Source organism: Ammoniphilus soli, from assembly GCF_040813775.1.
Map to the genome: position 1 here is coordinate 1 of NZ_JBEGDL010000027.1, position 57,671 is coordinate 57,671.

Sequence of the window (57,671 nt, forward strand, 5' to 3'; positions counted from 1 at the left end):
CGTTCTCGCCCTGCTCATGATGTTCCCGGAATTGATCATGTGGCTGGTGGATTAATAGGTATCTACAAACTTTTGAATCATTTTTAGGACCCAACTCACCGTCAGGCGACGTTCCTTTACGGCTAACAACAGAATGCAATTTTGGAGAAATATTATATTTTGTAACAACGGTCAATTATTAAAGAACTCTTACTCAATAATATATCCCTTTCGTACCTTCTCTAAATTTGAGAAGGTTTTTCTTTTTTGAGCCTCATGATCTGGGATATTAAACCTATGGATGAATGGCTATGTTTTCAAGCTTTATAGCGTAATTTAAAAGAAGTGTGCAATCTTTATCAAAAAGATATAAATGAACTTAAAAAAGCAACAAAAATAGAGATAAGTCGTATTATATTGTAGGAAATTGCCACAAGAGTTAGTAGAGCTATATGAAGGGGGTGTAAATCAATGAATGGTCCAGGTCATGCTGTTATGGGTGCAAGCTTTGGTGCATTTGCCGGTGTATTGACTACAGTTGCAATTGATCTTCAAATGATTGCCATTTCTACTATCGCAGCATCTTTTGCGGATTTTGATACAGGCAGTAAGGTAAGAAATAAGCTTTCCGAAAATCCTATTAGAACGAAGTTAGCCCTTATTACTATTGGTTTAGCTAGTTTGGTCTATCATTTTATGCATTCTAGTTTCTTCTCTCTTAGCACATTAGCAAGTATTGCTAATATGATAATCGGCATATGTATGAGTAACACGCAAGCGAAGAAAGCCTTTATCAATGTGATTGCCGTTGTAATTGGCTTTACAGGAATCTATTATCATCAATATTGGGTAACAGGATTAGCGGTCTTTATTGCCATTGCTCCACATACCGCTCATCGCACATGGACGCATAGCATTTGGGCCTTGATGGCTTTGTACTTTATCTTTCAGGGTGCCGAGCAAGCCGGGGTAAAGGGTGCGTTAATTGCTTGTATTCCACAACAAAGAACATTCTTTTTCTGACAGATAGGTTTCAGAGTTTCCTTTGGTATTAACTATAGAATGATTTTTAACCATTCTGTTTAAAATAGCCCTCCCTTTCCCTCTCTAGTATAATTAAGAAAAATAAATGTCTGGAGGGAAATCGCTTTGCAGGACATTATGAAGGAACTGTTAGCCTTTCGAAAAGAAAGAGACTGGGAACAATTTCATACTCCGAAGGATCTTGCCATTTCGATTTCATTGGAAGCAAGCGAATTGCTAGAGAACTTTCAGTGGAAGGATAGCCAAACGGCAGTCGAACAGAACCTTCCACAGATCAAAGAAGAACTCGCCGATGTGCTGATCTATTCGTTATACCTCGCCCATGACCTAGGCATTGATGTCCAGGAAGCCATGCAAGAGAAAATCGAGAAAAACAAGCAAAAATACCCGGTAGGAAAAGCGTTCGGAACGAATAAGAAATACAACGAGCTATAGAGGGAAGGATGGGCCATGATTGTATATGAAGCCACAAAAACGGAGTTTCTAGATGATGTGTTTCATGATGAATTGGTCAACAACATCTGCAGGAATTATAACGCCAAAATAGGCCGGATTAATGAAAAAGAAGTGCGGGCTTGGGATACGTCCATGCAGTACATGTATCGAGTGTTGGGGGATGAAGCCATCCCTAAGGACGCGGGAGTGGCCATTGAGTTCCGCATTCCTCATACCTCGAAGCGAGTGGATTTTCTGATTTCAGGTAAAAACGAGGAGAAAAAGAACAACATTGTCATAGTGGAGCTGAAGCAATGGGGATCAGTGGAGGCTGTTCATGGAAAAGAAGCCATTGTGAAAACGGCCATGAATCGCGGGATGATTGAATCCACACATCCTTCGTATCAAGCCTGGTCTTATGCTTCCTTAATCAAGGACTACAATGAAAATGCACAGCAGGAAGAGATGGCTTTTTATCCTTGCGCTTATTTACATAATTATATCGATCAAGGGGAAGAGGATCCGCTAACGAATCCCATCTATGACTATTATATTGAACAGGCACCTGTATTTATCAAAGGACAAGCCAAGCATCTTCGCGATTTCATTAAACGATACATTAAGATTGGAGATAATAAGGAAAACCTTTATAAAATAGAGAATGGCCGGATTCGTCCTTCCAAATCTCTGCAGGATACGCTCAACCGTATGCTTCAAGGGAATAAGGAATTTATTATGATTGATGACCAGAAAGTGGTCTACGAACAAGCCCGCCTGATGGCTAGCATTGCCTTACGTACCAATACGAAGCAAGTGTTGATCGTCCAAGGAGGGCCTGGAACGGGAAAATCGGTTTTAGCCGTCAATCTTCTGGTCGATCTCACCCAACAAAACATGGTTTGCCAGTATGTCACCAAAAATGCGGCTCCCCGCAATGTATATGCGACCAAGCTCAAACAAGATTTTCGCAAAAGTCACATCGATAATTTGTTTAAAGGCTCCGGCAGCTACGTCAACGCCCAAAGAGATGAATTTGATGCTCTCATTGTAGATGAAGCACATCGCCTCAATGAAAAATCCGGAATGTTTCAAAATCTCGGGGAGAATCAAACAAAGGAAATTATCGAAGCTGCAAAGTTTTCGATTTTTTTCATCGATGAGCGACAGCGAGTCACCTTAAAAGATACCGGGAGTCTCGCAGAGATTCAAAAATCCGCCAAGCAAAACGGTGCTACGATCATGCTGATGAATCTGGAGTCGCAATTCCGCTGTAATGGATCAGATGGATATTTAGCCTGGTTAGATGATGTTCTGCAAATTCGTCAAACGGCCAATTCGGATTATATCGGTAGCCACTATGATTTTCGAGTGTACGATGATCCAAACCAGCTGCGAAAAGAAATCAAAAAGCTCAATCTCAAAAACAACAAGTCCCGTATTGTGGCTGGATATTGCTGGGATTGGATCAAAGAGGGCAAAAACAACCCTAATGTCTATGATATTGTTCTACCCAACTATCATTTCCACATGAGCTGGAACCTAGGAAACTCTGAAACCTGGGCTATTGATGAGCGATCTGTAGAGGAAGCCGGTTGCATCCATACCTGTCAGGGACTTGAATTTGATTGCGTAGGTGTAATCATTGGAGACGACTTGCGTTATATGAACGGTCAAGTTATAACCGATCCAACGAAACGTGCAAAAACGGATTCTTCCCTAAAGGGCCTTAAAAAACTACAAAAAGAAGACCCAGAAGGAGCCAACCGTTTAGCCGACGAGATCATCCGCAACACCTATCGAACCCTGATGACACGTGGGCAAAAAGGCTGCTTTGTGTATTGTACCGATCCCGCTTTGGCTGCGTATTTAAAAGAGCGTTACGGCAAGAGCAGCTATCAATATGAGCAGAATGAATTTTTTAAGACTTTGCCTATGGTAGCGGAAGAGGGGGAGGAATACTAAGCAGCATCCTTTTAGAAAAAGGAAATCCCTAATGGAGGTGTAGAATGACCTGTCCATTTTGCAATATGCCAAAGGAACAACTCATCTTGGAAAATGACCTAGCTCAGGCGTTTTATGATAAATATCCTGTTCAAAAAGGGCATCTATTGGTTGTGTCCAAGCGACATGCAGAAACTTATTTTGATGCGAAACCAGAAGAAATCCTAGCCATCCATCAATTAATCCGCAAAGGAAAAGAAATCATTGATCAGGAGTACTATCCGGATGGATACAATATTGGAGTGAATGTCGGCCAATATGGCGGACAGACGGTGATGCATCTTCACTTTCATCTCATTCCGAGGTATAAGGGGGATATTGAAGATCCTCGTGGAGGAATACGAAAAGCCATACCGAATCTTGTTCCTTATCCATAAAAAGCCTGACATAATATTGCTACATTTCAGCCTGACAAATTATGTCAGGCTTTTGTTATACTTAGGATATTCATTTTATCATCGTAGTATAATTCTATTTTGCTTAAAATCTTTTAAAAGAGGGAATGCTGATGTCTCTATACTTGGCTATTTTACTTGTTCTTATTATATTTAGTGTATTATTAAAGAATCCCAAATTTAAAGGCTATCTAGGGGAGAGAGCTATTCAAAGGAAGCTTAGAAGTCTCGGTCGGAAATATATTGTTTTAAACGATATTATGATTCCGACATCAGAAGGAAAGACCAGCCAAATTGATCATATTATTCTTTCACCATATGGTGTCTTTGTTATAGAAACAAAGAATTATCAAGGATGGATCTTTGGTAAAGACCAACAACAGTACTGGACACAGACGATTTATAAAAGGAAAGAAAAACTTTTTAACCCTGTATGGCAAAACAAGGGCCATATTAAAGCTCTACAGGATCTTCTGAATGATTTTCCTACTATCGCATATCATTCAATTATCGTTTTTGGGAATCAGGCAACTCTTAAGATTGAGACAAAATACCACGTAATAAATGCATCCCAACTCGTTTCTACTATTCTTACATATCGAAACGTAAATTTAACACATGATGACATCCATTCGATTCATCAACATATTTTGAGTAAAAACCAGACAGATAGAAAGTTGAGAAAAGAGCATGTTACTTCTATCCACAAAAATAAGATGGAAAAAACGTTAAAGGTTGCTGAACTCATTTGTCCTCGGTGCGAGGGAGAGTTAGTAGAAAGAAAGGGAAAATACGGTAGTTTTCATGGTTGTTCTAATTATCCCAAATGCCGCTATGTAGTGAAGGAACGAAAAGTAGTGGGAATGGGGTCTTTTAAAAGAAAGTAAGCAAAAAACAAGTTGTGAAGCCTGACAATTCCTGTCAGGCTTTTGTTATACTATTAGTAACATTTTCCTATCAACAGGAGGAACAGCATGGCATTACCATTTTCATTATCCGGCATTTTTAAGAACAAACAAAAATCCTATAAAATGGTCGTCATTTTATCATTATTAGAGGAAATGTGGACATCCGAAACACAAATCCCGCTTCAGCGGTTAGCAGACCGCTTTGTTTCTTATTATTTAGATAGAGAAAATCAAGGGCTCCCAATAGACCAGCCACCAAAAAACTTGGCAACTAGCTGGAGGGAGATGACAACGTCTAAGATTATCGGTTTACTTCAGACTCCCATTCAAGCGTTATCCGCCATTCTAGTAACAGATCCTGAAAAGAGTTGGATTGGGTTTCGTCCGGATGTATTAGAAGAACTAAATACAAGTGTTCGAGAAGAATTGAAACAGTATGCCCTGGAAGAGATAGAGGTATATTTTAGTCAAACGAATTCTTTTTCTTTAAGAGATCACTTAACCTATATTCTAACTCATTACCTACAGGCTAAAAGAGAGACATTCAAAGAACATCCTTTAGGGGGAAAAGCAAGGCAGCAGATCCCGCAGGATTTGCAATCCTTGCCTTTTATCGATGAAGTCTATAAAGTTCAGGGATCAGTTGGTCAAGGAAACTGGGCTACGATTCCCTGGATTGCGATCATGGACAAGCGAATTACAGAATCGACGCAGTACGGGGAATACATCGTTTACCTTTTTTCAGAGGATATGAGCTCCGTATACTTGACATTGGCCCAGGGCGTAACCGTACCTATTCGGGATAAAGGGAAAAAAGATGGCTATGAGTACTTAGAACAGAAAGTCCGTGAAATGAGGGACTTATTACCCCTTCATTCCTTTCAAAAGGATGATAACATTCAACTAACAACAAGTGGAATCGGACGAGACTATCAAGTATCTACGGTGGCCTATATTCGCTATACTCCAGACCAAATGCCTAGTGACAATCAACTCGTTGCTGATCTAAAAGAACTGGTAGAAAACTACCGAGTATATGTGGATACCATACAAAAAAGGGGGGGGCAACCCGTAAGCTTTAAATATACGATGGCTTACCTTCATTATATTCAAGGGATTGTTTACTATCTTGGTGGTAAATCTCCACATATCGTTGATATCGATGATTTGGTCACTCAACAATCTATGATTCTTAAAAAGGGTGACGAGGTCAAGCATCCCAAGCAGCGCATTCAACATATTGGACGGGCTATGGAGGAGTTGGGACTGATCCAAATTCGAGATTCCTCTTATTCTTTAACTGAATTAGGACAACGATACTATCAGTCTTTCCAAGGGGACTCAGACTTTTGGAACCTCACCTATAATCAAATAGAAATACTACAGAATCAGATCCAAATGGCCAATCAAAATGCAAGTAACTTGAGAAGAGTTATACTTTTGGCAGCGAACATTACTAAAGAACTTCAACGTTTTACAGTGGATGAGTTTCGAACGCGATTTATTCCTGCCATGGAGATGGATGGAGAATGGGGAGACGTCACGCAAATTAATCGGACGAAGTTTATGTTGAATTGGCTTCAAGAGCTAGGCTATGTAGAAAAAGACGGTGATTTTTATACATTTATAGATAAAGAGGCTAAAGCAATGGAACAAGTGGTGGATGTCAATGAACAGTTGTCCTTTATGAAATCCTTTATCCGGAGGAAAGGATTCTACTATCCGGAATATATGATCGAAAACTTCTACCTATCCCTTAAGACAAAGCCTTTTATCATTTTGGCAGGGATCTCTGGGACGGGCAAGACCAAGCTGGTTAAGCTTTTTGCCGAAGCCATGGGAGCTAAAATGGAATTAATCCCAGTACGTCCAGATTGGAGCGATCCTACGGATCTGCTGGGTTATCGAGATTTATCAGGACACTTTCGGGAAGGAAGGCTAACCCAAGTCCTGTTGGAGGCCTCGCAACCGCATAATAAAAACCGAATCTACTTTATTTGTCTGGACGAGATGAACTTGGCGCGGGTGGAGCATTATTTCAGTGATATTTTAAGCATTATGGAAACCGAGAAAAGGGAAGGAGACCGTATTCTCACAGATGCCCTGCTATCTGGAGAAGTGCAGTTTGGCACCGTTTATATCCCGGATAATGTTTATTTGATCGGCACAGTAAATATGGATGAGACGACTCATCCCTTTAGTAAGAAGGTATTGGACCGAGCCCAAGCCATTGAGTTTAATTATATTAATCTCAATACTTTCCCTGATGAGGATGCCATAGATCGAGTTGAGGAAAAACCGAAATCTATCGGCAATCCTTTTCTCAAACGGGATTATTTAACCTTACAAGATGCGTATTCGAATTATCCAGATCTGATTAAACGTACAACGGAGAGATTGGTAAAAATGAATGACATCTTGGAAATAATCCATGCTCACGTAGGCTTTCGAGTGCGGGATTCCATCTGTTTTTACATGGTCTATAATGAACGATTCGGTTTAATGAGCCAAGAAGAGGCCTTTGACCTTCAGTGGTTACAAAAAATACTCCCACGTATACAGGGAAGTAGCTCAGCGGTTAAAAGAGTGTTGATTGAATTTATGCAGTTGGCAACGGGACAACAAATAAATATAGATGAAATGATGAGTGACTCATCTGAGCTTTTCATCGTGAAGCCTGATGCTCGTTATCCGCAAAGTGCCCGAAAAATCGCCTACATGCTTCGGAGGTTTGAGGAAGATGGATTTACTTCGTTCTGGCTTTCTTAAACAGGATGTAGAGCTTCTGAGGATAGAAACCAACCTATTCGATTTATATATACAAGGAAAGCCGTTTCATCCAACGGTTGAGTCTTTACAGCTTCATCGAGACGAGGAGCAGGAATGGGTGGAGGCGACCTGTGAAGTAGCGAAGGGGAGTCATCCTATCGAGTTAGAAAGGATCCAGCTGTTTTCTGCTGTTCATCAGCAATTAATCGATTTAGGAAAAGAGAGAATCTTACCGTGTTTTTACGAAAATCAATCCTATCAGCTGGTCATCCAGCGTAAGAGTGATAAAGCAATAGGATTCCATCATGAAAATATGCTGCTCCGTCAAGCGATCAAGCCCTTGGGAAAAGACATCCTCACGGGAGTATTAAATTTTCAAAATGAAGTCGGCTATACTGAACTGATTATACAAGTGGAAGGTCGACGAGCCCTTGAAATCCGATTAGAAATCTTTCCTTCCAAGATGGATTATAAGAAAGATTATCAACTGATCCTCCAAGATGTGAATGAGCAGATCTATAATTTATCCTTTGATTTTCTGCGAAAAACCTATCAATTAACAGGTTTGAAGGAAACGAAGCATCAGAGCTTAACTGAGTTTTTGGCCATTTTGAAGGAGCTTTTCCAACACTTGGTTCAGTCAGTGGAGAGAATTCAAGCAGCACCGCATCATCGGCTAGTTTCTGAGCAGAGATGGGTGGATGCTGATCGTATTAAACGAGCAGGAAAAGAGAATCTATCTGCTATAGCCAAGAGGCCCCATTACCTTGTTCAGAGTCAGGATGGTATATTGCACGTCAATGGACAAGGCTATAACCCGACCAAACTAATGGAAATGAAAAAAAGGATCAACTTTGATACTCATGAAAATCGTTTTGTACGATGGGTACTTGAAAGAATTGAGAGTAAGCTAAAGGAGATTACACAACGCCTGAACGAAAAGCAACGAACCACTGATCCTCTATTACACAAACAAATCGATCAGATGCGTGGGCAGATACGAAGACTATTACGATTGGACTTTCTTTCAAGCCTGGGAAAAATGGAACATATGTCGGTCACTCTCGTTTTACAAATGGCACCAGGATATCGAGATATTTATCGTAGTTATCTGATCCTAATGAAGGGGTTATCCATTCAGGGGGATTTATTCCGGTTATCGATGAAAGATATCGCTCAGTTATATGAGTATTGGTGTTTTCTGAAGATCCATAGTCTATTAAAGGAAAAATATCAGCTGTTAAAACAGGACATTATACGTGTACATCTCCAGGGTTTATTTTTAACCTTGGATAAATCCAAAAAAGCTAGCGTGACTTATCGGAACTCCCATAATGGAGAGACATTTACCCTGTTTTATAATGCCTTGCCATCAGAGGACAGTCGAGACTTTCCTACCCTTCCTCAGAGGCCAGACAATGTGCTCACACTAAAAAAGCAAGATTCTGATGTCGTATATAAGTATGTTTTCGATGCCAAGTATCGTTTGAATCCTGCCTATGAAGGAACTCCTTATCACGATAAGTATCAATTCCCCGGTCCAGAGGAAGATGACATTAACACCATGCACCGATATCGGGATGCCATAGTTTATCAGGAAGGCCGAAACGGGGAGTATGAACGCAGTATGTTTGGGGCCTATGTGTTATTTCCTTATCCGAATGAAGAAAAATTTGAGGAGCATCATTTCTATCGGAGTATAAAGAAAGTCAACATTGGTGCCTTACCGTTCCTACCAAATTCGACCAAGCTTATGGAACAGTTCCTCGATGAGCTGATCCTGGATAGCCCAGAAAAAGCCTATGAGAGAGCGACGAGGCCTCGGGGAACGAAGGAATATTATAAAGATAAATTAAGTGGGAAGAACGTGTTGATTGGATCCTTACGAGATAGGGACCAGTTGGATGTCTGCTTAAAGCATCAATTCTATTACATGCCTCTCAAGAATCTTATGGACAAGCAGCATATTCTAGGAAACCTTGAGTATATCGGGATGTGTCAATCAAGAAGAATATTTGGAGAGATGAACTCTGGTATTCACTGGGTGGGGAAGATAGAAAGCTGGCATGTGGTACGTCGTGGGGAGATTCACGAGCGATTGGCTCGAAGAGGGACTGAGGGGGAGCTCTATGTTCGATTTACTATTACTCAATGGGAAAAAAGAAAGCAGCCGATTGAGTTAGGTGGATACGGTGTATATACTTTCCTTTTAACAACGAAGTATATCCTCGACCGAGCAAAGGAGATAGCAGAGTTAAGGTTGGAGACGGAAGAGGATTTGATGGAATGGCGGGAGAAGAGAAGGTTAGGGAAGGTGAGGGTGGAGTTGGATAGGGAAGAGGTGGATTTGGCGGAGAAGGTGTTGGGGGTTAGGGTGGTTGATTGAGACTACAATATTGAGTACCTAGAATTCTTGGGGAATAGCTGAACAAAAGTACTGCGATACTCAGCCCGGCTTATCGACTAAATTGGGATCAGTTCTCCTCGGAGAGGGCTCCACCATATATAATCAAAAAAGCTGTTTTCCTTTCAGTGAAGGATAACAGCTTTTTTAATTAAGCTTATTGGATTTTTACACATACTTGATATATATACACCTGCTTAGCCGTCTTTGTTTTGTATGTTCTTATCTAACTTACGAGAGTTTATTTGAAAGCTTTTCATTACGTTGTCCCCAATAATATGAAAAAACAACGCAGACCAGAAAACCCTTATCCAACACTAATCACAGGGATAAGGGTTTTCACTTCACTTTTCAGGTCCCCGCCACCTAAATCTTCATATGCCACCCTTGAATCACTTGTGTCATCTCCGCGATTGAGTGCTACCACTTTGCTTTCTACTCTTGTCAGCTAGTACCAAGAGACAAAGATTAGGGAAACCAAGACTCCCGATGAGTGGGATGAGGTCCAACTGTTCCATGGGTTTCATCCTTCCAGTTATTCTTTTATGCTAAGGTCCCTTATTGTTCGTTCAGTTATTCCATCATCTTTAATGGATGCAATATCGAACAATTGATTGATAGCTATGACCGCTTCCAACTGCGTTTTTACGGTGGCGGAAGTCAAGTCAGCTCTAGGAGTAGGGAATTCTAACTTTAAGGTCTTGCCGTTCATCTTGTTGAATTAAAGAGATAAAGTGGTTTCATTGAGTTCGTGAGGCATGATCAAAGCGGGGTTCTGTCTAAGTTCGATAATCTCTTGATCGGTTGATCGCGAAGCCATTAGGAAAGAGCAGCCATGGCTTGTCCGAACGTATGAACGTTCTCTGGGGTGGCATTCGGAGCATTAACATTTTTGTAGATGAGGCTTTTGCGGATCGTTTTGCCCTCTTGACTCATTCCGCTATGATTTATGAGTACAAATATATCATTGCCTGGGTGTCCCCAGCAAATCAACCCTGTACGCTAGCTCATCCCACAAAATCTCATAACCTAAAGCTTCCGCTACTTTGCGAATCGGGGCGTAAGTTACGCCGTGCTCCAGGTAGCCTAAGGCTATCGGCGTTCCGTTTCGACATATTGATACTTGACGCTGAGGGGACTGAAGGTCATTCATTAATTTGGTCCAAGGAAATAGGGGACCGGGACAGTTTTCTTTGTTTACTCGGTCAATTTCATAATGTCCAATGATGTAGTCTCGGGTCAGCGGGATGTTCCATCGAGAGGCGATATGGCGGATCAGCCAAAGCCCAGCTTGGTATTGGGGTTCATCAATAGATCCGCCGCGGTCTTTTCCTTCAAACTCAATGGTTATCGTATAGAGGTTGGGATTTCCTCCGCGCTGGATGATTTGCTTGGAAGTAGGTTGGAGTACACGTCCATTGGTCCATGCTCCGTCTTTTTCCTGGACATACTGATGGATCTCTCCTTTTTTGCCAATTCCATAATGGCTGCTGACTTTGGTGTTGGGATATTGGAAGTGGGCGAGAGTTCCGGTGAGGGATCCGGCCATGGTGTGCAGCACGATCAAGGGAGTAGGGATCTTACCGTTTGGTTTTTGTCTTACGTTGGGGGTAAAGTGGGGACTAGGTTTCCATTCGATATTAAACATGTTCGACTTTCTCCTTTCGGTCTTGATTGTATCGTTGAACAGCAGCAAAATAAAAGTCGGGAGGAACAGTTTTGATAAAATGATCATAGAGGTCATTATTGTTAAATCGAAGCATGATGACCGAGTTGGGCAAGAGTAACATTAACGCTCGCTTTGCCTCGATAATCATATAGAGACTGTTAGGTAAGAAAAGATCATAGAGGATATCATCGGTTTTAGGGTCAACAAGTAAGGCAAAGGCATTATATTGTGCAAAATGGACTGTAAGGGTTTTTGTTTCGTTTTTCTCGCTGCAAAAAGTTAAATTTACACCATTGAAGTAACAAGTCGTCTCCTCAAAGGTTCTAATACAAGGTTCGGTTGTCTCTGAGGGATCAGGTTTTTGTAATTCGAGGGCTAAGGTCATATAAAGCATGGCTTGGAACGCTTCATGTTGCATGTTGAATTCCTCCTTAAGGTTTGGTTATTGAGATGGATTGGGTGATAACTTTATGAGAAGCAAAGTTGGGTATACATTGATCATGGATCAGGATGGTGCTCCCATTGGGTAAGAGATAAGTTCCACCATTCAGGTATTCCGCTACGAAGAGCTGACAATGACAACAGATGCTTGTTCCATAACGGGATAAAAGACTCATGATGACAGCTCTCCTAATTGACGGAGCAGCTTATCGGATATCGCTTTTTGATCTGGATGAAGGGAAGCAGGTTCTTCAACAATGCCTAACTTTTGAAGCTGCAATTGTTTCCATACCCAGGGCGGTACTCCGGGTGGACAAGGTTCCATCATAGGATATTGATTTGCTGTATTTGCTGAAGGCTGTTGTTGGCATGGGATTGGGGCTTTTACAGTGGTTGGCAGGTTGTCCCATTCATTTAAGATGGATTTTAAGAGGTAGGCCCCAAAGAGATGTTTGTTATGGCGGTATCCGACGCAATTGAGCATTTTTTTCACAAAGGCTTGTTCTGAATAATGAGGATGATCTTTACACTGGTTGAATGCTTTTTGGATACCTGTTCTTCGTTCCAGTAAACGTGAATCTTGTGAGATCGCTTGTTCAATGGTTTGAGGGAGAGAGGAGGAAGCTGAAGTGGACAGTGGAGTGGATTTCTTATGGGGAGGTTGAGGAGTCTCAGGCTGTGAATCTTCCAGGATGGATTCTAATTCTTCGATGCTCTCTTTAACAGGGATTTCCGGTGTGGGATTTTGGTTCGATGTATCCGTTACAGGCGATGCGTAAACAACCAAATGGAGTTCTTGTTTCGAATGAGGAGCTGGCTGGAGCTGAACAAGTCCAAAGTCAACTAATGGTCGAAGAATTTTTTCATAGAAGGTGGCTTTTCCTGTTTTTAAGCGTTTGATGATTTTGTTAAGCGAAGTGGGAATAAGGATGGAGTCTTGGGGAGTTTCATGACCCTTCATCCAGCTGTGAAACTGGATCCAGGCAAGGAATGCTTTTTCTCCCAGCTTAGGGAGCCAATCAGATAGGATAACAGGATGAAATAAGGGTTGATTTGCAGCTTGTGCTTGAGAATACATGGGATACCTCCAGGGGATTATAGTGGAGTATTGAAGCGGGGTTGGTTAGGCAGATGAGGGAGGAAGAGCTGGTAGAAGGAGTCTTCCTCTTATTTGCGCTGAGAAGCATTAAATTTTTCGAACAAGTTAATAACAGCTTTAATATAATCAATGTCTTCTGTTTGCTTAGCTGCACGATAGAGCTCAAGAAGTACATTTTTCTTTCTCTTGTCCATCTCGACTTCATCATCCATTAAGTCAAGGAGCACTTCATCATCAATATTTAATACTTGAGCTATATCAAAAATTGCCTTATCGCTGGCTGTCTTAATTCCTTGTTCAATTTTAGCAATATGAGATCGACTATAACCGGCTAGTTCGCCCAATTGTTCTTGTGTGAGGTTTTGATTTTTTCTTTGTTCTTGAATGAATTGGCCGAGCTTGTTACTAGTCACTCCCATCACCTTCCTATTTTTAAATTTAATAGAGTTAGGAAAGGAAGAACAGGGACTGAGGTGATCATTTTTATGCTAAAAGTATCACTTTTGGTGATCGTTTTGATTTCCTAAGGATAGATCTTCCATGATCATCTATTTTTTATCTTTAATTCTTTAATCCATAATAAGATCTGATCTAGTAGAACCGGTTCTAGGGTGGAACCAGTTATGAAAGGGCCTGAGTTAGCTAGGATTCTCATGGGCTAGGCGGTTCTTTACTAAAGAGATATCCCTTCATCATAAAGCAAACCTTAAAGAGGCGAACAGGATCAGAGTGATCCTAATTTTGTGAAATGGAGAACAAATTTTAGGTAAGTAATATACAGGAAAGGATGGTTCTGCTAGAAAACCGGTATTATTTGATCCCACGTATTTGATATGTAATATAAGATCATCTTAGCAACAATTGTCTTACATATAATCAAACTAGTTCCTAGGTGGTACCACTATTCTTACTGGGCTTTCCTGGTTGGGGAGAGATTATCCAATAAATTATTAACCTATCATAGTTATGAGACTCTGAGAACCAACGAATTGGTAGTACTTTACGTGAAAAACTGAACAAATGAATTGCAGAAGTGGGGTATGGTGGAGAACCGGTAATTTAACAGAACTAGTATTTATCTTCTTCTACTAGTCTAGAACTACTTAGATGATGTTCTATTTTGGGACGGTCCTGGGTTAGGAGAGGAGATTCCTATGTGGGGATGAAAAATACTTCGAATTATACAATCAACCAAAAAATAAAAAAACTCGCTTTTAATGGCGAGCCTAATGGGCATTCTTTTTAATATAGTCCAGAAAATCGGTAACATACGGTAAGTCTCTACTGAAACCTTGTCCATAATTTCAATAAGTTGAACCTTTTCTTCCTCTGTTTTATCTAGTGCGCCTATTTTTATAATGAGTCCTATGTACAGATGAGCGACGTCTTCACGACTTTTACATTGTTTAAATAATTCTCGATACATTTTTTCATAACGTTCAATTAACAGTTTAAGCCCCTCCTTTCTTACAATATCTTCCTAGGGTAATTATAGCTTAAGAGAAGGAAGTTTTATTAGGGGATAATTAAATTTATTTAGAAAATTTAAATAAAGAGTATTTACAAAATTCATAATACTTAGTATTATAAGTGTAACAAGTTGATACTTAGTATTACAAGTTGAGGGAGTATAGGAGTGAAATTTTAAAATATAGAAAGGAATAAGGGGGGGTATATATGATAGTCGAAAGAAAATCATTATATAAAGTGATCTATGATGATGTTGTGGAGAAGATTTTATCAGGTAAATACCAAGTGGGAGAAATGTTGCCTTCTGAGAATGATCTGGAAACTATGTTTGATACTAGTCGTACACCTGTAAGACAAGCATTAAAACAGCTTGAAAATGATGGATATATTTACCGTTTGCAGGGAAAAGGGAGCTTTGTCGCCAACCGCAGACCCGTTGGAATGTGGACGCTAATGACTGGATTTAGAAACCAGTATTCCGGCTCTTGGAATAAAATAGCGGCACGGACCATTGAAAGAACAACCCTTGTTTCTCCGCTTTATGCTCAAATGCTAAAACTGCCTGCTGAGGAAGAATTAACCTACTTAAAGCGTATACGGTATTACAATGGGGAACCAGTTGTTTTTTTGGAACATTATATTTCCCCGAATATTCCATCTGAGCTGTTTGGTAAGGATGGTGCGTTCATCTCTGTCGGTCAAGTACTAAAAGATGAGTTGAATTTGGATCTGATAGAAGTAGAAGAAGAAATTGAAGCAACCCTAGCAACCGAGGATATCGCTCATTTTCTTCAAGTTTCTGATGGAACTCCCCTATTAAAGGTAACGCGATTATCCTTTGATCAAAAGATGACGCCAATCGATGCGAATGTATATTTTGTAAGAACGGATAAATGGAAGTATGTAGTCCAATTTAAAACGTAGGAAGGAGAATGGTATGAGGGAATTTAAAGGGAAATTGGCCATTGCCTTTGGTATTTGGGCAGTTATTACAGCAGTATTTCATTTGTACACAGCGTTTTTCGGGTCATATGAACCACGACTTCAACGTTCCATTCACTTGCTGTTGCTTTTTTCTCTTGCTTTCCTAGTATTTCCGGCAAGAAGTAAAAGAGAAAACTCAGAAGTCTCTATATTAGATTGGTGTTTAACCATTTTGTCCTGTCTTCCTAGTCTATATTTAATGATCAATGCGAATGAATTATCTCGTCGCGTGGAACAGGTTGATCCTTTAACGACCACGCAAGTTATTCTTGGTACGCTCATCGTTGTTCTAGTAATTGAAGCCTGTCGCCGAGCCGTTTCGGCCATTTTCGCGCTAACGGTCACGATTATATTTTCATATATCTTCTTGGCTCCCTATCTCCCTGGGATGCTCAATGCCCGTGCTTACAGTTTTGAGAGGGTTATAGAGATCATGTTCTTGACAGCTGATCAGGGAATATACGGATTTTTAACTGGAATTTCAAGTACCGTGCTGTTTATCTTCATTGTTTTTGCTTCCATTATGCTCCGTTCCGGTGTGGGCCAATTCTTTATGGATCTTTCCGTTCTGTTGGCTGGTAAATATAGAGGAGGACCTGCTAAGGTTGCTGTGTTATCTAGTGGTCTGTATGGAAGTATTTGCGGAAGCTCGGTTTCAGATGTGTATTCCACAGGAAGCTTCAGTATCCCGTTAATGAAGAAGATTGGCTATTCTAGGGAAAAGGCAGGTGCAATTGAGGCGGTTTCCTGTGCAGGGGGTCCGCTTTTGCCTCCTGTTATGGGAGCAGGCGCATTTATCATGGCGGAAATGACCTCTTCCAGCTATGCAACCATCATTCAATCGGCATTATTGGGTGCGGTGATTTATTACATCGGGATTTTGGCAACCGTTCATTTTGAAGCGGTCTCCATGAATTTGCAGAGAGTACCTCAAGATTGGTATGTAGGATGGAAATCGGTAGCCAAGCGAACTCCTTTTATTCTTCCGTTTGTCATTATGATTTATATGTTAATGAATGGGACATCTCCTTCGAAAAGTGCGGTGTATTCGTTTTTGGTTATGTTACTGATTTGGATGATCGCTTCCGGAAGAAATTTCAAATGGCAAGAAGTTGTCCATGGATTTTCCTATGCCGCAAAAAGCGGGGCAGTCATCGCAACGGCCTTAGCGGGAGCGGGGATCATCGTCGCAGTTGTAAACCAAACGGGAATTGCGACAGCGATTAGCAATATTATCATAGAGTATTCATTTGGAAATTTGTGGATTGCCCTTTTGCTTGTTATGGCCGTTACTTTGGTGTTGGGAGCAGGTATTCCGACTACTCCGGCCTATGTGATAACAGCGTCCGTCGCAGCAGGAGCCTTATCTTATTTTAATGTTCCAATATTAAGCGCTCACCTTTTCGTGTTCTATTTTGCTATCCTAGCTGATATCACCCCTCCTGTAGGAGTGACCTCATTTGCGGCTGCAAGTATAGCGGGATCGCCGCCCATGAAAACGGCCCTTCTGACACCGCGATTTGCTTTTGCAGGTTTTTTGGTCCCTTATATTTTTGTTGCTAACCCAGCATTACTGATGGCAGAGCCATTTTCATGGTCAACCATTCTTCTTAGCTTTGTTGTAACTTCGTTAGGCGTTGTCTGTATTGCTTCCGTAATGATTGGAGCCTTTTTCCAAAAGATGAATGCTTGGAAACGAATTTTACTGTTAGTCATAGCAGGGGTGATTCTAGGAGGACAGACTATTGTGAGTTTAGGTGGCATAGGGATGTTGATTCTCTTTGTCATATGGGAATATAGGCAATATTCTCGCTTGAAAGGGGTGATGTTACCGGACAATCAGGCTGTAGTTTAATCCGAACAGGAATTTAAATTAAAAAAGGGGGCATTCCATCATGAAAAAAATATCCGTCGGCATTCTTGGTCTAGCGTTAAGTATGATTTTAACGGGATGTGGTGTGGGGGGATCGAGTGCTCCAGCTCCGTCGTCTTCTTCACCAGCTCCAAGTGAAACCAGTCAAAGCGAGGATAAAAGCGTAGGAGCAGACAAACCAGTCAATCTAACGTGGGCAGCAGGCGGCATGGGAGGCGGCTGGTATAGTATGGCTGCAGGCATTTCTTCCATTATTAAGGAGAAAAACCCCAATGTAAACATTAAGGTCATACCAGGCGGCAGTTTGCAAAATATCCCGTTTTTGGATAATGGGGAAGCGCAAATCGCTTGGGAACAGCCGCCATTTGTTTTGGCTGGGGTGAAAGGAGAGGATCCATTTAAACAAAAATCCCCTGACTTAGTGGCTATTGGGAATGGATTTTCAAATAATTACTTTCACTTTATCGTGCCGGCCGAAAGTAATATCCAAACATCCGATGATATTTTCAAGCCAGGGCAAAAGGTGAAAGTCGCCCTTACACCTGTAAATAACACAGATGAATGGGTATTCCGCAAAATTCTTGAATATTACAAAACATCCTATGACCAAATGAAAAAAGAGGGGAGTGCCTTCTTTCATGGCAGTTACACGGAGCAAGCAGAACAGTTTAAAAATCAAAACGTTAACGTGATGTTTTCACAGCTTGCGCTTCCAGGTTCGGCTGTGACGGATGCATCAGTAAGTCGTGATTTGAGAGTGGTTCCCATGTCCGATGGATTGATCCAGCACCTTTCCCAATATGCCTTAGGGACGGCAATCATTCCAGCCGGTACGTATCCAAATGCGAAAAATGGCAACGAAGATATTAAAACGGCCACGATGAATACCATCTTGGTTACGAATAAAAATGTTCCGGATGATGTGGTCTATGAAATTACTAAAACGATCAATGAAAGCTTGGAACGCTTACCATCCATTCATGCTAGTTTAAAAGATTATAAATTAGAAGAAGCCGTAGAGAATTTAGGAACTACACTGCATCCAGGTGCAGAAAAATATTATAAGGAAAAAGGAATTATCAAATAAGGAGCCATTCCTGTAATGAATTAATTTGGATTTTGAACAAAAAAAGAGCCTCAAGTATACTGGGTAACGTTCCGACCAAAGAACAAATCCCAATTTACTAGGAGGCACTACCATGAAGTATAAGCATAGTCAAAAGCAAAATCAACGCATTCTACAAATTACCGAATCCACCCTCGTTGTGGGAGCTGATGTGGCGAAGAAAACTCACGTAGCTCGTGCAGTAGATTTTAGGGGGATTGAATTGGGGAAGGATTGTGTCTTCTCAAACGACCGTGTAGGGCTAACGAAACTGGTTCAGTGGATGAAGGAATTACAGCGAGTTCACAACAAAAGCAGCATTGTTTTTGGTATCGAACCTACCGGACACTACTGGTTCCCGATGGCCGAATTTCTTCAAGAAGAAGGCATTAAGATCGTTGTGGTGAATCCCCATCATGTGAACAAGAGTAAAGAACTCGAGGACAATTCGCCTACTAAAAACGACTACAAAGATGCCAAAGTCATCGCAGATCTTATCCGCAACGGGAAGTACACCGAGCCCAATTTCCCTAAGCAAGAGTATGCAGAATTACGTATTCTCATGAACTTAAGGGAAAAGGTCATGGTTAATTTTAATCAAGTGAAGCTTCGAATTCAAAACTGGTTAGACCGATTCTTCCCAGAATATCAGAGGGTATTTAAGAATTGGGAAGGTAAAGCTTCTCTCATTACCCTTCATGAGTTTTGCTTACCACAAGAGATCGTCTCATTAGGCGCCTGGACGATCCTCAAACGTTGGAAGGCGGAAGTAAAAAGGGCCGTAGGGATGAAGCGCGCGGAAAAACTGGTGGCTGTAGCTTCGAATTCGATTGGGATGACCCAAGGAATCTCCTCAGCCAAGTTAGAACTGAAGACTTTATTAGAACAGTATGATTTTCGTCAAATAGAAGCCATTATGGAGCAAGTAGAGACACTATTACAGCAAATTCCGGGAACGAAGGAAATGCTCACGATCCCCGGAGTGGCTATCGTTACCCTTGCTGGATTTCTTGCAGAAGTGGGAGATTTAAATGGATACGTGCACGGACAGCAAATCATTCGTCTTGCCGGATTAAATCTCAAGGAAAACAGTTCAGGTAAGAAGAAAGGGAAATCGACCATCAGTAAGCGAGGTCGTTCCAGACTAAGAGCGTTGCTGTTCCGCTGTGTACTGCCTATGGTAGCTAAGAACAAGGAGTTTAAGGCCCTCCACCAGCACTACACAAAGAGAAGTGAAAATCCGTTAAAGAAGAAGCAATCGATTATTGCTTTATGTGGGAAATTGATTCGTGTCCTCCATACATTAGGGACCAAGCGAATCCCATATAATGCTCAAGATGTAATGGGGCCGGTTCGATTAACCCAGTTACAGGTAGCTTAATAAGTTCAAAGGTCGTATTCATCTCACCCACTGTTAGGAAAGAAACATGACAACGGAAGCACGGAGAAGCCGGCATTTCATTTTCCATAAGGGCCACGACCCAGTAAAGGAGCAAGAATCGGCATCCACCCCTTGAGAGGTAGAACGAAGGAATGTGAGGGCATCGACCCAGTGTGACATGGGAGGGTAAACCACAAGGGAACATGTGGAGATCCATTGTGCGATCATACTCTTTTGACCCAAAGTTTGGAAATAGGGCTCCAAGCTCTACTTCCCCTTACGCCTACACGGAAAAATATTGCACTAAAGCATTTCCACTTCCACCTCTTATGAAAAGTCATAGATGAAATCCTAAGAATGAGTGAGAAAATACGAGAAAACAATTAATTATAGTGGGAGGAAGATAAAAAATGAGTTATCAAGAAATATTAACCCGTTTAGAAGATGGAGTTTTAACCATTACTATCAATCGTCCGCATACTTACAATGCATTGAGTACGAATACTAAACTAGAGTTGGCAGACGCATTTCGGCAAGCGGATGATAACATGGAAGTTAGAGCGATCGTTTTAACCGGAGCGGGAGATAAAGCATTTTGTTCCGGTCAAGACTTGAGTGAAAGCCAAACCGTCAATGAAGAGACGGCTAAAATATGGATCGATGAGTTTGATCACTTATACCGTACCATCCGCAGCGTATACAAGCCGATTATCGCATCGATAAATGGGTTTGCCACAGGCTCGGGTCTTCAATTGGCATTGCTTTGCGATATCCGCATATCGAATGAAACAGCCAAGTATGGTATGACAGAAGTCAATGTCGGATTGGCTTGCATCATTGGCAGTACCATGTTCGAGGAAGTGATGGGGAAATCCAGGATGACCGATTTAATTCTAACCGGGCGCCTATTGGATGCTACAGAAGCAAAAGAGTACTCATTAGTCACCCGTCTGGTTCCTAATGACCGGCTCGCCTATGAAACGAAAAAATTGGCATTGGAGTTGGCAAGCAAGCCACCGGTTGCGGTACGAAGCAACAAGCAGTGGATTAGAATGCTGAGCGATGAAAACTTTGACCGTTGTATGGCGCATTCGGTTATTGCTCACCAAGTCGGATACGCTTCTGGTGAACCGCAGCGCGCAATGGAAGAATTCTTTGAACAAAGAAAATTGAAAAAGGGTTGATCCTTATGAAACTATTCGAATATGAGGGGAAAGAACTTTTTAAGGCATATGGAATCCCCGTTTCCAATGGTTGGCTATGGGATGATTGCCCATCTGAACTTTCCTTTCCTGTCATTGCCAAGGCCCAGGTTCTAACAGGAGGAAGAGGAAAAGCAGGGGGAATCATCACCATACCTAATCATAACGCATTTGAATCCATAGTCAACAGGATTCGAAATTTGGAAATTAAAGGTGAAAGGGTAAGCCATATTTATATAGAAGAAATAGCAAATTATCAAAAAGAATTCTATCTATCTATTATTATCGATCGAAATCAGAAATGCCCGGTTATCCTTGCAAGTGCGGATGGCGGGGTAGATATTGAAGAAGTGGAAGCCGAAAAGATTCTTTCGGTTTCCATCCATCCATTGTTAGGTTTGCAGCCGTACATGATTCGCAGAGTAGCCCAATTTCTGAAAATGGATTTGGTGAAAATCCAGCCACTTCTAACTTCCCTCTGGAACATGTTTGTCCAAGAGCATGCTACATTGGTTGAAATTAATCCTTTATTCTTATTGGAGACAGGGGAATTGTGTGCAGGCGATGCGAAGGTCATTATTGATGACCATGCTGAACAGGATCATCATGCGGCTCTGTTGCCTCGGATGAAGGATGGATTTGAAGCAAAGTGCCTGGAACTTGGGGCAGTCGGAGTTGACTTGGATGGAGATATCGCTGTCATTACCAGTGGTGCGGGTTTAGGGATGGCAACTTTTGACTTGGTTAGCCACAATCAAGGAACGGTTCGTACCCTTGTCGATTTGGGGGGTCATGTCATCCATGATATTTCCTCTGCAGAAACGCTTATACAGCATATAAAGGAATTGCGACCGAAAGCCTTCTTATTTAATTTTTATTTCCAGGTGGCAAGCTGTAACGTTTTAGCAACGGCTATTGCCAAAGTACTAGGGAATACGGATTTCCCGGTAGTTGTACGTTTGAAGGGGAAGGATGAAGATCTGGCCCTGCTGAGCATGAGTCATTTCCAGAATATTTATACCACAGATAAGCTCGTGGACGCTTGTCAAAAGGTGGTTGAGAAGGCAGGGGGATTCGTGCATGGCAATCATTGTTAACGATCAATCCAAGGTCATTATACAAGGAATTACAGGAAGTGTTGGAAAATCGTTTGCAGACCGGATGGTGCAATACGGTACCCCGCTTGTAGCAGGTGTAACACCGGGTAAAGGGGGGCAAAAGGTAGGGAACGTCCCTGTGTTCAATTCCGTTCAAGAATCCGTTAGCCGCACTGGAGCGGATACTTCATTCATCAGTGTCCGTCCAACGATGGTCAAACAAGCGGTTCTTGAGGCTATAGATGCAGGGATTAAGACGATTGTCATCTATTCCGAAGGTGTACCGGTTCATGACAGTATGCAAATGGTTCAATATGCCAAGCTGCATGGCGTCAAATTGTTGGGTCCTAATTCTGCAGGAATGGTTTCCCCAGGCAAAGCAAATGTCAGTGACTTGCATGATTCGATTTTAATTCCAGGCCGGATAGGCGTCGTTTCCCGAAGCGGAACTTTAACCTATGAAGTGGTTGATATGCTTAAAATATTAGGCCTTGGAACGAGTTCAATCGTATGTTTGGGCGGGGACCCGGTCATTGGAATTCAGCATGATGAAATTCTCCAATTGTTCGAACAGGACGAAGAAACCGATGCGGTGGTCTATATCGGCGAAATTGGCGGAACAGATGAAGTCAAGTCTGCCGAAGTCATTAAGGCCATGAAGAAGCCTGTTTATGCCTACATAGCTGGGCAATTTGCCCCACCGGGAAAACGTATGGGTCATGCAGGAGCTATTATTCAAAGTTCGCTCGAAACAGCCGCAGAGAAACAGCGCATTCTCCAAGAAGCTGGAGCCGTTGTCGTCGATGTGCTCTCGGATTTGTTAGAAGTTATAAGGAGATGAACAAAATATGAAGCTTTTTGTCAATGAACCGTTTACGAATTTTGCTAGCGATGAAAATCGGCAGGAAATAGAACGGGCTCTGAAACAAACCAAAGAATCTTTGGGTCAGGATTATCCCTTAATCATTGGAAATGATCCGATTTTTACTGAGCAAAAAATTCGTTCCATCAATCCTGGAAATATCAGCGAACTCGTGGGCAGTGTAAGTAAAGCAAATCGAGATTTAGCAGAGCAGGCGATGGAAGTAGCCGTGCGTACCTTTGAAAGCTGGAAACGTGTTTCTGCAGCCGAAAGGGCGGAATATTTGTTTAAAGCAGCTGCTTTAATGAGGGAACAGAAACATGCATTGAGTTCTTGGCTAGTCGTGGAAACAGGTAAAAACTGGAGCGAAGCGGTTGCCGATACCGCTGAAGCCATCGATTTTTTAGAGTATTATGCTAGAGAAGCCATCCGTTTAAGTCAAATAAATGAGAAACAACCATTGGTGAAAATTGAAGGGGAAGACAACAAACTGTCTTATATTCCTCTAGGAGTGGGAGTGGTCATTCCCCCTTGGAATTTCCCATTAGCTATTTGTGCAGGAATGACAGCAGCTGCTATTGTGTGCGGGAATACTGTACTTCTTAAACCGGCTTCAACCACTCCAGTCATTGCATATAAGTTTGTGGAACTTATGCAGAAGGCAGGTCTCCCCCCTGGTGTCCTAAATTTTGTGCCTGGAAGTGGATCGGAGATTGGCGATTATCTTGTGACCCATCCGAAAACTCGCTTTATTAGTTTTACCGGCTCTAAAGATGTCGGTCTTCGGATTAATCGCTTGGCAGCAGACACCCAAGAAGGACAGATTTGGATAAAACGAGTGATCGCCGAAATGGGGGGGAAAGATGGCATTGTCGTTGATGAAACAGCTGATCTAGAGGTTGCAGCTTCGGCCATCGTCGCTTCAGCGTTTGGTTTCCAAGGACAAAAATGCTCGGCAGGTTCTCGTGCTATTATAGTGGAATCCATTTATGATGCATTAGTTGAAAAAATCTTAATGAAAACAAGCGAATTATCTGTCGGGTTACCGGAACAAAATTTTACAGTAGGTCCTGTTATTGATCAAGACGCCTATGAGAAAGTTCTTCAATATATTGAAATCGGCAAAACGGAAGGAAAACTTCTGGCTGGCGGAAAAAAAGCGGAAGGTAACGGGTATTATATTCAGCCAACGATATTTGGCAATGTTGCACCGAACGCTCGGATCATGAAAGAAGAAATTTTTGGGCCTGTTTTAGCGCTTTGTAAGGCTGCAAATTGGAAGGATGCTATAGAGATTTATAACAATACCGAGTACGGACTTACCGGTTCCTTTTTCTCCTGCAATGAGGAACGCATTAAAATTGCTTTAGAAGACATGCACTGCGGGAATTTGTATATCAACCGGAAATGTACCGGAGCATTGGTAGGTGTCCATCCTTTTGGCGGATTCAATATGTCTGGGACGGACTCAAAAGCTGGCGGACCGGATTATCTCTTGTTATTTACCCAAGCAAAAGCTTTTTCACGAAAGATAAATTAGTGGTCCGAAATGAAATCCCCATCTAGTTTCTAAGATGGGGATTTTATTGGAAATTTCAAATTCTAGATATTTGCTAATTGGAAGGAAATGCTGACCGGTACTTGTGACTTATCAAACCATTAATCGATAGGTAATTTCAATGGTTTGATAACTATTATTCAAACGCTAAGTAATATGGTAATTCAAAATATGAAATATCAAGGTTCGATCCTGTTCAGCTCCACCATACATAATCCAAAAAGCTGTTTTCCTTTTTGAGAAGGATAACAGCTTTTTTCTTTTTCTTATTGAATAAAACGATATCGTAGCTTAGTGGGTAAGAGGATTGCGTATAGAGTTGATTGAACTGGTCTGGTGTCAAAACGACTAACGATTTACCTTTTAGTAATTCCGGCATCTTTAATGGATCAATATCAAACTACTGATTGATGTGTTGGGAAGAGAATAATGAGGTGGAATGGGAGGAAAAGTAAGTCCAAGGCAATAAAGTTAAATTTTACTGAGGTTGAAAGGGGCTTTAACTCTTATAGATATCTCCACGAGGGCCAATATCTAATACAAGAATAATCAGTTCTCCATTTATTATGCGGTATAATAAACGAAAATCTCCAAACCTCACCCTAAAGTCTTCAAAATCACTCCCTTGTATGCGTTTCACATGAGGCAGGGAATAGGGATCGGTTTGGAGTTTAATTAAAATTTTATCGATCTGTTTACGGCGTGATGCATCAAGTTTACGATAATACTTAGCTGCTCCTTTAGAGAGGATTACCTTATACTTCATCCTTGATCTCCTCCCAGTCGATACACTCTCCATTATCGTAATCTTTCATAGCTTTTTCAGTAAGTTTCTTTTCTTCTTCCGTCATAGGGGCGTCATCAAACTCGACAACTTTGCCATCGATTAACACGATGTCACCCTTTATTAACTTTCGCAATAAATCATAGGCTGGCTGATTGTGCTTGTCATCCAACAAATCAACGAGCTTATGAAGATCTTCTTTACGAATACTCATCATAGGTCACCTCACATCTTCTTTTCTAATCATCATAGCATAAAGGTCCAGGGAATATAACATTGGTGGTTAAGGTCTATGATTGAATAAAAGAAAAATGCCCGACCTAGATTGAGTAAGTCTAGATGGGCAATTTGTCATAGGGTCTCCGCCAACTAAGTCTCCTTCTGCCACCCGTGTATCGCTTGTGTCATCTCGGCGATCGAGGAGGTCAGTGCTTCCATTTTGCTTTCTACCCTTGTAAGTAGGTACCAGGAAACAAAGATGGGGAAACCCAGATTGCCAATCAGTGGGATCAGCTCCAACTGTTCCATGGGTTTCACTCCTTGTGTAATTCGACGGGTGACAGGCACCTGTCGAATATTATTCTTCTACGCTAAAATCTGTAACTGTTCGTTCCGTAATTCCAGCATCTTTAATGGATGCGATGTCGAACAATTGACCGATGGTTACAACTGCTTCCATCTGAGCTTTTACCGTAGCGGAAGTCAAGTCTGCTTTGGGAGCAGGAACGTCTAACTTTAAGGTTTTGCCGTCCATCTTGTTGAAGTAAAGAGAGATTACGGATTCATTGAGTTCGCGAGGCATGAGGTGCACCTCCTTTCGTGTGAGGATCAAAGCGGGGGTCTGTCTGAGGAATCATGGTGAGGATTAGCCAAGAACTTCGATGATTTCTTGATCAGTGGATAAGATGATTTGATCAAGAGGCCATTCGGAAAGGGCAGCTAAGGCTTGTCCGAACGTATGGACGTTTTCCAAGGTGGCATTCGCAGCATTTACATTTTTGTAGATGCGGCTTTTGCGGATCGCCTTGCCATCTGGACTCATTCCGCTGATGAAGACAAGCTTGATTTCTTTGATATCTTTGGTCATTAGCATGTGTGTTCACCTCCTTTCGATAGTTTAATGCTACCATCGAACATCAATTTTGTAAACAATTATTTTATTTAATGTATTAATTTTGAGTACAAACAATATTAATTCCTGGTGTTCCCAGTAAATCGACTTTGTAACTAAATTTCAAGAACTTACTACGCTAACGAGATTCGATAGCAGGGGACGGAATCGGCATCCGTCCCTTTCTTCGTTGCCGCGGTAACGGGTATTAAGATTATAGAGCGTTTCTTTGTAATGAGGAATGCTTTTTATTTTTGTCTAAAATTAAAGGGATATTTCAATAACAATAAAAATATAAATAAAAACAATAATGATATATTGTAAAACGATAAAACGTGCGATAAAATAAAATTGACATTAAATAAGTGAGGTGCTTTTTATGAAACGAGGAACAACACTCTTTAAGATAGCTGTTTTTCTTATTGGAACTCCGATTCTTGCTTTGTACATATTTTTGGTGCCTAGGATAGGGAATTTTGCAGCAGAATTGTATCCAAAAGGCGATTCGATTAACCACTTTAGAGGCGATTTGTAAGGCTTTAGAATGTCAGCCTGGTGATATTTTAGAATACCGAAGGGATGAAGACACCCAAGATTAATAAAGTAGGAATTTAAATATATTCAGAAAAAACCTTTGGAGGTACAAATCATGAGAGCACTAAAACAACTCGTTCGTTTTGGTTGGGAGCAGGCCCTATCATGTTTGTTTCCTGTCGTTATTTTTACCTCTTTGGCTTTTACACAAATCATGCCACTTCCCTTCCTGCCACGGTATGACTGGCTGCTCATCATCTGCCTCCTGATGCAGTGGTGGATGGTGCGTTCTGGGCTTGAAACACGGGATGAATTAAAGGTAATCACATTGTTCCACCTTATTGGTCTTGCTCTTGAACTTTTCAAGGTACATATGGGCTCCTGGTCTTATCCAGAGGAAGGATATTTCAAAATTTTTGGAGTGCCTTTGTATAGCGGATTCATGTACGCAAGTGTAGCGAGTTATCTTTGCCAGGCGTGGAGGAGGCTTAAGGTTGAACTGGTTAAGTGGCCACCGTTTTTGATCGTTGTACCTCTTGCAGCTGCGATTTATTTGAATTTTTTCACCCATCATTATTGGATGGACGTTCGTTGGTGGTTATCTGGACTTGTCATTATCGTTTTTTGGCAATCATGGGTCACATACGAGGTTGATGGAATTCGTTACCGTATGCCACTCGCACTTTCTTTTGTACTCATCGGATTTTTTATATGGATAGCCGAAAATATCGCAACGTTCTTTGGAGCTTGGGAATATCCAAACCAAACCGATGCATGGAGTCTCGTTCATCTAGGAAAGGTGAGCTCATGGCTCTTATTAGTGATTGTTAGCTTTCTTATCGTAGCGACGTTAAAGCGGGTCAAGGGGGAAAATTCCACTAGGATAGATACTAGTCCATTTTTATAACGGTTAAGAACCCTCTTTTTAAAAGAGTCGGATCCTTAGCATTGTAAGGAACTCGGCTTTTTTTAGGTTGAAGTTCCCCTAGCGTACAAAATTCCGAATAAGATAAATTGGAAAAAGCAACAAGATAAACCTCTCGTATAGAGAGGTTTTTTGTGTTGGGTTTAGCTAAAGTGATTAGTTTAGTATTTTAACTGACACTATGTCATTGACATAATGTCAGTTAGGTTGTAAATTTATTAAGTATAAAGAACTTATTAATAATTTGAAAGAGAACACCGTTTCATCACTTTTTTGGAAGGAGAATCGTTTTATGAATTATCGTGTGTCAAATTCTATCAAACAAGTTAAACCTTCACCCATTCGCGAAATGACCAAAATCATTCAAGAGGCTGAAGATGTCATTTCATTTGCAGGAGGGTTTCCTTATGATGAATATTTTCCAAGCGATCAATTAAAGGCGGCGTTTGATCAAGTATTCGCTTCGGGTAAACAGGCTTTGCAATATGGGCTGACCCAAGGTTATACGCCATTAAGAGAGTTAGTTAGTGAAAGATTGCGCTTAAAGGGCATCTCATCTCATCCGGATAACGTCTTGATTACGACAGGTTCCCAGCAAGCTATCGATTTATTTAGCCGAGTCATGCTCTCACCGGGAGATGTCGTTTTGACGGAGAATCCGACTTTCCTTGCGGCCATCCAATCCTTCGAATCTCATGAGGCCAAGGTTGTAGGAGTGGATGGGGATCAGGAGGGGATGGATCCTGAGGATTTGGAGAATAAGCTGAAGCAATACCGGCCTAAATTCATTTATGTGGTTCCAACATTCTCCAATCCGGATGGGAAAGTGTGGAGTGAAGAACGCCGCAAGTCATTGTTGGAGCTAGCCTGCAAGTATGATGCTCTTATTTTAGAAGATGATCCCTATGGAGATATCCAATTTCATGAAAATAGGAGATATATTCCTATTGCAGCGATGGATGATCACGCTCGCGTATTGTATACAGGCTCTTTTTCTAAAACCGTCGTCCCGGCTTTGCGTACGGGATGGATTACAGGTCCACAGCCGCTTATCCAATTATTGATCCGAATTAAAGAAGTGGCTGATCTGGTGTCTAGTATGACGAATCAACAAGCTCTCTATTATTTACTGAAAGACTTTGATCTTGATCGCCATACCAAATGGATTAGCCAAAAATATTATCATCATATGACGATGATGCAAGATTCCTTGAAAAGCCTTAGAAGGGAAGACATCTCATGGATCGAGCCTCAAGGCGGAATGTTCTTATGGATGAAGGTGCAAGGTCATGTGGATACAGCGGAGCTGTTAAAGAAAGCGGTTAAACATGGAGTTGCTTTTATCCCGGGTGCGCCCTTCTATATTCACAACCCCCAGAAGAATACCATGCGTTTGAATTTCACCAATGCAAGCCCAGAAAAAATAAAGGCAGGCATGGATCGCTTACTGGGAGTTTTACATTCCATTTCTTAACGTTTAAATGAAAGAAGGAATCAAATGATGGAACAGTATGGAATTCATAAGGTGACCATTCCTCTTCCATTTTGGAACAGTGACGTTCATTGCTATCTAGCAAAATCCAAAGGAAAATGGAAGCTCGTGGATACCGGAATGAATCGTCCCGAAACACGAAAATCATGGGAGAATGCTTTTCTGGAACATGGGATTGATCCCCAGCATGATGTAGAGGGAATTCTTCTCACTCATCATCATCCGGATCATTTGGGGTATGCCGGAATCCTGCAAGAATGGACGGGTGCAGCCGTCTATTTGAGCGAAGAAGAAAGGCATCTTCTTCAACATCAATGGACGGAACAAAGCTTTGCGGCTTTCTATCGGGGTGCCGGTATGCCTCTTGAGGTTGTTCAAGAATTACAGAAAAATGAAACGGCTTTCCATCCCGTTCCTCCACCTCCTCATCCTATTCAAACCTTGAGAGAAGGGGACCTTATCGATTTCGGGGAATTGACGTTTCGAGTACTCTATACTCCGGGCCACACCGCAGGACATGTTTGTTTTTATAATGAGGACCAAAAAGTTCTGGTGACTGGCGATCATCTGACTAGAGAGACAATGCCCTATATTTCCTATCATGGTTTTGGGGACAAGAATCCGTTAGGTACCTATATCGCTTCTTTGGAAAAGATGCGTTCCCTTGACATTTCACTTGTCCTTCCCGGTCATGGGCCTCTATTTGCAGACGCTCAGGAACGAATCACGGAAATTTTGAATTACTATCAAAAACGAATCGAGAGGGTAAGGGAATGGGCAAAGAAAGGGGGGACGGCCTTTGAGGTATCCCATCAGTTGTTTCCTGAACAGCGAGAAGGCCTAGACCAGTGGATTGCGATCGGCGAAGCCAATGCCTATTTGCACTATCTCGTAGAGGCAGGGGAGTTAAAGGCAGAGACGCAGGGAGGGCTATTCAGGTATAAAGTCCTTTGAGCCATTCGAGAGTGAGGGAGGAAGGAGGATGGTCATCCCCCAAGACCTTTTACTAATAAAGCCCGCCTGTGTACACCGATGTAAGATTATGGGCGATTTCTTGAACAGTAAAGCGATTTTCATCCTTTACGATTTCCCATAAATACATCTCGTTGGTAAAAAACCATCCTCTTGCGACCAGGTTATGATCAACATCGGTTCGAGCGAGGCCGTTTTTTTGGGAGTAGGCGATATCCTGAGCAATTCTATGAATAAAGCGTTCGCGAATTTCCTTCCATTTGCGGTTCACATCTTCTGATAAACGAATGGCTTCTTCGATGACCTTCATCATGGCTCGTTCTTCAATGGCCATTTGCAGAAAAAGATTCGCTTGCTTTTCAATTATTGCGTAGGCTTCCTGCTTTGATTGGGGCTCAAAAGGCAGTTCGGCTATTTCATAGAATCGGTTCATCACATCTTCCATTAATTGAATGAGAATATCATCTTTCCCATTGAAATGGACATAAGCGGTTCCGTATCCAGTTTTTGCCTTTTTAATGATTTGGGAAATGGTCGCTTTTTGAAACCCATGCTCTATGAGGATCTCACGGCCAGCTGTTAACAATTTTTCTCTGGTTTGAATCGAACGCAGCTTTCTTGTCGTCATATGATCACTTGACTTATTCATTTTAGGTCCTTTCTATAAAAAGATCATTCTTTTTATTATGGCATGGGGGGATATAAATAGCTATAAAACTCATGGTTTCCTAGTGTATTAAACTGACATGTTGTCATTGATGCTGTATCGGTTATATTATACACTCTTATTCCAAGAAGATAAAATCTAGCATGGGATAGATGAAAGAATCGCTAAATTCGATTTGGAGGCTTATTATGACAGGAAATCAAAATCAATTCGAGAAGATTATGGAGCGTGAAGAAGGGCTGCAGCGGGGGTTAACGTCCGCACAGCTCGCTATGATTGCCATCGGTGGAGCTATTGGAACGGGTCTGTTCTTAGGAAGCGGCTTTGCGATCGGCTTAGCTGGTCCAAGCGTCATTATTAGCTACGCGATTGGTGCCCTTATTGCTTTCCTCCTTATGGGCTGTCTCGCTGAAATGACCGTTGCCCATCCAACGCCCGGTTCATTCGGAGCTTTTGCTGAATACTATATTCATCCTTGGGCAGGTTTTGTTGTGCGATATACGTACTGGGCATGCATAGTTGCGGCGGTGGGGGTAGAAATATCGGCCGTAGCGGTTTATATGAAGTACTGGTTTGCTACGGTACCAGGCTGGATCTGGATCGTTTTGTTTTCAGCCTTACTCATTTATGTAAACGCCACCACCGTCAACTTGTTTGGTTCTTTAGAATACTGGTTTTCTATGGTTAAAATTATTGCTATTGTAGCGTTTATTTTACTGGGTTCTTACGTGGTCTTCGGAACCGACACTCAACCTGAAATCGGTTTTCATAATTATACGGATTTCGGAGGTTTTCTTCCCAATGGTTGGTGGGGAATGTGGCTTGCCGTTGTTGTAGCCTTGTTTAGCTATTTAAGTATTGAAATGATTGCTGTCACGGCAGGAGAAGCACAAGACCCTGAAACAGCCGTACCCAGGGCGCTTCGTTCCACGGTTTTCCGTCTTATCGTATTTTATCTATTAACAATTGCCCTGATGTTGGCCATTGTACCTTGGAAAGCAGCAGGAGTGGATAAAAGTCCTTTTGTCAAAGTAATGGAACTGCTCTCGATTCCAGGAGCGGGCGGGATCATGAATTTTGTTGTATTAATCGCTGCCCTTTCTGCTATGAACAGTCAGTTGTATATTACCACACGCATGATGTTCTCTCTTTCTAGAGGAGGATATGCTCCAGCCCGATTTGGAAAATTAAGCAAGAAGGGAGTTCCTGCCTCAGCGTTATATTTGTCTACCCTTGGCATTGCCCTGGCCGCATTGTTAAATGCCGTTGTACCCGATCAAGCGTTTATCCTCATGATGGGAATCTCTATGTTTGGAGCCATGTTTACATGGTTCATGATATTTGTCACCCACCTCTTTTTCCGGAGGAAATGGGTCGCATCAGGAGGAAGAAAACTTCCCGTACAGATGATGGGCTATCCTTATCTTCCGCTATTGGGAGCTGGATTAATGCTAAGCATCACGATCACCACATGGTTTACCGAAGAGTTTAAAATGACCTTGTACGTTGGAATTCCATGGCTTGTGTTGATTACAGCAGCTTATATTCTCTGGCGGAAAGCAAACGCTCAAAGCAAGGATGTTGAGAAGGAAAGAGATCAATATGAAGTGGTTTGATATTTCCCAGCGCCTGGATGGAAAGATTCCAGTCTGGCCTGGAGACACTCCTTATTCATACAGAGTATCTTGGGGGAAAGAAGAAAGCGGGTCTGTGAATGTAGGTGAAATCCATATGAGTACACACACAGGAACTCATATTGATGCTCCTTTTCATTTCGATGATGAGGGGAAAAGAGTAATCGATCTGGAACTCGATGTCTTTATCGGCCGTGCCCGAGTCATTCATTTGCCAAATAAGGAAAGCATCGGAATAAATGAATTCTCCAGTATCGATTTAAAAGGGGTCACTCGTCTCTTGATTCGAACTGATGCATGGCTTGATCGAAGGGAGTTTCCTAAAACCATTCCTCCCATCGAACCGCCATTAGCGAAGTATCTATCGGAATTCGGTGTTCGTCTTCTTGGTCTTGATTTGCCATCTGTGGATCCATTGGACAGTAAAGAATTGCCTGCCCACCACCACCTTGCCGCCCATGGCCTTTACATTTTGGAAGGGCTTGTGTTAGACGAGATCACACCAGGGGATTATGAATTGACAGCCCTCCCGCTTCCACTCGCGGAAGCGGATGGGAGCCCGGTTCGCGCTATGTTAAGAAAATGGCAAGAATATTGAGAGGAGTATAGTATTTAAAAGGGTTTAGCTTATAAATAAACAGCTAAACCCTTGATTTATTTGTGCGGCTACTAAATTGACTGGCGTTTTTATTGTGGTTTTTATTGTTTTATCTCCAAGTTTTATTTTATACTAATGCCGATCTTGTCATTTGTATTTTTTCGACCATCTTTTTAAAAAATAGAGATAAAAATAATAGAGTCCGGCGCACATAATCAAACCGATTCTCAGCTAGTGAGAATCGGTTTTTTTCTATTATTAGAAAAAAAACCATGTAATATAATCTAACGCAGAACATATACGTTTCAGATTTTTAAGTATAATGTTAATAAACATTACACGTAAAAAGAGGACATGAACATGAGAGGTCAAAAGTCAGCTTTACTTTTATCCACGTTATCCATGATTGTTTGCTTCGCGGTATGGTCGGTGTTTTCGCCCATGGCCGGGAATATCCAGGAGATATATCACCTGAGTACAACGGAAAAGAGTACGCTGCTAGCTGCACCCATTCTTCTTGGATCGCTGATGCGCATTCCGATGGGGATGCTGACGGATCGCTTGGGTGCTCGTAAAGTGTATGTGTGGACGATGCTGTTCTTGATGCTTCCGCTGGTCGGTGCAGGTTTCGCGGATTCCTATGGCATGCTGCTCTTTTATGCTCTGTTCATTGGGATGGCAGGTTCAACCTTCGCCATTTCCATGGCTTATGTTTCGCGATGGTTCCCACCCGAGAAGCAAGGTTTTGTGCTTGGTATCGCTGGTCTTGGGAATCTGGGAGTGGCCCTGGCGAATTTCATGATCCCGATTGCCCATGCTCAATGGGGCCCTTCCTGGGTGTTCTGGGGATTGACTGCGATCTTGGGCTTCATGGCTATCGTTTTTGGGATGGGGGCGCGGGATTTGCCGCCTCCTAAGGAATTGAAGACGTTGAAGCAAACCTTGAAGGTATTGAAGAAAAAAGAAATTTGGCGACTCAACCTTTATTATTTTTTAACGTTTGGTGGATTCGTTACATTCAGTGTTTATTTGCCCAACTTTCTGAAGGAGCTCTTTAAGCTCACATCGACGGAGGCGGGTTTGCTAACGTCGATCTTCGTGTTACTGGCTACCTTGATCCGGCCAGGTGGGGGATATCTAGCGGATCGCATTGGAGCGAGCAAAGTATTAACGATGGTGTTTGGCGGGATTTTCTTTTTCGGTATTATTCTCGCTTTTTCCTATCACAATTTCATTTTCTTTACGACCAACTGTTTAGCGATATCCTTCCTGCTTGGGATTGGCAATGGCGCAGTATTTAAGTTAGTACCTGAGGTTTCACCTGAAAATACAGGGGCGGTTGCTGGAATTGTTGGTGCGGCTGGAGGGATTGGAGGCTTTTTTCCTCCTGTTTTGCTAGGGGTAGTGAAAGATGTGTTGGGAGATTATCAATTCGGATTTATCTTTCTGGTGATGTTTGCGCTGCTGTGTCTGGTTACGAACTGGATGAATTCTATGCGCAAGGTGCCTCGAGCGCAGAAAATAGCTTGAATTTCAATTAGATATAGGGAGCGGGGGGAATTGGATAAGAGAAAATTAGTGCTGATTGGAAATGGCATGGCTGGTGTGAGCTGTATCTAACGATTGAATAGATCTGCTGGCATCTGATGATTCATTGCTTAATGGATAAAACAGCATGTAAATATCTGGAGGATTTCTGATGAAAAAGAAAAAAGTAGTGCTTGTGGGCAATGGGATGGCAGGTGTTCGTTGTATCGAGGAGCTTCTGAAGATCAGCCCGGAGGGATTCGAGATTACGATCATCGGCCAGGAGCCCCATCCGAACTATAACCGCATCTTGTTGTCTAAGGTTTTGCAGGGAGATACCACTATTGCTGATATCACGATCAACGATTGGGACTGGTATCAGAAGCATGATATCAATTTACTGACGGGAGAAACGGTCATCAAAATCGATACCAAACGGCAGATCGTCTATACGAACCGTCAGCGTAACGTGACCTATGATGAATTGATTCTGGCAACAGGCTCCCTTCCATTTATGCTGCCCCTTCCGGGTGCAGACAAGGAAGGGGTCACCGCTTTCCGAGATATAAAAGATTGCCAGAAGATGATCGAGACCTCCAAGAGATACAAAAAGGCGGCTGTCATCGGGGGGGGCTTGCTCGGACTCGAAGCGGCCAGAGGCCTGCTTAACCTGGGGATGGATGTTCATGTCATCCATATTTTCAACTATATAATGGAACGGCAATTGGACCCTACCGCTTCTATCATGCTCCAACGAGAATTAGAGAAGCAAGGGATGAAATTCCTGCTGGAAAAGCAGACGGAACGAATCGTCGGAAAACATCGCGTCGAAGGCTTGCAATTCAAGGATGGGACGAAAATTGACGTGGACTTGGTGGTCATGGCAGTTGGGATTCGCCCCAATGTCCAATTGGCAAAGGATAGCGGACTCGAAACGAACCATGGCATTTTAGTCAATGACTTCTTGCAAACCAATACCCCCCATATCTATGCGCTTGGAGAATGTGCCGAGCATCGCGGAACAGTATACGGACTTGTTGCTCCTATATATGATCAGGCAAAAGTATTGGCGCGGAAGGTTTGTGGGGCAGAAGACAACGGATACGAAGGATCCATCCTAGCGACGCAACTGAAAGTGTCTGGTGTCGATGTTTTTTCGGCAGGGGAATTCGTGACGCGTGACGATACGCAGGCTCTCCAAATGCGCGATGACATGCAGGGCGTCTATAAGAAGGTATTACTTCGCAACGACAAGGTCATTGGAGCGGTCTTGTTCGGGGACACCAGCCAGAGCAGCTCGTTATTGGGCATGATTAACCGACAAGCAAATTCGGCTGAACTGAAGAAAATTCCTTTTTTCCCTTCGAGTGAAGGGGGAAATGACTTCGTTTCCTCGCTATCTGATCAGGAAGTTGTCTGTGCATGCAATAACATCACCAAGGGAGCGATTATCCAAGCGATCCATAAAGAAGGCTTAACGACCGTCGATCAAGTCAAGCAATGCACCAAAGCCTCCAGCTCATGCGGCGGCTGCAGGCCATTGGTTGCATCGATCTTAGAATACGCGCTGCAGCATGAATTCGAAGGCTCCTTTGAAGAAGTAGCGGAACCGATCTGCGGATGCACCGCGATGAGTCACGAACAGGTCAAGCTAGCCGTTGCGTCGTTGGAGATGGCTTCTGTCGATGGGGTTAAAGGAGTCATGGAGACTCTTGGATGGCAGAATCCAGAAGGCTGCACGGTATGCCTATCCGCCATGCATTATTATGTCAGCCTCTATCATCCAATCAGGCCTCTGGAGGAAGAACGATTGCTGACACCATGCTCAGGCCTACATTGCGAACTGGGTCAACCGGGTGGCGAGGAACTGGAGACGAACCTAAAACAGCAATTCGATGGGCTGCCAACTCCTTATCCGATCAGCATGAATGTGTCCCCATGTCCTTGCCAAGGGTCTTCATCCCAAATCCGTGATATCGGAGTCATCGGCTTCCCGGGAGGATGGGAACTCTATGCAGGCGGGCATGGAGGCGAACGGATTCAAGTCGGGAAGCTGCTATGTTCTGTCCAAACCGAACAGGAAGTCCTTGAAATGGCAGGCGCATTGATCCAATATTATCGGGAAACGGCCTACTATTCGGAACGTACTTCGGAATGGATCGAACGCCTTGGGATCGAGCATGTTCGAGAAACCTTGTTTAATCATGAGCTTCGTGAGCAGCTGCTAGGTCGATTAATCCATGCGATTTCTTTTGCCCACACGACTGGAAGTGAAGCAGAACAGCGTGAGAGAATCCTGCTTGGGAATAGATAACAATGGGGCAAACCCGAGATGGGTTTGCTTTTCTATAGGGAAGGTGAGAACATGACAGAATTGCTTGCAGGACTTGAAGCGGGAACGGAGAGGTCTTTGGATGCCCAGTGCCCATTTTGTAGCGTGCAGTGCAAAATGCAAGTGGTCGAGAAAAGGGTAGAGGAACGGAAGATGGCTGAAACTGTCGGGGTTTACAATCCTGCATCGGAAGGGCGGCTTTGCATCAAAGGAATGAATGCCTATCAGCATGCGTTTCATCCGGAACGAATCCGCTACCCTATGAAGAAAGTGAAGGATCAATGGATTCGCATCGACTGGCCGGAAGCGTTAGAGCTCGTTCGCGAGAGGTTCACGAGCCTTCAGCAAGCACATGGGCGAGATGCGTTGGGTGTCTACGGCGGGGGCTCTCTGACCAATGAATCAGCCTATCTGCTAGGAAAATTTGCGAGAGTCGCGCTTCAAACCAAATATATCGATTACAACGGGCGCTTCTGTATGTCTGCTGCCGCTGCAGCAGGGAACCAAGTGTTTGGGATCGACCGTGGCTTGACCAATCAGCTAGGAGAAATCCCCATGACGCGATGCATCGTTCTGGTTGGGACCAATGTGGCTGAATGCCAGCCGACACTCATGCCTTATTTTGCTCAGGCAAAGGAAAATGGCGCAGTCATTATTGCGATTGATCCGCGAGTAACGGCAACTACCAAGATGGCAGATATCCATCTGAAGCTGAAGCCTGGCACAGATAATGCCTTAGTGAATGGATTGCTGAAGGTGATTTTTGAGGAAGGCCATGTGGATCAAGCTTTCGTGGAGCAGCGGACCCATGGGTTTGTAGAATTGAAGGAGCACATCAATTCTATTAACCTTGAAGATGTGGCTGCGGTGACGGGTGTGCCCCTCGAACAGGTTCGTCAAGCAGCTCGAGCTTATGGCCGTGCCGAAAGTGGCATGGTCTTCACAGCAAGAGGAGTAGAGCAGCAGGTAGATGGTTATAAGGCGGTCCGTAACCTGCTCAATCTCGTCCTTGTGACGGGCAAAATCGGAAAGCCGGGATCGGGATATGGGGCGATCACGGGACAAGGGAATGGCCAAGGTGGACGCGAGCATGGCCAAAAAGCGGATCAGCTGCCAGGCTACCGCTCCATTGAGAATCTTGAGCATCGACGTTATATTGCTAACGTTTGGGGAGTTGAGGAGAAGGATTTACCGGGAAAAGGCGTCTCTGCCTATGAAATGATGGAAAAAGTCCATCAACGAGAGATCAAAGGACTCATTGTCATGGGCTCGAATCCGGTGATTTCGAATCCTCATGCCAATTTCGTCGAGGAAGGCCTGAAAAAGCTAGACTTCCTCGTCGTGGCGGATATGTTCATGTCGGAAACGGCGAAAATGGCGGACCTCCTTTTACCGTCTTCTTCCTTCCTGGAAAGTGAGGGAACACTAACCAACTTAGAAGGACGCGTTACGCTAAGACGCGCGAGCCTGCCTTGTCCGGGTGATGTGCAGCATGATTGGCAAATTCTCGGCGCCATTGCAGGCGTGCTTGGAAAGGGGAGTTTCTTCCCGTATTCCTCGGCTGAGGAAATTTTTGAGGAGCTTCGCGTCGCTAGCCGAGGGGGGATTGCCGACTATTACGGGATTACCTACGAACGTATTGAACGTGAAAATGGCGTGTATTGGCCTTGTCCATCACCTGATGCTCCCGGAAAAGCCCGATTATTTGAGGAATCCTTTGCCCATGCGGATGGAAAAGCGGTCATGTTGCCGGTTGAAAGTCAGGTGGCCAAAGAATCCCCGAGTAGGGACTACCCACTGTACTTAACAACAGGTCGCGTGATGACCCATTACCTCACGGGCGTCCAAACAAGGCGAAGCTATGCGTTAGCCGCACGAAACGTGGAATCCTACATGGAGATCCATCCTAAAACCGCCAGAAAATTCCGCATTGAAAATGAGTCCCTAGTTAAGCTGGAATCCAAAAGAGGGAGTATCATCGTTAGAAGTAAATTCACCACGGACATCCGCGAGGATACCGTATTCGTTCCAATGCATTGGGGAGATTTGCAGAATGTCAATAAAATCACCCATCAAGCTCTTGATCCTCATTGTAAAATGCCAGGATTTAAAGTTTGTGCAATCAAAGTAAGCCCGCTGGTAAATTTTTGAGCCAGGATCAGAATTTGGCAGCCAACCTTTTTCAGGTTGGCTTTTTGTGGTGCGCTCAGCATTTTAGCCGAAAATCGCTCAGCTAGCCGCATTGCGCGGATTTACGACAGCCAATGGCCAAGCGTGCACTTCCGTTCAGAGATTATATGTTCATCGGGCGATACATGAAGAAATTGTAGAGAAAATGGTGGCGTTTACCTCCACCCTAAAGGTTGGAAATCCTGAAGAGGAATCCACGGATATTGGTCCTTTGATTTCAGAGAAAGAAGCGAGAAGGGTGGAAACCTGGGTAAGCGAAGCGGTTGCGGAGGGGGCCAAAGTGCTTTGCGGAGGAACCAGAAGCGGATCCTTCTATGAACCGACCATCATTACCGATGTGAAACCGGATATGAAGGTCATGTGCCAAGAATTATTCGGACCTGTAATCAATATAGTACCTTATGATGATATTGACTGGGTATTCGAGCAAGCGAATCGCTCCGAGTTTGGGCTGCAGGTGGGGATTTTCACTAACGATTTGCAATTGGCGATGAGAGCTGCCCATGAGATTGAAGTGGGAGGAGTAAATATCAATGATGTGTCGGCTTTCCGATCTGATATTATGCCCTATGGCGGAATCAAGAACAGTGGCCTAGGTAAAGAGGGTCCGCACTATGCGATTGAAGAAATGACCGACGAGCGCATTGTCAATATTAAGCTGGATTAGTATAACAGAGCATATCCGATCCTTATAATCCGGATATGCTCTGTTTGTTTATTTGAATCATTGAATAATGATTTGCTATACCGATTACGAAAATGATCGTCGACGTTAAAGCTTCGCTTTACCTCGATAAAAGGGTCAGTCCAGTGGCCTTGCAATGAAGTAATTAAATAGAATATATTCAAAAATTTTACATTTACTTTCTATATTTTATTGAAAAAAGGAGAGTAAGGCTTCAACTGACCTTGTTTCCTTTTTTAATAATTTCCTAGTTTCCCTTTGATTTTTTCTTTTTTGTGTTGAGTTCCGTCCCTAACTATTTGCCTGACAGAAATAAATAAGTTTGTAATATCCTAAAAAAGACCCAAGGTCTTTGTGTTGACTTGGTTTTCAGTTTTATGATAAGTGAAAGTCCGAATGCGATAAGAGCCAGAAACATTTGATTCCAGATGCCTTGTGGCTTGGTACTCCAAATTTTTGCTCGACTTATGGTATCACTTGACATCGTTGATACAATGGATGATCAATGATGTCAAGTGATATCAAGGTTCGATCCCGTTCAGCTCCACCAATTTCAACACGTGGATTGGACTTCCTTGCTAAATTTGTATCAATTGTCCTCGGAGAGGGCTCGACCATATTTGAGTCAAGAATTAATTTTTCCTCTTCTGTTATTACCATACAAGGGGGATGTTCAAAAAATAATACATGGATGCAAATGTTTTCTGATGTAACTAATAAAACTATAAGAGTTTTAAAGTCTACACAGGCTGGTGTCCGAGGTGCAGCTATTTTTGGTGGAGTGGGAGTTGGTATCTTTAATAGTGTAAAAGAGGGAATAGAGATAATAAGAGATGATGAAATTTTCTATTATCCAAACTCACAATATTTCCAAAGCTATCAAGAGCTTCAAGGTGAATAATCTATAGAAAAGGTTTACTATTCAATTTTTGAAAAATTATAAGAAAAATATTGACGTATGAAAGCGTATTTAATAAAATAATAACCACAGACCACAGTCTGGGACTACAGTCTGTTTCGGATTGACTAAACTCTTCAAATCTACTGACTATGATCTATTTAGGTACATCTGATTTCTCTTCTTATAACTTAGCTTCTAAGGAAGGTTTCTATTAAAGGAGAACCAAGTTGTCACAAGGTTTGAGAAGTCTAGTTTTAGTGAAGATGGTTTATAGAATCGAGACTTATTTTTTCCTGGTGAGGAATGATAATCGAGTCTTTGAAACTATCACGGATTTTTTAAACATATACGAATGAGCGTTCAGTCGCAGGAAGATTTTAGGTATATTGGAGGAAATGGAACTATGGGAAAAACGGTCATCGTTAGTGGGGCGAGAACCCCTTTTGGCAGGTTTGGCGGGGCATTAAAGGAACAACAGGCAGTAGACTTAGGGGGGATTGTCATTAAGGAAGCTTTGGTTCGTGCCGGGGTACAGGGGGATCAGGTGGACGAAGTCATTATGGGCATGGTCGTTCAAGCCGGAGCAGGGCAAATTCCTTCGCGCCAAGCTGCACGCAAAGCCGGCTTGCCTTGGGAAGTAAAGACCGAAACGATCAATAAGGTGTGTGCCTCCGGCCTCCGTGCCGTCACCTTGGGGGACCAAATTATTCGGGCCGGGGATGCGGGAATCCTGGTTGCCGGAGGAATGGAAAGCATGAGCAATATTCCTTATGCCGTTCCGAACGGTCGTTGGGGTGTGCGGATGGGGGATACAACCATCCGGGATTTAATGGTTTATGACGGATTAACATGCGCCTTCAATCAAGTACATATGGCGGTGCATGGTAGTACAGTGGCCGCAGAATATGAAATTTCTCGGGAAGAACAGGATGCTTGGGCATTGCGAAGCCAACAGCGAGCCATCCAAGCGATGGATGAAGGAAAGCTGAAGGAAGAGATCGTTCCGGTGACCTGGGTTGACCGGAAAGGAGAAACGAAGTTCGTCGATACGGATGAAGGGCCGAGACGGGATACCAGCCTGGAACAGCTGGCTCAGCTTCCTCCGATCTTCATCAAGGAGGGAACGGTGACGGCAGGGAATGCTCCAGGGGTCAATGATGGGGCAGGCGCTTTGGTCCTTATGTCGGATGAGAAAGCGAAAGAACTTGGAAAGCAACCATTGGCTACCATAATGGGGCATACGGCTGTTGGACGGGAAGCGCCTTATATTGCCGCGACACCGGGATTGGCCATCAACGAACTGTTGAAGAAAACGGGCTATTCGGTTCAGGACATCGATTTATTTGAGATCAATGAAGCCTTTGCTGCCGTTACTTTGACAAGTGGAAAAATTGTGGGCTGGGATCCTGAAAAGGTCAATGTGAACGGAGGCGCCATTGCTTTTGGGCACCCCATCGGAGCCAGCGGGGCTCGCATTCTCATGACATTGATTTACGAACTTAAGCGCCGTGGAGGCGGATTGGGGATTGCGGCCATATGCAGCGGGGCTGCACAAGGGGACGCTATCCTCGTTCAGGTACACTAAAATCAAAAGAGAGATGAAACGTAAAGGACAAGGAGGGGGAGAAGTGGAAATGAAAAGGATGATGGTAATCGGTGCGGGACAAATGGGTGCAGGGATTGCCCAAGTAGCCGCTACAGCCGGGCTGGATGTAGTTTTAAACGATATCAAACCGGAGTTTGTAGAAAAGGGATTAGGGGGCATCAAGAAAAATCTAGCCCGCGATGTAGAAAAAGGACGCAAGACCCAAGAAGAGGCCGATCAGATTGTAAGTCGAATTACCCCATCCTCCAACCTGGAAGATGGTAAAGACGTGGATTTTGTCGTCGAGGCGATCATAGAGAATATGGCGGCCAAGACCGACTTGTTCAAGGAGCTGGATCGAATTTGTCCACCTCATGCAATTCTAGCCAGCAACACCTCTTCTTTGCCCATAACGGAAATCGCTGCCGTGACTAACCGTCCGGAAAAAGTGATCGGTATGCACTTTATGAATCCGGTTCCTGTCATGAAGCTCATCGAAGTGATTCGCGGATTAGCAACGTCCGATGAAACCTACCAAGTGGTCAAAGATTTATCTGACATGATGGGCAAGATCGCGGTTGAAGTCAATGACTTCCCTGGGTTTGTGTCGAATCGCGTGTTGCTCCCGATGATCAATGAAGCGATCTACTGTGTCTATGAAGGAGTGGCTACACCGGAAGCGGTGGATGAAGTGATGAAGCTGGGCATGAACCATCCCATGGGGCCGCTGACTCTTGCCGACTTTATCGGCTTGGACACCTGTCTTTATATCATGGAAGTATTGCATGAAGGATTAGGAGATTCCAAGTATCGGCCATGTCCGCTATTGCGCAAATATGTAAAGGCAGGTTGGCTGGGGAAAAAGAAAGGGCGTGGCTTTTATGTCTATGATTAAACTAACGGAAGAGCAAGAGATGATGCGTAAGATGGTTCGCGATTTTGCCCAAAACGAAATCGCTCCCATCATTGAATCGATGGAAGAAAAGGATGAATTTCCTTTGCAAGTGATTCGAAAAATGGGTGAATACGGCCTGATGGGCATTCCCATCCCAGAACAATGGGGAGGGGCAGGGGCGGATTTCGTTTCTTACATTTTGGCTATTCACGAAATAGCCAAAGTAAGCGCGACGATTGGCGTGATTTTATCCGTCCATACGTCGGTGGGGACGAATCCCATCCTTTACTTTGGTACGGAAGAGCAAAAGAGAAAATATATTCCTAAGCTTGCCTCAGGGGAATATATTGGCGCGTTTGCCCTGACTGAGCCTAGTTCCGGATCGGATGCCGGCAGCATTCGTACAACCGCCGTGAAAAATGGCGACAAATATATCCTGAATGGATCCAAGATCTTTATCACAAATGGTGGGGTGGCCGATACCTATGTGACCTTTGCCGTGACCGATCCTGAAAAAGGCAGCCGAGGCATCTCCGCTTTTATTGTAGAAAAGGGCACACCAGGTTTCTCTATCGGGAAAAAGGAAAAGAAAATGGGCTTGCACGGATCCAATACAACGGAATTGATCTTTGAACAAGCGGAAGTTCCTGCTGAAAATCTGCTGGGACAGGAAGGAGAGGGATTTAAGATTGCCATGGCTAACCTGGATGTCGGACGGATTGGCATTGCCGCTCAAGGTCTGGGGATTGCTGAAGCCGCTCTCGACTATTCCATTCACTATGCAAAGGAACGAATTCAGTTTGGTAAGCCGATTGCGTCCAACCAAGCCATTTCCTTTAAAATTGCCGATATGGCCACAGAGGTGGAGGCCGCGAAGCTGCTCGTTTATCAGGCAGCAGAACTTCGCAATCAAGGCATCAAATGTGGAAAAGAAGCCTCGATGGCAAAGAGGTTCGCTACGGATACAGCCATGAAGACAGCTGCGGAAGCCGTACAAATCTATGGCGGCTATGGCTATACCAAGGAATATCCGGTAGAGAGGTTATTTAGGGATGCCAAAGTGACACAAATCTATGAAGGAACAAATGAGATTCAGAGAATCGTCATATCCAAATATATTTTGCAAGATTAGGATTTCCAAGCGAGGAGTGCAAGGCAATGGAGGATAAGCAATGTTCCTTAAAAGAAGCCGTCGCGATGATCGAAGACGGCAGTATGATCACCTTCAGCGGATTTACGATTTGGCGCCGTCCTATGGCTGCGATTTATGAAATGATCCGTCAAGGGAAAAGAAACCTTCATCTGGCTGAAGTGAATTCCGGAACCCATTCTGAAATGCTCATTGGGGCTGGAGCCGTGGCCATCTGGGAATCCTGTTGGGTTGGCCATGAGCTGTACGGGAAAACCCCCTATTGTCTAGACCGGAAAATGAAATCCGAAGAAATCATTGCTGAAGACTACAGCCACCAGCATATGCTCTATCGGATGCAAGCGGGTGCCATGGGAATTCCCTACTTTCCCACTTGGGCCTCCCGGGGAACAGATATTTTGAACCCTGATTATGACATGCTGGGAAAAGCCGGAATGCGCCATGGACAGGACCCTCGCATCCCCCGGCAAAAGTTTGCCTATAGTGATGATCCTTTTTACGGGGAAGGAGAATTGATTCATGTCCCCGCGGTTAAGCCGGATGTGTGCATTGTTCATGCACAGCAGGTAGGGAATGAAGGAACGGTCCGAATCATGGGCCAAACGTTTTCAGATGAACAAGCCATCAAGGCAGCAGAAAAAGTGATCGTACTCGCTGAAGAAATCGTTCCGGAGTCCTTTCTGCGGGAGGAGCCGGATCGCAATCTGATCCCTGGCTATTTAGTGGATGCCATTGTGGAGGTCCCCTGGGGAGCTCATCCAACCGGTGTTTTCGGCTGTTACGATGTCGACGGGGATTTCATCCGTGATTTTTCTGCCGCCTCCAAAAAGGAAGGCACGTTGGAAGCCTGGCTCCAAGAATGGGTTTACGGGATCGGGAGCCATGAGGAATACTTGGACAAACTGAGCGTCTCGCGCCTCAACGGCTTGAAGGCTAACAGCTATTATAAATTCAGTACCCGAACAAAAAGGGGGATGCGTAGTGGCAAGGAATCGATTGTATGCAATGCCAGGGGATTATACCATAACAGATTTGCTGGCTGTGGCCTCCGCAAGGGAGGTTCGTGACCATGAGGTGGTTTTTGCCGGTACCGGTCTGCCCATGCTGGCGATTATGCTTGCCAAGCAGACCAATGCGGTAAACTGCAAGCTGATTTACGAAGCGGGAACGATCGATTCACAGGGTTCCTCTCTTCCATCCTCGGTAGGGGACCCCCGTTGCGTACAAGGCTGTTCCGTTGTTTCTGGATTATTTGATGTCTTTAACCAACTGCAGCGGGGGAAGATCCACTTAGCTTTCTTAGGCGGTGCCGAAATCGATCAGTATGGCAATGTCAACACAACCGTTTCGGGTGACTACCTTGATCCGACCTTGCGTTTTCCAGGCAGCGGCGGAAACCCGGATATTAACTCTTTAGCTAAAAGAACCGTTTTTTTAATGGTACAGGAAAAAAGGCGCTTCAAAGAACAGGTAGACTATGTCACTTCCCCAGGCTGGCGTGTCCGCCGATGGCCATCCGGTGAATGGATTCATCGCCGTGAAGCTTATGGCTCAAAATTTATGGGAGGACCCATCGCGGTCATTACGAACATGGCCGTGTACCGTTTTGATGAGGACAGTGGACGGATGTATGTAGATACCATTCACCCGGGGATTACCCCAGAAATGTTGCAGGAGAATGCGGGATTCGCCCTCGACTTCTCTCGCTGCACCGGAGAAACCGAACCGCCTACTCATGAGGAGTTGGACATCCTGTATCAAGTGGTCGATCCCGAAGGAATTTTTATTGCAAAGAAGTAATCGAAAAGGAGGAGTTAGGTATGGATATCATGGTGCTGTTGAAACAAACCTTTGATACAGAAGAGAAAATAACCATTCAAAATGGACAAGTTCAAGAGGATGGTCATGAATTTATCATCAACCCCTATGATGAATATGCCGTGGAAGAGGGTATTAAACTGAAAGAAGCATTTGGCGGGGAAGTGACCGTCCTTACCATCGGGACAAGCCGAGCTGAAAGTGCGCTGAGAACGGCTTTGGCCATGGGCGCGGATAAGGGAATACTCGTTGAAGATGAATCGTTGTTCGGTGATGAATATACCCTATCCAAGGTTTTGGCGGCTGTCATCAAAGGTCGTCCATACGATATTATCTTGGCTGGCAACATGTCTGTCGATAGCGGATCGGGGCAAATCGGTTCCCGTGTGGCAGAGGAATTAGGTATAGCTCATGCAGCAACCGTTACGGGACTGAAAATTGAAAGCGGTTATGCAACCGTGGTCAGGGATGTTGAAGGCGACTCGGAAAGGATTGAAGTGGCATTGCCTTTGCTGTTAACAGCCCAGCAGGGCTTGAATGAACCTCGTTATCCTTCACTTCCAGGCATTATGAAAGCCAAGAAAAAGCCCATCGAACGGCTAACGGCGGCGGATCTCGATTTTGGCACAGAGGATATCCAAGCCAAAACGGTGATTGTTGACCAATATTTACCTCCCAAAAAAGAAGCCGGGCGGGTATTAACGGGTGATGTTAGCAAACAAGTCCAAGAACTGGTTCAGCTGCTTCGCCAAGAATCGAAAGTCATTTAAGGAGGAATAAAGATGAGAAAAGTCTTGGTTTTAGCTGAAATTCGGGATGGGAATATAAGAAATGTTTCGTTTGAAGCGCTTGCGGCGGCAAAAAGGATGGCAGAAGGGGGAACCGTTGCAGCAGCTGTATTTGGCAGTCAAGCTTCTCAATTTGTGTCCATATTAGCTCAACATGGTGCTGAAAAAGTATACGTGGTTTCCCATGAACAATTAGATCAATACACACCCGACGCTTATACCCAGGCACTGGGTGAAGTCGTTCAGCAGGAAGCTTTCGATGCTATATTGCTTGGTCATACCTCAATAGGAAAAGACCTGGCTCCCCGTTTAGCCGCTAGATTATCACTAGGATTAATTTCAGATGTAACGGATATTGCGGTAGAAGGAAATGAAGTGGTTTTCACGAGACCGATTTATGCGGGGAAGGCGTTCCAAAGAAAGAAAATGGTGAATGGCAAAATATTTGCAACGATTCGCCCGAACAATATCGCTATGGGAAAGGCAGACTCCACCCGAACAGCGGAACAAGTGAAGGTTTCCATTGAGATCAAGGATCTTCGTACCATCGTCAAAGAGGTCGTTCGAAAGGCTTCTGGCCGGGTCGATCTTTCCGAGGCGAAAATTGTAGTTTCGGGTGGCAGAGGGGTAAAAAGTGCAGAGGGATTCGCCCCCTTGCAAGCGTTGGCAAACGTACTGGAGGCAGCGGTAGGAGCTTCGCGCGGAGCATGCGATGCCGAGTACTGCGACTATTCGATGCAAATTGGGCAAACAGGGAAAGTGGTAACACCGGATTTGTATATTGCTTGCGGCATTTCTGGAGCGATACAGCATCTGGCCGGTATGTCCAATTCCAAGGTGATTGTGGCGATTAACAAGGACCCGGAAGCGCCGATCTTTAGCATCGCGGATTATGGAATCGTTGGGGATTTGTTTGAAGTGGTTCCGCTATTGACAGAAGAATTTAAAAATATGCTGGATGGTGTAACGGCCTAGGAGCTAAAGACAGGCAGAAAGGAGAAGAGGACCTTGATTACTGGAATGAAAGTTCTCGATTTTTCCCGGTATTTGCCGGGGCCTTATGCGAGTTTGCGCTTAGCTGAATGGGGAGCCGAAGTGGTAAAGGTGGAAACCAAACCATTTGGTGATCCTGCCCGGAAGATGGAGCCATTGTATCAACATACAGGTGCCATTCACCTAGCGTGCAATCATGGGAAAAAAAGCTTATTGGTGGATTTAAAGAAAGAGGAAGGCCTTCACTTGATCCATCGCTTACTGAAGAAGGCGGATGTGGTCATCGAAAGCTACAGACCAGGTGTGGCAGATCAAATGGGCATTGGTTATCAACTGGCTAAGGAACTGAATCCCCAAGTTGTGTATTGTTCCTTGAGTGGCTACGGCCAAGAAGGAACGCTAAAGCACATGGGAGGACATGACATCAACTATATGGCCCTTAGCGGTATTCTCCACGGTACCATAGGTGAGGCAGGGATTCCCCGTGTCCCCGATGTCACCGTGGCTGACCTCGCGGGAGGAATGGCAGCCGCGGAAGCGATTCTTGCCGCCTATATTCACCGCTTGAAAACAGGGGAAGGATCGTATTTGGACATCTCCCTTGTGGATGCTTTGCTTTCTTGGCAAGGCGTTAATACCATGATGTCTATTGCGAAAGAAGGGGAAACCTCACTCGGGGAGGAACTGCGGAAAGCCGTCAGCTATCAGATTTATCAAACGAAAGATGGTCGCTTTATGGCTCTGGGTGCTTTGGAAGAAAAGTTCTGGGTCGGCTTTTGCCGGTCTGTGGGAAAGGAGGGCTGGATCACTTATCACCAATCCCCAGCCATCCCCGGAGATCCCATTTATGAGGAGGTAAAGGCTCTTTTTCAATCGCACGATTTTGCCTACTGGTCAAGATTGGCAGGGGAAGTAGATGCCTGCCTAACACCAGTTTTAACACGCACAGAAGCCCTGAACAGTCCAATGGCAAAAGAAAGGAAGTTATTCGGTACAGTGAGCTTTCAGAATCAAAACCTAAGCGTAGTCCATGCCATCCCAAGACAGGAAACGGCCGACATTCCGTCCATAGCGAAGCTTGGAGAGCATTCGGAAGAGATACTGAAGAGTTGGCTGGAAATGGATGACAGGGAACTGGAACTTTGCAAGCAAAAAGGGATGATCTGATTCTTAGTGATTCGCTTCATGAAGGGAGGTGAGGGTTAAGGGCAAACGGTTTGAGCGCTCAGTCATATCGATAGTCAATATTAGAGAAGGGAAGATGGGCTCATATGGACAAAACGAATTTATTGATTGCACCTGAATACTATAACCTGGCGCAGGACATTGACAGATATGCAGATGATCCCGGCAAGATTGCCGTTTTATGGGAAAATGAAAGGGGGGAAACTCGAGAAATCAGTTATCTGCAATTGCGTCAGGAATCCAATAAGTTTGCCAATGCATTAAAAAGAATAGGCTTGCAAAAGGGAGATAAAGTCATCATTACGCTTCCTCGAATCCCGGAAACCTATTCTATCTATCTTGGGGCTCTAAAATTAGGGTTGATTATATCTCCGGGTTCAGAAATGTTAATGGCCAAAGACTTACTTTATCGAGCCATGCATTCCCAAGCGAAAGCTACGATCTGCAATGATGAATTGATCGAACGCTTTGATCAGGTGCGCAGGGATGCCGAGCATTTAACGCATTTTATCGCTGTAGGGAAAGGAGCAGACGGGTGGTTGAATTACGGGAGCTTGGTGGAATCCGAATCCGATCAATTTGAAATGGTGCAAACCCGTTCGGATGACATAGCCTTCCTTAATTATACCTCTGGTACAACCGGAAACCCGAAGGGGGTGATCCACCATCATAGTTGGGCTTTTGCACACCAAGCCGTGGCGGCAAAATTATGGTTGGATATAAAAGAAACCGACATTGTGTGGGCTACCGCTGCACCAGGCTGGGCCAAGTGGAATTGGAGCCCCTTTGTATCTACGTTAGGCAGCGGGGCCACTGGGTTTGTTTATAACGGGAAATTTGATGCACAGAAATATTTAAGCTTGCTAGAGAAGTACCAGGTCAACGTATTGTGCTGCACGCCAACGGAATACCGCCTCATGGCTAAGGTCGATGGACTGGATCAGTATAAGCTTCCTCAATTGCGCAGTACCGTAAGCGCAGGGGAACCATTGAATCGCCAGGTCATCGATACGTTCAGGAAGCATTTTCATGTGGACGTGCGCGATGGTTATGGACAAACGGAAAATTCGCTCATGGTAGGGACCTGGATGGGAATGGACTTAAAACTAGGATCCATGGGAAAACCCACTCCAGGCAATCGGGTGGAGATCATTGATGAAGACGGAAATCCGGTACCGGTAGGACAAGTTGGTGATATCGCCATCCATCGCAGTACACCAGCTTTATTTAAAGGGTATTTAAATGATCCGGAACGTACAGCTGCGGCTTTTCGTGGAGAATGGTACCTGACAGGGGACCAAGCTAAAAAGGATGAAGACGGGTATTTCTGGTTTGAAGGTCGTTCTGATGATATTATTATCAGCTCTGGCTATACGATCGGACCATTTGAAGTGGAAGATGCTCTGGTCAAGCATCCAGCCGTCAAGGAAAGTGCCGTCGTGGCAAGTCCGGATGAAATTCGCGGAGCGATTGTAAAAGCTTTTGTGATTTTAAAAGACTCCAATGAAGCGAGTGAAGAATTAGTGCGGCAATTGCAGGAGCATGTGAAAAACATGACGGCTCCGTATAAATACCCGAGAGAAATCGAATTTGTCACGGAACTTCCTAAAACATCCTCAGGAAAGATACGCCGTGTTGAATTAAGACAATTGGAAAAGCAAAAGAAAGTGACGGTTTAAAAGAATCTGTTTGCCTTTGTTCTTATTCGTCATATCACCTTAGATTTGGGGCTCGAACAGGAATGTTGGAAAGGTGAAAGTGGAATGATTCTATGAGGGGGCAGGAACATGGCTGCGGAGTATAAAGAAATGGAATATATCGAATCAGGAAAAATGGATGTGAGTCAATTAAAGGCACTTGATCCCGAAACGAGCAGAATAATGAAGTCCGAGTTCTCAGCAAGTCTAAAACTTGGGTTGGTTTACTTTTTGTTTATTTTTTCCATACCCGTACTGAATTGGTTTGCCAAGGATTTTATGATGGGTCAGATTTGGGGTGGTATGACGATCAGTTGGTTCTTGACGGCCATTGTAGGGTTGGCTTTAGCCGTTGTCATTGCCGTCATACATATCTATCTCTATGAGAAAAGACTTAAGGTCAATCAGCCTGCAACTCATCCCGTTTCTGATAGAGAGACAGGAAGGAGTGCTGGATAATGAGTGCTCTAATGGATCCTAAGTACTTATTTACGATCGTATTAATGGGAACGATTATTTGGATTACCTTTGCAACAAAGCGAAACACGTCTTCTAAAGATTATTATGTGGGCGGTCGCAGTTTTGGCTGGTTCATGAATGGTTCGGCGATCGGCGGTGACTATTTGAGTGCAGCGACCTTTTTGGGTATTGCTGGCCTCACCTTTTCTTTAGGTTATGATGGCGCGTTCTATGCTTTTTGCTTCTCGATCGGCCTTGTGCTGTTAGCCATTTTTGTTGCAGGTCCGTTAAGGCGGTTTGGCGCTTTTACGGTTGCCGACTTTTTAGGTTACCGCTTTCACAGTAAACGAGCCCGTCTGGTTGCGGTTTTGGTTGTGCTCTCCATATCCGGATTTTATGCTGCCCCGCAGTTATTGGGAGCTGCACAAATTTTAAGCATGTTCTTCGGAACGAGCTATGAGTTCGGCATTATTTTTACCTGCGCTGTAATGATTTTCTATGTTGGAGTAGGGGGGATGAAGGGTACGACTTTCAACCAGGCGCTGGAATTGTGGATTCGCTTGGGAGCCTTTATCCTAATGGTCGGTGCGGCCGTCTGGGGTGGTTTGCATTATGATAAGATTTTGGCAACCATTGGGGATATGACAGGAACTTTGGCAAATACCGGTCAATACACCGCAGATGGAAAAGACATCGCTGTCGACGGAACCAAATGGTCATACACAGGCAGCTACTTCCCGAGTTTCTTACAAACGATTTCAATGGTCATCGGCCTAGCTTTCGGAACGATCGGGCTGCCGCATATTCTCCTGCGTTTTTATACCAATCCTAGCGGGAAGGAGGCTCGTAAATCGGCCATGATGGCTATCATCATTGCCAGTGTGTTCTTCTTTTTCGCTATTTACTTGGGAGCTGTGGGACGTGCATTGTTCCTTGATCCTGCTACAGACCCGAAAATTATCAAAGACATGGTCGAGGGCGGAACGAATATGGTCGTTGCTTCTACGGCGGAAGCACTGGGAGGAAAATGGCTGCTAGGTCTAATCATTGCCGGTGCCTTTGCGGCGGTTTTCTCCAACCTCTCTGGTCTTTTTATCGCTAGCTCAGGAGCTTTAGCGCATGATTTATATGCTACATTCATCAGGAAAAACCAGCTTTCTGAAAGAGAACGCGTTCTCTCGGGGAAAATCTCGATTATCATTCTTGCCGTCTTGTACGGTGCTTTAGGGTTATTGGTAAAAGAGGCCTCCATTGGCCATTTGGTCGGATTGGCTTTCTGCGTCGCGGCCAGCACCTTTGCTCCCATTTTCATTATGGGGATCTGGTGGAGAGGGATGACGGAAAAAGGGGCTATTGCAGGTTTACTTATCGGTTTATTGTCATCTATGATGATGATCTTTTTTCAAGATGCACTGCCAGTGGCTCTGCAATTCAAAATTCCAGGATTGATCACTGTCCCGCTTGGTTTCCTGTCCGTGTACATTGTGTCTAAGATTGATCGTCAAGTTCCTGCAGACGTCAATGAATTTATGAGGAAAGTACATTCCAAGGAATCTGAAGTTGCCTAGGGCATAGATTATAGACAAAAGGTAATGTCTCTTTGAAAATGAAATAGCTGTCGATCATTCTCGGCAGCTATTTCAGCTGACTGTACCGGCGATCCAAGGTTATGGCTTTAAACCTTCCAGGAACGTACGAATAAGCTTTTTTGTTTCGGTTACAAGATCAAAACGATCGTCTTGGATGCACCAATCGAATAGTGTTCCGCGCATGCATCGCGCAATTAAAGCCGTAATTTCATCAGGGGAAAGATCTTGCTTAAATTCTCCTGTTTCTTGCCCTTCTTGAACAAACTGATTGATCATTCTATAGAGGGCTCTGTCTTTATTCATGAAATAATTATGTTCAGGTGAAGCATTCGTATACAGGGTAAGATACGTTTCTTTCCCCCAATCGTCTCTTAGGTAAACCATTTGGGATTCGGAAAAACGTACTATTTTTTCAGTAGAGCTGATTTCTGCAGGAAGCGACCGAGCGATTTCTTCATAAAAGTGATCGACTTCTTTGAATTTTTCAAGGAGAATTTCGTATTTTGATTTGAAATGCGTATAGAAGGCACCTTTTGACGTGTTGCTCAGTGTAACAATCTCATCGACAGTTATATCATTAAAGTGTTTTTTATTCAGCAGACTTAAAGCTGTATCTAGAATCTTCTTTTTAGTTTGTTTCGCCCTGACTTGTCGTTGAGTCATATTTGTACTCATTTTATAGTTCTCCTTAGAAAAAATTACCGAGTCTGACCAGAGTTTAGATTGTAATGGTATTCGTTTAAATCAAAGTGTAACAAATCTATTAAACTGTGACAAATAATAATGATGGTTTCAAATTAAAAAGTTTTCAAAACATATTGACGCATTTAAGGTTTCTGGTAAAATAAGTTACAGACTACGGTCTTTGACTTCAGTCTCTCAGTTGCACGAGCTGAAGCTCCGAGACTATTTTATAGAGGGGGTTTATTATTCGCGATGACCGACTGATCAGTCGGTCATAATGCGGGCCGTTTAAAAACAACGTGATTAAACTCATAAGAAAGGAAAAACGATATGGAACAACAAAAAGTGAAGATGATGGTGGAAGATCAAATTGCTTATATTACCATAGCCCATCCACCGGCAAATGCTTTGGATCAACAAACCTTGCTAGAATTAGAGCAAGTCATTCAGAAAGTAGAAGAGAATACACAAATCAAGGTGGCTGTGTTGACGGGCGAAGGAAAAATGTTTATTGCAGGAGCTAATATCAAGGAATTTACCTTCATTGAAGATGAACATGCAGGTCGGGATTATGCCTTGAAGGGGCAGCAGATTTTTCAAAAGATTGAACAATTGAAGAAACCTGTCATTGCCATGATTAATGGAGCTTGTCTCGGTGGCGGATTAGAGTTAGCCATGGCCTGCCATATACGGATTGCAGCAGATACGGCCAAAATAGGGCTGCCTGAGTTGAATCTAGGGCTGATACCGGGCTTTGGAGGAACACAGCGGTTAGTTCGCCTGACGAACCGGGAGAAAGCAACCGAACTCGTTCTTACTGGCGATATGATCGACGGAAAGGAAGCAAGCCGGATTGGGTTAGTTTCGCGAAGTGTACCGCTTGAGGAGCTGGAAATAACGGTGAAACATTTGGCAGAGAAAATCAGGGCCAAAAGTTCAGTAAGTATTCAAGCAGCCCTGTCTGCCATGGATCAAGGAATCGTGTATGGACAGGAAAAGGGATACATGGCAGAAGCAGAGTTATTCGGAAGTTTATTTACAACCGAAGATGCAAGAGAGGGAATTCAGGCTTTTATTGAGAAGAGGCAGCCCATCTTCCAAAACCGTTAGCGAAGGTAAGGAAGGATAGGCAGGCCATTTTCAAACTTAACCCAGTAAGGAGAAAAATCATAATGATAGATCAACTAGAGAAACAACATATATTACCTAAAGTGATCAAAGCTAAAAAAGGTATTCCTACTGTAATTGAGTGGAACGGACAGAGGTATGTGTTAGATCATTCCAGTCAATATAAGCCAGGAGTCAGAAAGCCCTTCAAAAATATTACACTTACCCTTAAATAAGACTCCTTCAATTTTTTCGAAGTAGAGGGGACAGGAGGTTTACCCATGTTATCATTACTTCATTTTTTAGCCCTCATGGCTGTCACCAGTTATGCCGTCTACTTGTTTCTCCATGTTGTATACAGCCGCTATTTGTTTGTGAAGCTTGGCAAGAAAGCCGCTTTTGAACCGAATCTGAGAGAACGAATCAATGACGTGTTAATCAATGGGTTCGGACAGAGAAAATTGTTTAAAGACAAAAAAAGCGGCTGTATGCACTTGATCTTATTCTACGGCTTTATGATCATCCAAGTCGGACTGATCGAACTAGTCATCAAGGGATTTAGTAAAGGGTATGAATTCCCGTTCGGCGACGCACACAAATATTTCAGTCTCCTGCAAGAGTGGACCACCTTCCTGATGCTGTGCGCCGTTGGCTATGCGGCCTTCAGACGTTATGTGGAGAAGCTGAAGCGATTGCAATGGAAACGAGATGGCAAAGCGGCCTTTGTTTATATCGGACTAACCATTCTGACCCTGTCGATCCTGCTTTCGCTGGGCTTTGAAACACTCATGCTCGGGCACGAACCGGACTTGGTCTATGCCCCCTTCTCCGGAGTGGTAGCTGTGGTATTCTCCGGCATCGGAACGACAGCAGCCACCGTTTTGTTCTATGTATTCTGGTGGGTGCACATGCTGATCGTGTTGTCCTTCATGGTTTTCGTCCCGCAGTCTAAGCAAGCACATGAGCTATTCGCGATGTTTAATATCTTCTTCAAGAAAGTTGGGCCTTCAGGGAAATTAAGCAAGATCGATTTTGAGGATGAAGAAGCGGAGGAATATGGGGTTGGGAAAATCGAGAACTTTACCCAGCAGCAGCTGATCGATCTATATGCCTGTGCGGAATGTGGACGATGCACGAATATGTGTCCCGCTTCCGGAACGGGAAAGACCTTGTCTCCGATGGATCTGATAGTGAAGATGAGGGATCACCTGACGGAAAAAGGAGCTGCGATCACTTCCCGTTCGCCTTGGATGCCGGATTTTGTCTTACAGAACACGCATGCCAACCAATTGGCTATGCAAGGAGCAGCCTCATCTGAGGTGGCTGCTACCCTCGAATTCCCGAGTCTGATTGGGGATGTCATCACGGAAGAAGAGATCTGGGCGTGTACAACCTGCCGCAACTGTGAGGATCAATGTCCGGTGGCTAATGAACATGTCGATAAAATTATTGATCTGCGTCGTTACCTCGTGTTAACGGAAGGGAACATGCCGCATGAAGCGACTCGCTACTTCCAAAATATTGAACGCCAAAGCAATCCATGGGGCATTAACCGGAAGGAACGCATCAAATGGCGTGAAGGCCGCGAAGATATCGTGGTTCCAACCGTGGATGAAGTGGAAGAGTTTGAGTATCTGTTTTTCGTGGGTTCGATGGGATCCTTTGACAATCGCAGCCAGAAAATTGCTCAATCGTTTGCCAAGATCATGAATGTAGCTGGGGTGAAGTTTGCGATCTTAGGGAATGAAGAACGCAATTCAGGCGATACGGCTCGCCGGATGGGGAACGAGTTTTTATTTCAGCAGCTATGCCAGGAAAACATCGCCAATTTTCAGGCGTATGATGTCAAGAAAATCGTGACCATCTGTCCGCATACGTACAATACCTTTAAACATGAATATCCAGAATTTGGTTTAGAGGCGGAAGTAGTTCATCATACGGAAATGATTTGGAAGCTCATCCAGGAAGGCCGCATCAAGCCTACCCAAGAAGTGCAAGAAGCCATTGCCTATCACGATTCCTGCTATATCGGGCGATATAATGACATCTATGATATCCCACGGCAAATTTTAAAATCTATTCCTGGCGTCAACGTGCTAGAAATGGAGAGAAACAAGCAGGATGCGATGTGTTGTGGTGCTGGTGGAGGAAATATGTGGATGGAGGAGACCCAAGGGAAACGGATCAACCTAGAGCGAACGGAGCAGGCCCTTCGGCTCAATCCGACAACGATTGGAAGCAATTGTCCATATTGCTTGACGATGATGAGTGATGGAACCAAGGCGAAAGAAGTAGAAGACCAGGTGAAAACATTGGATATTGCCGAGATTGTAGAGAAATCCCTATAGTGCGGCAAGCAATGCGGTTGGTAGATAAATTCTAAATTTTATATAGGAAGGGTGTAGTCAATGAATTTTCAATTGTCAGAAGAAAATCAAATGATGCAAAAAATGGTGAGAGAGTTTGCTCTGAAGGAGTGTGAGCCTACGGCTGCCCAGCGTGACGAAGAAGAATATTTTGATATGGGCATATGGCATAAGATGGCGGAGCTAGGCTTATGCGGGATCCCTTGGCCGGAAAAGTACGGCGGCGCCGGTGCGGATTATTTAAGCTATGTCATCACGGTCGAAGAGCTTTCCCGTGTGGATGCCTCCGTAGGGGTCACTCTCTCTGCCCATACATCCTTAGCCGGA

53 protein-coding genes and 2 pseudogenes (1 of these 55 running past the window's edge) are annotated in these 57,671 nt (G+C 43.8%); 42 read left to right on the top strand and 13 right to left on the bottom strand.

Going from position 1 to position 57,671, the window contains the following annotated elements; all coding sequences use genetic code 11:
• Positions 1–450 precede the first annotated feature (450 nt).
• The 7 genes from ABLT31_RS29395 (at position 451) to ABLT31_RS29425 (ending at position 9,917) form a co-directional block, all read left to right on the top strand.
• Complete coding sequence (locus ABLT31_RS29395; protein ID WP_367758386.1) at positions 451–1,002, top strand: hypothetical protein; 552 nt, start codon at positions 451–453, stop codon at positions 1,000–1,002.
• Positions 1,003–1,140: 138 nt separating this feature from the next.
• Entirely contained in the window at positions 1,141–1,458 is a 318-nt protein-coding gene (locus ABLT31_RS29400; protein WP_367758508.1) for a nucleotide pyrophosphohydrolase, read from the top strand.
• Between the two features lie 15 nt (positions 1,459–1,473).
• The gene (locus tag ABLT31_RS29405; protein ID WP_367758388.1) at positions 1,474–3,420 is read left to right on the top strand and encodes a DNA/RNA helicase domain-containing protein; all 1,947 of its coding nucleotides are present in this window, start codon (positions 1,474–1,476) and stop codon (positions 3,418–3,420) included.
• 44 nt (positions 3,421–3,464) lie between these two features.
• Positions 3,465–3,836, top strand: coding sequence for an HIT family protein (locus ABLT31_RS29410; RefSeq protein WP_367758390.1), 372 nt, complete (start codon positions 3,465–3,467; stop codon positions 3,834–3,836).
• A gap of 131 nt (positions 3,837–3,967) precedes the next feature.
• The gene (locus ABLT31_RS29415) at positions 3,968–4,741 is read left to right on the top strand and encodes an NERD domain-containing protein (protein ID WP_367758391.1); all 774 of its coding nucleotides are present in this window, start codon (positions 3,968–3,970) and stop codon (positions 4,739–4,741) included.
• An 87-nt stretch (positions 4,742–4,828) separates the two neighbouring features.
• The gene (locus ABLT31_RS29420) at positions 4,829–7,531 is read left to right on the top strand and encodes an MrcB family domain-containing protein (protein ID WP_367758393.1); all 2,703 of its coding nucleotides are present in this window, start codon (positions 4,829–4,831) and stop codon (positions 7,529–7,531) included.
• Positions 7,503–9,917, top strand: a complete 2,415-nt coding sequence (locus ABLT31_RS29425) for a DUF2357 domain-containing protein (RefSeq protein WP_367758395.1) — start codon at positions 7,503–7,505, stop codon at positions 9,915–9,917. Before ABLT31_RS29420 ends, ABLT31_RS29425 begins: the two co-directional genes overlap by 29 nt.
• Before the next feature lie 553 nt (positions 9,918–10,470).
• Here the strand turns inward: ABLT31_RS29425 and ABLT31_RS29430 are convergent.
• From ABLT31_RS29430 to ABLT31_RS29450, 6 genes are all read right to left on the bottom strand, one after another.
• Positions 10,471–10,647 carry a DUF2922 family protein gene (locus ABLT31_RS29430; protein ID WP_367758396.1) on the bottom strand — a complete coding sequence of 59 codons (177 nt, stop codon included), beginning with the start codon at positions 10,645–10,647 and terminating at the stop codon, positions 10,471–10,473.
• 107 nt (positions 10,648–10,754) lie between these two features.
• Positions 10,755–10,871, bottom strand: a complete 117-nt coding sequence (locus ABLT31_RS39060; RefSeq protein ID WP_462976547.1) for a DUF1659 domain-containing protein — start codon at positions 10,869–10,871, stop codon at positions 10,755–10,757.
• 28 nt (positions 10,872–10,899) lie between these two features.
• On the bottom strand, positions 10,900–11,583 hold the full coding sequence (locus ABLT31_RS29435; RefSeq protein ID WP_367758398.1) for an N-acetylmuramoyl-L-alanine amidase: 684 nt from the start codon (positions 11,581–11,583) through the stop codon (positions 10,900–10,902).
• Complete coding sequence (locus ABLT31_RS29440) at positions 11,576–12,022, bottom strand: hypothetical protein (protein ID WP_367758400.1); 447 nt, start codon at positions 12,020–12,022, stop codon at positions 11,576–11,578. The genes ABLT31_RS29435 and ABLT31_RS29440 overlap by 8 nt, the downstream gene beginning before the upstream one ends.
• 195 nt (positions 12,023–12,217) lie before the next feature.
• Positions 12,218–13,123, bottom strand: coding sequence for a hypothetical protein (locus tag ABLT31_RS29445; protein WP_367758402.1), 906 nt, complete (start codon positions 13,121–13,123; stop codon positions 12,218–12,220).
• A gap of 89 nt (positions 13,124–13,212) precedes the next feature.
• Positions 13,213–13,557, bottom strand: coding sequence for a helix-turn-helix domain-containing protein (locus ABLT31_RS29450; RefSeq protein ID WP_367758404.1), 345 nt, complete (start codon positions 13,555–13,557; stop codon positions 13,213–13,215).
• A gap of 1,264 nt (positions 13,558–14,821) precedes the next feature.
• Between ABLT31_RS29450 and ABLT31_RS29455 the strand changes: the two genes are divergently transcribed.
• From ABLT31_RS29455 to pruA, 8 genes are all read left to right on the top strand, one after another.
• Entirely contained in the window at positions 14,822–15,538 is a 717-nt protein-coding gene (locus ABLT31_RS29455) for a GntR family transcriptional regulator (protein WP_367758406.1), read from the top strand.
• 13 nt (positions 15,539–15,551) lie between these two features.
• A complete protein-coding gene (locus tag ABLT31_RS29460) occupies positions 15,552–17,453 on the top strand; it encodes a TRAP transporter permease (protein WP_367758408.1) in 1,902 nt (633 codons plus the stop codon).
• A gap of 40 nt (positions 17,454–17,493) precedes the next feature.
• Complete coding sequence (locus ABLT31_RS29465) at positions 17,494–18,558, top strand: TAXI family TRAP transporter solute-binding subunit (protein ID WP_367758410.1); 1,065 nt, start codon at positions 17,494–17,496, stop codon at positions 18,556–18,558.
• Positions 18,559–18,670: 112 nt separating this feature from the next.
• A complete protein-coding gene (locus tag ABLT31_RS29470; protein WP_367758413.1) occupies positions 18,671–19,957 on the top strand; it encodes an IS110 family RNA-guided transposase in 1,287 nt (428 codons plus the stop codon).
• A 410-nt stretch (positions 19,958–20,367) separates the two neighbouring features.
• Positions 20,368–21,141 carry an enoyl-CoA hydratase/isomerase family protein gene (locus ABLT31_RS29475; RefSeq protein WP_367758415.1) on the top strand — a complete coding sequence of 258 codons (774 nt, stop codon included), beginning with the start codon at positions 20,368–20,370 and terminating at the stop codon, positions 21,139–21,141.
• A 5-nt stretch (positions 21,142–21,146) separates the two neighbouring features.
• Positions 21,147–22,256: an ATP-grasp domain-containing protein gene (locus tag ABLT31_RS29480; RefSeq protein WP_367758417.1), complete on the top strand. Its 1,110-nt coding sequence runs from the start codon at positions 21,147–21,149 to the stop codon at positions 22,254–22,256.
• The gene (sucD, locus tag ABLT31_RS29485) at positions 22,240–23,097 is read left to right on the top strand and encodes a succinate--CoA ligase subunit alpha (RefSeq protein WP_367758419.1); all 858 of its coding nucleotides are present in this window, start codon (positions 22,240–22,242) and stop codon (positions 23,095–23,097) included. Before ABLT31_RS29480 ends, sucD begins: the two co-directional genes overlap by 17 nt.
• Positions 23,098–23,104: 7 nt before the next feature.
• Positions 23,105–24,658, top strand: a complete 1,554-nt coding sequence (pruA, locus tag ABLT31_RS29490) for an L-glutamate gamma-semialdehyde dehydrogenase (protein WP_367758421.1) — start codon at positions 23,105–23,107, stop codon at positions 24,656–24,658.
• Positions 24,659–25,175: 517 nt separating this feature from the next.
• On the opposite strand, the gene ABLT31_RS29495 is transcribed toward pruA, so the two are convergent.
• From ABLT31_RS29495 to ABLT31_RS29515, 5 genes are all read right to left on the bottom strand, one after another.
• Positions 25,176–25,442: a type II toxin-antitoxin system RelE family toxin gene (locus ABLT31_RS29495; RefSeq protein WP_367758424.1), complete on the bottom strand. Its 267-nt coding sequence runs from the start codon at positions 25,440–25,442 to the stop codon at positions 25,176–25,178.
• Positions 25,432–25,674 (bottom strand): hypothetical protein, encoded by a 243-nt coding sequence (locus tag ABLT31_RS29500; RefSeq protein WP_367758426.1) that lies wholly within the window; start codon positions 25,672–25,674, stop codon positions 25,432–25,434. Before ABLT31_RS29500 ends, ABLT31_RS29495 begins: the two co-directional genes overlap by 11 nt.
• A gap of 155 nt (positions 25,675–25,829) precedes the next feature.
• The gene (locus ABLT31_RS29505; RefSeq protein WP_367758428.1) at positions 25,830–25,988 is read right to left on the bottom strand and encodes a YvrJ family protein; all 159 of its coding nucleotides are present in this window, start codon (positions 25,986–25,988) and stop codon (positions 25,830–25,832) included.
• 49 nt (positions 25,989–26,037) lie between these two features.
• Positions 26,038–26,262 (bottom strand): DUF2922 domain-containing protein, encoded by a 225-nt coding sequence (locus ABLT31_RS29510; RefSeq protein ID WP_367758430.1) that lies wholly within the window; start codon positions 26,260–26,262, stop codon positions 26,038–26,040.
• A 63-nt stretch (positions 26,263–26,325) separates the two neighbouring features.
• Positions 26,326–26,553, bottom strand: coding sequence for a DUF1659 domain-containing protein (locus ABLT31_RS29515; protein WP_367758432.1), 228 nt, complete (start codon positions 26,551–26,553; stop codon positions 26,326–26,328).
• A gap of 397 nt (positions 26,554–26,950) precedes the next feature.
• Between ABLT31_RS29515 and ABLT31_RS29520 the strand changes: the two are divergent.
• From ABLT31_RS29520 to ABLT31_RS29540, 5 genes and pseudogenes are all read left to right on the top strand, one after another.
• A pseudogene (locus ABLT31_RS29520) lies at positions 26,951–27,067 on the top strand (DUF2975 domain-containing protein); the annotation flags it as partial.
• A 1-nt stretch (position 27,068) separates the two neighbouring features.
• Positions 27,069–27,170: pseudogene (locus ABLT31_RS29525) on the top strand (helix-turn-helix domain-containing protein); the annotation flags it as partial.
• 50 nt (positions 27,171–27,220) lie between these two features.
• Positions 27,221–28,012 carry a DUF817 domain-containing protein gene (locus ABLT31_RS29530; RefSeq protein ID WP_367758434.1) on the top strand — a complete coding sequence of 264 codons (792 nt, stop codon included), beginning with the start codon at positions 27,221–27,223 and terminating at the stop codon, positions 28,010–28,012.
• Positions 28,013–28,322: 310 nt separating this feature from the next.
• On the top strand, positions 28,323–29,504 hold the full coding sequence (locus ABLT31_RS29535; RefSeq protein ID WP_367758436.1) for an aminotransferase-like domain-containing protein: 1,182 nt from the start codon (positions 28,323–28,325) through the stop codon (positions 29,502–29,504).
• Positions 29,505–29,528: 24 nt separating this feature from the next.
• Positions 29,529–30,476, top strand: a complete 948-nt coding sequence (locus ABLT31_RS29540) for an MBL fold metallo-hydrolase (protein ID WP_367758437.1) — start codon at positions 29,529–29,531, stop codon at positions 30,474–30,476.
• Between the two features lie 52 nt (positions 30,477–30,528).
• Here ABLT31_RS29540 and ABLT31_RS29545 read toward each other — a convergent pair whose 3' ends face one another.
• The gene (locus ABLT31_RS29545) at positions 30,529–31,143 is read right to left on the bottom strand and encodes a TetR/AcrR family transcriptional regulator (RefSeq protein WP_367758439.1); all 615 of its coding nucleotides are present in this window, start codon (positions 31,141–31,143) and stop codon (positions 30,529–30,531) included.
• Positions 31,144–31,349: 206 nt separating this feature from the next.
• Between ABLT31_RS29545 and ABLT31_RS29550 the strand changes: the two genes are divergently transcribed.
• From ABLT31_RS29550 to ABLT31_RS29635, 18 genes are all read left to right on the top strand, one after another.
• A complete protein-coding gene (locus ABLT31_RS29550) occupies positions 31,350–32,777 on the top strand; it encodes an amino acid permease (protein ID WP_367758441.1) in 1,428 nt (475 codons plus the stop codon).
• The gene (gene kynB / locus ABLT31_RS29555) at positions 32,764–33,393 is read left to right on the top strand and encodes an arylformamidase (RefSeq protein ID WP_367758443.1); all 630 of its coding nucleotides are present in this window, start codon (positions 32,764–32,766) and stop codon (positions 33,391–33,393) included. The genes ABLT31_RS29550 and kynB overlap by 14 nt, the downstream gene beginning before the upstream one ends.
• 360 nt (positions 33,394–33,753) lie before the next feature.
• Positions 33,754–34,923, top strand: coding sequence for an MFS transporter (locus tag ABLT31_RS29560; RefSeq protein WP_367758445.1), 1,170 nt, complete (start codon positions 33,754–33,756; stop codon positions 34,921–34,923).
• Positions 34,924–35,092: 169 nt separating this feature from the next.
• Complete coding sequence (nirB, locus tag ABLT31_RS29565) at positions 35,093–37,234, top strand: nitrite reductase large subunit NirB (RefSeq protein WP_367758448.1); 2,142 nt, start codon at positions 35,093–35,095, stop codon at positions 37,232–37,234.
• Between the two features lie 51 nt (positions 37,235–37,285).
• Positions 37,286–39,403, top strand: coding sequence for an assimilatory nitrate reductase catalytic subunit NasC (gene nasC, locus ABLT31_RS29570; RefSeq protein ID WP_367758449.1), 2,118 nt, complete (start codon positions 37,286–37,288; stop codon positions 39,401–39,403).
• Between the two features lie 91 nt (positions 39,404–39,494).
• A complete protein-coding gene (locus ABLT31_RS29575; RefSeq protein WP_367758451.1) occupies positions 39,495–40,109 on the top strand; it encodes an aldehyde dehydrogenase family protein in 615 nt (204 codons plus the stop codon).
• A 526-nt stretch (positions 40,110–40,635) separates the two neighbouring features.
• Positions 40,636–41,028, top strand: a complete 393-nt coding sequence (locus ABLT31_RS29580) for an FGGY-family carbohydrate kinase (protein ID WP_367758453.1) — start codon at positions 40,636–40,638, stop codon at positions 41,026–41,028.
• A 403-nt stretch (positions 41,029–41,431) separates the two neighbouring features.
• Positions 41,432–42,613: an acetyl-CoA C-acetyltransferase gene (locus ABLT31_RS29585; RefSeq protein ID WP_367758455.1), complete on the top strand. Its 1,182-nt coding sequence runs from the start codon at positions 41,432–41,434 to the stop codon at positions 42,611–42,613.
• A gap of 49 nt (positions 42,614–42,662) precedes the next feature.
• Positions 42,663–43,508, top strand: coding sequence for a 3-hydroxybutyryl-CoA dehydrogenase (locus tag ABLT31_RS29590; protein ID WP_462976548.1), 846 nt, complete (start codon positions 42,663–42,665; stop codon positions 43,506–43,508).
• Positions 43,501–44,640, top strand: coding sequence for an acyl-CoA dehydrogenase (locus tag ABLT31_RS29595; protein ID WP_462976549.1), 1,140 nt, complete (start codon positions 43,501–43,503; stop codon positions 44,638–44,640). The genes ABLT31_RS29590 and ABLT31_RS29595 overlap by 8 nt, the downstream gene beginning before the upstream one ends.
• 26 nt (positions 44,641–44,666) lie before the next feature.
• Positions 44,667–45,725 carry a CoA transferase subunit A gene (locus ABLT31_RS29600; RefSeq protein WP_367758461.1) on the top strand — a complete coding sequence of 353 codons (1,059 nt, stop codon included), beginning with the start codon at positions 44,667–44,669 and terminating at the stop codon, positions 45,723–45,725.
• Positions 45,640–46,458, top strand: a complete 819-nt coding sequence (locus ABLT31_RS29605) for a CoA-transferase subunit beta (RefSeq protein WP_367758463.1) — start codon at positions 45,640–45,642, stop codon at positions 46,456–46,458. Before ABLT31_RS29600 ends, ABLT31_RS29605 begins: the two co-directional genes overlap by 86 nt.
• Before the next feature lie 20 nt (positions 46,459–46,478).
• A complete protein-coding gene (locus ABLT31_RS29610; protein WP_367758465.1) occupies positions 46,479–47,246 on the top strand; it encodes an electron transfer flavoprotein subunit beta/FixA family protein in 768 nt (255 codons plus the stop codon).
• Between the two features lie 12 nt (positions 47,247–47,258).
• Positions 47,259–48,239 (top strand): electron transfer flavoprotein subunit alpha/FixB family protein, encoded by a 981-nt coding sequence (locus ABLT31_RS29615; RefSeq protein ID WP_367758467.1) that lies wholly within the window; start codon positions 47,259–47,261, stop codon positions 48,237–48,239.
• 33 nt (positions 48,240–48,272) lie between these two features.
• Complete coding sequence (locus ABLT31_RS29620; protein ID WP_367758469.1) at positions 48,273–49,424, top strand: CaiB/BaiF CoA transferase family protein; 1,152 nt, start codon at positions 48,273–48,275, stop codon at positions 49,422–49,424.
• Positions 49,425–49,528: 104 nt separating this feature from the next.
• Positions 49,529–51,121: an acyl-CoA synthetase MbcS gene (gene mbcS, locus ABLT31_RS29625; RefSeq protein ID WP_367758471.1), complete on the top strand. Its 1,593-nt coding sequence runs from the start codon at positions 49,529–49,531 to the stop codon at positions 51,119–51,121.
• 108 nt (positions 51,122–51,229) lie between these two features.
• Positions 51,230–51,598 carry a DUF485 domain-containing protein gene (locus ABLT31_RS29630; RefSeq protein WP_367758473.1) on the top strand — a complete coding sequence of 123 codons (369 nt, stop codon included), beginning with the start codon at positions 51,230–51,232 and terminating at the stop codon, positions 51,596–51,598.
• Positions 51,598–53,166, top strand: a complete 1,569-nt coding sequence (locus ABLT31_RS29635; protein WP_462976550.1) for a sodium/solute symporter — start codon at positions 51,598–51,600, stop codon at positions 53,164–53,166. Before ABLT31_RS29630 ends, ABLT31_RS29635 begins: the two co-directional genes overlap by 1 nt.
• Before the next feature lie 99 nt (positions 53,167–53,265).
• Here ABLT31_RS29635 and ABLT31_RS29640 read toward each other — a convergent pair whose 3' ends face one another.
• Complete coding sequence (locus ABLT31_RS29640) at positions 53,266–53,862, bottom strand: TetR/AcrR family transcriptional regulator (RefSeq protein ID WP_367758474.1); 597 nt, start codon at positions 53,860–53,862, stop codon at positions 53,266–53,268.
• 339 nt (positions 53,863–54,201) lie between these two features.
• On the opposite strand from ABLT31_RS29640, the gene ABLT31_RS29645 reads away from it, so the two are divergent.
• From ABLT31_RS29645 to ABLT31_RS29660, 4 genes are all read left to right on the top strand, one after another.
• On the top strand, positions 54,202–54,981 hold the full coding sequence (locus ABLT31_RS29645) for an enoyl-CoA hydratase (RefSeq protein WP_367758476.1): 780 nt from the start codon (positions 54,202–54,204) through the stop codon (positions 54,979–54,981).
• A gap of 62 nt (positions 54,982–55,043) precedes the next feature.
• Complete coding sequence (locus ABLT31_RS29650; RefSeq protein ID WP_367758478.1) at positions 55,044–55,214, top strand: hypothetical protein; 171 nt, start codon at positions 55,044–55,046, stop codon at positions 55,212–55,214.
• A gap of 45 nt (positions 55,215–55,259) precedes the next feature.
• A complete protein-coding gene (locus ABLT31_RS29655; protein ID WP_367758480.1) occupies positions 55,260–57,326 on the top strand; it encodes a (Fe-S)-binding protein in 2,067 nt (688 codons plus the stop codon).
• A gap of 60 nt (positions 57,327–57,386) precedes the next feature.
• On the top strand, positions 57,387–57,671 hold the 5' portion of the coding sequence (locus ABLT31_RS29660; protein ID WP_367758482.1) for an acyl-CoA dehydrogenase. It continues 861 nt past the right edge of the window; only the first 285 of its 1,146 coding nucleotides appear in the window; its start codon is at positions 57,387–57,389; the stop codon falls past the right edge of the window.

What these genes read in the sequence shown, in the direction of transcription:
- ABLT31_RS29475 (WP_367758415.1), top strand. Translation starts at nt 20,368, where the DNA reads ATGAGTTATCAAGAAATATTAACCCGTTTAGAAGATGGAGTTTTAACC.
- sucD (WP_367758419.1), top strand. Translation starts at nt 22,240, where the DNA reads ATGGCAATCATTGTTAACGATCAATCCAAGGTCATTATACAAGGAATT.
- ABLT31_RS29440 (WP_367758400.1), bottom strand. Translation starts at nt 12,022, where the DNA reads ATGCAACATGAAGCGTTCCAAGCCATGCTTTATATGACCTTAGCCCTC.
- ABLT31_RS29405 (WP_367758388.1), top strand. Translation starts at nt 1,474, where the DNA reads ATGATTGTATATGAAGCCACAAAAACGGAGTTTCTAGATGATGTGTTT.
- kynB (WP_367758443.1), top strand. Translation starts at nt 32,764, where the DNA reads ATGAAGTGGTTTGATATTTCCCAGCGCCTGGATGGAAAGATTCCAGTC.
- ABLT31_RS29610 (WP_367758465.1), top strand. Translation starts at nt 46,479, where the DNA reads ATGGATATCATGGTGCTGTTGAAACAAACCTTTGATACAGAAGAGAAA.
- ABLT31_RS29425 (WP_367758395.1), top strand. Translation starts at nt 7,503, where the DNA reads ATGGATTTACTTCGTTCTGGCTTTCTTAAACAGGATGTAGAGCTTCTG.
- ABLT31_RS29545 (WP_367758439.1), bottom strand. Translation starts at nt 31,143, where the DNA reads ATGAATAAGTCAAGTGATCATATGACGACAAGAAAGCTGCGTTCGATT.
- ABLT31_RS29505 (WP_367758428.1), bottom strand. Translation starts at nt 25,988, where the DNA reads ATGGAACAGTTGGAGCTGATCCCACTGATTGGCAATCTGGGTTTCCCC.
- ABLT31_RS29415 (WP_367758391.1), top strand. Translation starts at nt 3,968, where the DNA reads ATGTCTCTATACTTGGCTATTTTACTTGTTCTTATTATATTTAGTGTA.
- ABLT31_RS29495 (WP_367758424.1), bottom strand. Translation starts at nt 25,442, where the DNA reads ATGAAGTATAAGGTAATCCTCTCTAAAGGAGCAGCTAAGTATTATCGT.
- ABLT31_RS29580 (WP_367758453.1), top strand. Translation starts at nt 40,636, where the DNA reads ATGTCAAGTGATATCAAGGTTCGATCCCGTTCAGCTCCACCAATTTCA.
- ABLT31_RS29560 (WP_367758445.1), top strand. Translation starts at nt 33,754, where the DNA reads ATGAGAGGTCAAAAGTCAGCTTTACTTTTATCCACGTTATCCATGATT.
- ABLT31_RS29500 (WP_367758426.1), bottom strand. Translation starts at nt 25,674, where the DNA reads ATGAGTATTCGTAAAGAAGATCTTCATAAGCTCGTTGATTTGTTGGAT.
- ABLT31_RS29655 (WP_367758480.1), top strand. Translation starts at nt 55,260, where the DNA reads ATGTTATCATTACTTCATTTTTTAGCCCTCATGGCTGTCACCAGTTAT.
- pruA (WP_367758421.1), top strand. Translation starts at nt 23,105, where the DNA reads ATGAAGCTTTTTGTCAATGAACCGTTTACGAATTTTGCTAGCGATGAA.
- ABLT31_RS29645 (WP_367758476.1), top strand. Translation starts at nt 54,202, where the DNA reads ATGGAACAACAAAAAGTGAAGATGATGGTGGAAGATCAAATTGCTTAT.
- ABLT31_RS29480 (WP_367758417.1), top strand. Translation starts at nt 21,147, where the DNA reads ATGAAACTATTCGAATATGAGGGGAAAGAACTTTTTAAGGCATATGGA.
- ABLT31_RS29550 (WP_367758441.1), top strand. Translation starts at nt 31,350, where the DNA reads ATGACAGGAAATCAAAATCAATTCGAGAAGATTATGGAGCGTGAAGAA.
- ABLT31_RS29420 (WP_367758393.1), top strand. Translation starts at nt 4,829, where the DNA reads ATGGCATTACCATTTTCATTATCCGGCATTTTTAAGAACAAACAAAAA.
- ABLT31_RS29460 (WP_367758408.1), top strand. Translation starts at nt 15,552, where the DNA reads ATGAGGGAATTTAAAGGGAAATTGGCCATTGCCTTTGGTATTTGGGCA.
- ABLT31_RS29515 (WP_367758432.1), bottom strand. Translation starts at nt 26,553, where the DNA reads ATGCTAATGACCAAAGATATCAAAGAAATCAAGCTTGTCTTCATCAGC.
- ABLT31_RS29600 (WP_367758461.1), top strand. Translation starts at nt 44,667, where the DNA reads ATGGAGGATAAGCAATGTTCCTTAAAAGAAGCCGTCGCGATGATCGAA.
- ABLT31_RS29640 (WP_367758474.1), bottom strand. Translation starts at nt 53,862, where the DNA reads ATGAGTACAAATATGACTCAACGACAAGTCAGGGCGAAACAAACTAAA.
- ABLT31_RS29455 (WP_367758406.1), top strand. Translation starts at nt 14,822, where the DNA reads ATGATAGTCGAAAGAAAATCATTATATAAAGTGATCTATGATGATGTT.
- ABLT31_RS29510 (WP_367758430.1), bottom strand. Translation starts at nt 26,262, where the DNA reads ATGCCTCGCGAACTCAATGAATCCGTAATCTCTCTTTACTTCAACAAG.
- nasC (WP_367758449.1), top strand. Translation starts at nt 37,286, where the DNA reads ATGACAGAATTGCTTGCAGGACTTGAAGCGGGAACGGAGAGGTCTTTG.
- ABLT31_RS29435 (WP_367758398.1), bottom strand. Translation starts at nt 11,583, where the DNA reads ATGTTTAATATCGAATGGAAACCTAGTCCCCACTTTACCCCCAACGTA.
- ABLT31_RS29585 (WP_367758455.1), top strand. Translation starts at nt 41,432, where the DNA reads ATGGGAAAAACGGTCATCGTTAGTGGGGCGAGAACCCCTTTTGGCAGG.
- ABLT31_RS29535 (WP_367758436.1), top strand. Translation starts at nt 28,323, where the DNA reads ATGAATTATCGTGTGTCAAATTCTATCAAACAAGTTAAACCTTCACCC.
- ABLT31_RS29650 (WP_367758478.1), top strand. Translation starts at nt 55,044, where the DNA reads ATGATAGATCAACTAGAGAAACAACATATATTACCTAAAGTGATCAAA.
- ABLT31_RS29395 (WP_367758386.1), top strand. Translation starts at nt 451, where the DNA reads ATGAATGGTCCAGGTCATGCTGTTATGGGTGCAAGCTTTGGTGCATTT.
- ABLT31_RS29595 (WP_462976549.1), top strand. Translation starts at nt 43,501, where the DNA reads ATGATTAAACTAACGGAAGAGCAAGAGATGATGCGTAAGATGGTTCGC.
- nirB (WP_367758448.1), top strand. Translation starts at nt 35,093, where the DNA reads ATGAAAAAGAAAAAAGTAGTGCTTGTGGGCAATGGGATGGCAGGTGTT.
- ABLT31_RS29540 (WP_367758437.1), top strand. Translation starts at nt 29,529, where the DNA reads ATGATGGAACAGTATGGAATTCATAAGGTGACCATTCCTCTTCCATTT.
- ABLT31_RS29615 (WP_367758467.1), top strand. Translation starts at nt 47,259, where the DNA reads ATGAGAAAAGTCTTGGTTTTAGCTGAAATTCGGGATGGGAATATAAGA.
- ABLT31_RS39060 (WP_462976547.1), bottom strand. Translation starts at nt 10,871, where the DNA reads ATGAGTCAAGAGGGCAAAACGATCCGCAAAAGCCTCATCTACAAAAAT.
- ABLT31_RS29465 (WP_367758410.1), top strand. Translation starts at nt 17,494, where the DNA reads ATGAAAAAAATATCCGTCGGCATTCTTGGTCTAGCGTTAAGTATGATT.
- ABLT31_RS29445 (WP_367758402.1), bottom strand. Translation starts at nt 13,123, where the DNA reads ATGTATTCTCAAGCACAAGCTGCAAATCAACCCTTATTTCATCCTGTT.
- ABLT31_RS29410 (WP_367758390.1), top strand. Translation starts at nt 3,465, where the DNA reads ATGACCTGTCCATTTTGCAATATGCCAAAGGAACAACTCATCTTGGAA.
- ABLT31_RS29470 (WP_367758413.1), top strand. Translation starts at nt 18,671, where the DNA reads ATGAAGTATAAGCATAGTCAAAAGCAAAATCAACGCATTCTACAAATT.
- ABLT31_RS29530 (WP_367758434.1), top strand. Translation starts at nt 27,221, where the DNA reads ATGAGAGCACTAAAACAACTCGTTCGTTTTGGTTGGGAGCAGGCCCTA.
- mbcS (WP_367758471.1), top strand. Translation starts at nt 49,529, where the DNA reads ATGGACAAAACGAATTTATTGATTGCACCTGAATACTATAACCTGGCG.
- ABLT31_RS29635 (WP_462976550.1), top strand. Translation starts at nt 51,598, where the DNA reads ATGAGTGCTCTAATGGATCCTAAGTACTTATTTACGATCGTATTAATG.
- ABLT31_RS29430 (WP_367758396.1), bottom strand. Translation starts at nt 10,647, where the DNA reads ATGAACGGCAAGACCTTAAAGTTAGAATTCCCTACTCCTAGAGCTGAC.
- ABLT31_RS29400 (WP_367758508.1), top strand. Translation starts at nt 1,141, where the DNA reads ATGAAGGAACTGTTAGCCTTTCGAAAAGAAAGAGACTGGGAACAATTT.
- ABLT31_RS29630 (WP_367758473.1), top strand. Translation starts at nt 51,230, where the DNA reads ATGGCTGCGGAGTATAAAGAAATGGAATATATCGAATCAGGAAAAATG.
- ABLT31_RS29590 (WP_462976548.1), top strand. Translation starts at nt 42,663, where the DNA reads ATGAAAAGGATGATGGTAATCGGTGCGGGACAAATGGGTGCAGGGATT.